Raw genomic sequence first — 56987 nt, 5'->3', positions numbered from 1 at the left:
GCCGCACAGGTCTGGCCTGCGTTGGCGAAGCAGGAGGCGAGCACCGAACGCACCGATTCCTCCAGCGGAGCATCGTCGAGCACGATGGCCGCGGACTTCCCGCCGAGCTCGAGAGCAACCTTCTTGATCATGGCCGCTGCTGCTCTGGCGACGCTCTCGCCGACCCCGCGCGATCCGGTGAAGGTCACCATGTCGACGCCGGGATGGGCGACCAGCGGGGACCCGACGCCGGCGCCGTCCCCGTGCACGATGTTGACCACGCCTGCCGGCAGCTCGATCTCCCGCAGGATGTCGCCCACGATCGCCGCGTTCAGCGGTGCGACCTCACTGGGCTTGAGCACCACGGTGCACCCGGCGAGGACCGCCGCGCCGACCTTGAGCATGATCTGGTGCAGCGGGAAGTTCCACGGGGTGATCGCGGCGACCACGCCGACAGGTTCGGAGACGACCAGCGAGTTCGACACCGATTCCCGCTCGACGTGCGCGCGGGCGGCATCGACAAGGCGAGCGAGGTCGGCGATCGCGACCCCCACCTGAGCGGAACGCGCGAACGCGATCGGCGACCCCATCTCCGCGCTCAATGTCGCAGCGAGTCGTTCCCGGTGGCGCGCCAACCCCTCGGCGAGCGCCTCGACGTGAACGATCCGCTGCGCCATCGGCGTGGTCGACCAGGTGCCGAACGCGTCCGCGGCCGCAGCCACCGCGCGATCCACATCCGCGGGGCTGCCTGCGACGACGGAGGCGATCACGCTGCCGTCGGCCGGGTTGACGACATCGATCGTGGAGCGCCCCACGGCGTCCTCCCTGATGCCCGCGATGTCGTGACCGATGATCATGTCAGACCCCTGCCCGCTGGATCAGGTGCGATCCAGGAGCGAGCGGTGCCGGACGCGGCACGCCCTCGTGGATCAGATGCCACGGAGAGGGGAACTCCCCCACCGGCACGTTGATCAGGATCGGCTCGTTGGCGGGGATCGCGTCGGCGAGGACGCCAGCGAGCTCCTGCGGCGTGAACGCCTGGGCGGAGCGGATGCCGAACGCGTCGGCCAGCACGCCGTAGTCCGGGTTGGTCAGATCGCTGGCGAAGTAGCGGGCCCCGTAGCGGTTCTTCTGGATGCGGCGCACGTTGCCGTAGAAGCCGTCGTGGAACACGATCGTGACCAGTCCGAGCCCGTAGCGCTTGGCCGTGGAGAGCTCCTGCAACGTCCAGGAGAAACCGCCGTCGCCGTTGACCGAGACCACGGCGCGAGAGGGATCAGCTGCCTTCACACCGAGCGCCGTCGCGAATCCGTAGCCGAGCGTGCCCTGATAGCCGGGGCCGATGTAGGTGCGCGGCCGGTAGGCCGGGTAGCAGGCGCTGGCCGCGTAGCCGACCTGCGTGAATTCGCTCACGAACACGCCGTCGTCTGGCAGCGCCGCGCGGATCGTGGAGAGGTACTCCCGCTGCGGGGCGATGTCGTCGAACTGCTCCGCGAGCCAGGAACGCACGCGGGCGAACTCGCTCTCGCGCGACTCCTGCGCCGGCGACCCGACCTCGGCGGCGAGCGCGGACAGCGCCAGTCGGGCGTCCGCGTGCAGCGACAGGGCGGATGCGCGGGGGGCGCCGAGGTCGGCCTCCTCCGCGTTGATCAGGATCACCGGGGCACCGTTGGTGTCGACCTGCGTGCCGAACGTCGACACGAAGCGCGTGCCGACGGCGAGCACCAGGTCGGCGTCCCCACGGAACGCGCGCAGCGCCAGGGAGTCGAAGGACAGGCGGTGGCGGGCGTCGAGCGCTCCGCGTCCGTTCTCGGTCATCAGCACCGGAGCCTCGAGGGCTTCGGCGAGGGCCTGCAGGGCGACCGAGGCGTTCGAGGCGAGTACTCCGCCGCCGACCACGATCATCGGACGCTTGGCCGCGAGGAGCCGTGCGGCCGCATCACGGATCTGCTGCTCATCCGGCACCAGGGGTGCCGCGGCGACCAGCTCGGCGGCGGCGGCACGCGAGGTGGCGGCCAGCACATCCGGCGGCACCTCGATCGCGACGGGGCGCGGACGGCCGCTGCGCAGCTGCACGAATGCCTCGCGGACGAGCCCGGGAATCTCGTCGGCGGATCGGGCGGTGCCCGTCCACTTGGTCAGGCGCTCCAGAATGCCGGTCTGGTCCGGCAGCTCGTGCAGGGCACCGAGTCCGCGACCGATGGCCTTCGAGTCGATCTGGCCGGCGATCAGCAGCATCGGCGAGTTGGCCGAGTAGCCGGTCGCGACGCCGGAGAGCGCGTTGAGCACACCGGGGCCGGGAACGACCATCGCGACGCCGACCTCTCCGGTGCTGCGCGCGTACCCGTCGGCCATGTACGTGGTCGCCTGCTCATTGCGTGCGCAGATGAAGTCGACCTGGTCGGTGCGGGACTGGAGGGCGTCTGCGGCGGCATCGAGCTGAACGCCCGGAATGCCGAAGATCGTCGAAACGCCCTGGTTGATCAGGGAGTCTGCGAGCAGATCGCCACCGGTGGGGTCGGTCATCTGATTCCTCTCGTGAGCAGCATTGCGTGATTGACTGTATTAGATACATTCAATTACTGCAAATAACAGTTTCGCCTCGTGTCACACCCCGGAAGCGTCACGCGGTACCTAGGATGTGAGGGATCCGCTCCACATCCCCGATCTCGACAGAAGGACGACCGTGGCCACCACCCAGGAGGAAGCGCGAACCTTCCAGCGCGTCGCGCCCGCCCAATCCGTGGCCGACAGGGTCGTGACCGAGGTCGAGGCGATGATCAAGTCCGAGGGACTCACCCCCGGCCACCGCATCGGCACGCGGCAGGAGCTGTGCGAGCAGTTCGGCGTCGCACCGGCCACCCTCGGCGAGGCGCTGCGTGTGCTGCGCGCCCGCGGCTCCGTCGACCTGCGCCCCGGCCCGGGCGGCGGCATCTTCGTCGCCGACCAGTCCCCGCTCATCCGCCTCGCGCACAGCGTGCTGCGGCTGCGCCAGACCGGCGCTCCCGTGAACGATGTGATCAAGGTTCTGGACGCGCTCGACGAGGCCGTCATGCACGACGCCGTGCTGCATCGGACCGAGGCGGACATCGCCGAGCTCGACACGGTGATGGCCGAGCTGACCGAGCACTGGCACGACCCGATCGAGGGCCTGCACGGCAACTGGCGGTTGCACCGCCGGATCGCCGAGATCTCGCCGAACGCCGTGCTGCGCACGTTCTACCTCAACCTCGTCGACTACATCGAGGGTGAGACCGCGGGCGCCGCCGGCGACGAAGCACTCGCCGTGCCCGGGTTCCGCCAGGACACCGACGAGCGCCTGCACATCCACACCGCGCTGATCGAGGCCATCCGCTCCGGCGACATCGAGGCCGGGCGCAAGGCCGTGCTCGACCACCGCACGCTCGGGCGCTGATCGGTCTCGTCAGACCCCTGTGGCGGCGTAGACCTCTCGCCCGTCGATGAACACCCGGCGCACGATCGACGCCACCTCCAACGGATCCCCGGACCAGATCACGACATCGCCGTCACGGCCGGCCTCCAGCGCGCCGACGCGGTCGTGGATCCGCACGATCTCGGCCGCAGACGCGGTCATCGCCGCGATCGCCGCATCGCGTGGCAGCCCGGCCCGCACCGCGACGGCAGCCTGCAGGGCGAGATGCCCGATCGGGACGACCGGGTGATCCGTGGTCAACGCGATGCGCACGCCCGCCGCCGCGATCGTCGCCAGGTGGGCCGGATCGGCCTCGCGCACCTCGACCTTCGAGCGACTCGACAGTACCGGTCCGAAGATCACCGGCACATCCCGCGCTGCGAGGCGATCGGCGAGCTTGTGCGCCTCCGTGCCATGGTTGAGCACCAGACGCAGACCGAACTCCTCGGCGAGCCGGAGCGCTGTGGCGATGTCGTCATGTCGGTGCACGTGCTGATCCCAGCTGAGTTCGCCAGACAACGCTTTCGCCAGCGCTTCTTTGCCGAGATCACGGGCGAAAGGAGCGCCGTCGTCTTGGGCCTTGGCGCGACGGGCGACGTAGTCCTGCGCGTCCACCAGCGCCTGACGGATCACGAAGGCGACTCCCAGCCGGGTGGAGGGCAGCTGTGAACGCTTGCCGTACGTCTCCTTGGGGTTCTCGCCGAGCGCGGACTTCACGCTGACTTCGGCGCAGATCACGCGGTCGTCGACGGCGGGTCCTCCCCCCGTCTTGATCGCAACGCTCTGCCCGCCGATCGGGTTGCCCGACCCCGGCTTGACGACCACCGCCGTCACTCCTCCGGCGAGCGCGTCACGGAAGGCGATGTCCTCGATGTTGACGGCGTCGATCGCACGCACACCCGCGGTGTTCGGCATCGACACCTCGCTGCCGTCGAATCCCGCCGGCCCGTTCGCCTCCTCGTGTGCACCGATGTGACTGTGCGCGTCGATCAGACCGGGGAGCACCCAGGCTCCGGACGCGTCGACGACAGGCGTGCTGTCAGGGATGCGCACGCCGGGCCCGACGGCGCTGATGCGCCCGTCCTGCACGAGCACGGTGGCACGGGCGAAGTCATCGCCGAGGCCGGTGAGGACCCGTCCGCCGATGATCGCGACGTCGCCGGCGATCGCGGGGTCCCCCGTCATCCCTGCTCCTCCGCGCCCGGCACGGGACGCCCGAGCTGGTCAACCCGTGCGCGCAGTTCCGTCGGATCGACGCCGAGGATGCCGACCGTGGGATCCACCCGCACGATCACGCCGTCGTCGCACACGGGCGCCTCTCCGTGCAGATCCACGACCGGGTCGTCCACCCACACCCACGGCAACGCACCGGCGTAGTCGCGGATCATCCGCAGTTTGTCGAACTGCACGGGCAGGAACGGCCAAGGCTCCTCAGGCAGGTCGAGCGCCTGGCGGAACGCAGTGTGGGCGTTGTGCCCCCACTCCGAGGCCCAGACGATCTCGAAACGCTCGGCCAGCTCGGCGAGCCGCGTGGCGGCGGCATCCGGGATCGCGACGTCGCGTACCCACCGCCCCCAGGCCGAGAGGTGGTGCACCGAGACCGGTACCGCCGCTTCACCCTCCAGCACGACGACGCCGCTGATGCCGAGCACGAGCAACGGGCGATCTCCCCGGGGCGGACGAGCGGTGTACTTGGCCATGTCAATCGTCCTTCGTCATCTCAGTCGTCGACTGCTTCGGCGAGCAGCGGAGCATCCGCCTCACCCTCGAAGTAGTTGCCACCCTCGATGCGCACCAGACGCTCGGACTCGTCGAAGAAGACGCCCACGGGGTCGCCTCCCCCGGCGACCGCGCGGTGCTGCTTGGCCATCATGCGACGGATCATCGCGATGCCCTGATCTGTCGTCGTCAGGTGATCCTCGGAGTGCAGCGAGATGGACCCCTGGGACTTCTGGGCCTCGTAGTCACCGGGAAGCCGCTGGTGCTCGATCTCGGTGAGCTCCTTCCACGGCTTGCCCTCGTGCGTCGACCGCAACTTCGCGAGGAAGTCGGAGTCCTCGTCACGGGCCACCGTGAAGATACGGAAGTTCGTGTCATCCATCGGCACCACCCAGCCGATCATGTTCGTCTGCCCCGAGCTGAGCTTGGGACTGGCGACCACGCGCAGGTTCGGGAAGATGACCTCGGTCACGCGCCGGAGCTGACGGCCGTCGCCGAGGTCGCGCATCTGGATCGAGCGCACCCCCAGCGGTGTGTACTCGTAGCTCACCTCTGGGATCAGTGCCATCTCCGGCGTGAACTGGTTCCCGCTGAAACGGGCATGCAGGATCGGCACGTGGAACGGGTCCATCACGTTCTCCCAGTGCTGCAGCCAGTTGAAGTCGAGCACCGCAGGGCCGCCGCCGCCGACGCCCTGGTCGTTCACGATCAGCTGCTCACCGGGGGCGAGTTCTTCGAGCGTGTCGTAGCGCGGCAGCACGGGCTTCTTGTCGGGCGGGCCCAGGTATGCCCAGAGCAGTCCGTACTGCTCCTCGACCGGATACCAGGGCTGACGCACGCGATCGCGGTGCAGTCCGAGGTCGGGCTCGCAGGGCTGCTCGAGGCAGTGCCCTTCGGTATCGAACACCCAGCCGTGATAGCAGCAGCGAATGCCCTCGTCCTCGACCCCGCCGTAGAACAGCGACGCGCCACGGTGGATGCATCGCGGGTGCAGCAGTCCAGGCTTGCCCTTCCTGGTGCGGAACAGCACGAGCTCCTCGCCCAGCACCCGCAGCGAGATCGGACGCGTCGTCGCATCCTCTACCTTCGCCACCGGATGCCAGTAGCGACGAAGCACCTCGCCGTAGGGGGTGCCTGGCCCCACCTGAGCGAGCTCGTTGAGGGGCTGCCCCAGGCGGAGGCCATAAGCGGTTCCGGTGTCCATGTTGTCTCCGTTTCGGATGTCAGATGTCGAGGACGAGCGTGGAGTCGAGGGAGCGGGAGACGCAGATCATCATGGTCTCGTTGCTCTCGCGCTCCTCGGGGGTGAGGATCGAGTCGCGATGTTCGGGGGCGCCGTCGATGACGGTCGTCTCGCATGTGCCGCACACGCCCTCGAGGCACGAGCTCGGCACGCCGATGCCGGCCTGCTCGAGCATCTCGAGGATGCTGCAGCCGCGTTCGACCGTGACGATGAGCCCGGAGGCCTTGGCTTCGACCTCGAAGGTGTCGGCACCCTGGGATTCGCCGAACACCTTCGCCTGGAAGCGCTCGAGATGCAACGCGCCCTGGGGCCATCCGCTGCTGAGTTCTTCCAGTTCGTCGAGCATGCGGGCCGGACCGCAGGCGTACACGCCTGTGCCTTCCGGCACAGCGCCGATCCAGCCGGCCAGGTCGAGCCGCTCCTCGCGGTCGCGGCTGACGAGCCTTGCGGTCTTCGCGCTGAGGTGCGGGGCGGAGACGAACGCCATGCCGTCACTGCGGGTACCGAGGTAGGCGAGCCGCCACGGAATATCCCGGCGGTCGGCCTCGGCGATCATCGGCAGGATCGGGGTGATCCCGATGCCGCCGGCGAGGAACACATACGCGTCGGCGTCTTCGAGCGCGAAGTGGTTGATGGGAGCGGATGCCGTGACGGGATCTCCCGTGCGCAGGGTCTGGTGCACGTAGCGGGAGCCTCCGCGGCTCGGAGTCTCGGCCAGGACGGCGATGCGCCAGGTGCGGAGGTCGGCCGGATCGGAGCACAGCGAGTACTGGCGCTCGACGCCGTTGGCGAAGCGCAGATCGATGTGCGCGCCCGGTGTCCATGCCGGCAGAAGAGCGCCGGACGGGTCGTCGAGTTCGAGGGACAGCACATCGTCGGCCTCCCGACGCATCGCACGGATCCGGAGGTCGAGGGGCTGCGAGGAGACCTCGGCCGAGAACTGAGACACCGTCGTGCCGCTCCTTCCGTCATCCGATCACCCCTGATCGAATTGACAACATTGGATATAGTCAATTGCGATACTATGAATCCCGCCCGGGACTGTCAAACGGGCGAAGATCGAAAGGCGGAACGATGTCGGAGCTGAGACTGCGTGAGGATCTGAGCGCGATCCCGGACTACAAGCCCGGGAAGACGACGACGCAGTCGGCTCCCGCCGGAGCGGTGTTCAAGGTCTCGTCGAACGAGAACCCGTATCCGCCCCTGCCGTCGGTGGCCTCGGCGATCGCCGACCGGATCACGAACATCAACCGCTACCCCGAGACCGCTGCCACCGCCGTCGTCGCTCTCCTGTGCGAGCGGTTCGAGGTGTCCCCCGCGAACATCGTGCTGGGCAGCGGATCCGTCGAGGTCGTCTCTCAGCTCATGCGCGCCACCTCCGGCGAGGGCGATGAGGTCATGTTCGCGTGGCGGTCGTTCGAGGCCTACCCGATGCTCGTGCGGGCCGCCGGCGCCACTCCCGTCGCCGTCCCCCTCACCACCGATCACCGGCACGACCTTGATGCGATGCGCGCCGCGATCACCGAGCGCACACGGCTCATCCTGGTCTGCAACCCGAACAACCCGACGGGAACCACGATCGGCGAAGACGAGCTGACCGCATTCCTCGACGCTGTGCCCGCCGACATCACTGTCGTGATCGACGAGGCGTACGTGCACTTCAACGAGCGCGCGGACTCCCCCTCCGGCATCGAGTACTTCCGCCGCTATCCGAACGTCGCGGTCGCGCACACGTTCTCGAAGGCCTACGGGCTCGCGGGTCTGCGCGTCGGCTACGCGATCGCGCCCGAACGTCTCGCCGGGGCGCTGCGCAAGGTCGCGATCCCCTTCGGCGTCACGGATCTCGCGCAGGCCGCAGCCGTCGCCTCCCTGCAGGCGGAGGGTGAGCTGTCGGCCCGCGTGGCCGACCTCATCGCCGAGCGCGAGCGCGTCGTCAGCGCTTTCCACGCTGCGGGCATCGACCTGCCCGAGACGCAGGCGAACTTCATCTGGGTGCCGTTCGGCGATGCCACGACAGCGGCGGCGGAGCTTCTCGAAAGCCACGGGCTGCTGGTGCGCCCGTTCGCCGGCGAAGGGTTCCGCGTCACGATCGCCGAGCGCGAGGCCAACGATCTGCTCGTGCGATTGGCCCCGGAACTGGCCGCCCTGCGCACGCCGGTCTCGGCCGGTTGACCTGACTCACCCGGCGATGAATGCGGCGTATCTGGCCAGCGCCTGATCGATCGACTCGCGGGTTCTCGCCTCACCGGCATCCGATCCCGGTGCCGACCGCGTCTCTGCGGGCCCTGCTCCGAACAGTTCCGGAACAGGGCTCGCAGAGCGTCGACCATCCGCCGTGGAGTGCCCCCAGACGCCGATGACCCCGCCATCGGCGACCACCACCGGGCGCACCATGCCGTTCTTGCCCGGGCCGATGGCGGCGAGATGCTCGGGTGCGCAGACGGTCGTGCGATCGGCGTACGAGATGTAGTACTCGTCGAAGGCTCCCAGCGCATGCACGTGCGGCGCGGACGATGAGCGACGCGGCCGATCCGTCGACACGAAGAGCCCGCTCTCGACCTCGACCACCCGATCCGCCGCCCGCCCGGCCGCCTCGCGGGAGAGGCCGAGCGTGAGCCCCGACCACCAGGCGAAGTCGGCAGCTCCGGCCGGGCCGTGACCTGCGATGTAACGCACGAAGAGTTCGGCGAGCGGGTCGTCGGGGCGCGCATACTCACTGATGTGCTCATCGACCAGCACGAAGCGCTGTTCGCGGGCAACGCCGTCGCGCGGCACCACCGGGCCCTGGCAGATCAGCCCGTCGATCGTGAGGGTGAACAGCAGGTGGAGGCCGCGCTGCCCTGTGGGGTCGATGCCGATGCCCTCGAGCAGCGCGAACACCTCGGCGCGGGTCAGACCCCCGTCGCGCAGCGCCGGTGTCAGCGCACGCACGGCGGCCGAGACCATGGCGTCGTCGATCCCGAGGTCGCGGTGACGCGAGGCTGCCTGTTGGCGCTGCCGCCCGGCGGTGACCTCCAGCATCCACCCCAGATCGCGCGCGGGCACCGTGTGCAGCGTGCCGCGCATGGTCCACGCCCGCACGATCTCGCCGCGATCGAAAGCCGCGTCGACGACACTCAGACCCGGCTCCCCCCGCGTGCGGGTGGCGAGAGCCCACCGACCAGCCGTGAAGTCCTGACTCTGCACCGCGAGCATGTGCTCTGCGGCATCCGCCACGGACCGCGCCGGAGCGGAGAGCCGGTGCGACCGGAGCCGCTCGGACAGCAGTGGCGCGTGCGTCATGCCCCCATCATGCCCGGGGCCTCCCGCATTGCGTCGAAACGGAGACCGATCCGCCCGTCGCCGGTGCGGCGCATGACGACGCGCCGTGCCGATGGCATCCGCTCTCCGTTTCGAGCGCGCAGCCCACCCGTCAGCTCTGCAGCGTCACCTCGCGGCGGACCGGCAGCACGACGGGGTGGGACCCGGCCATGACCTCCAACACGCGGATGACCTGGCAGGAGTAGCCGTACTCGTTGTCGTACCAGACGTAGAGCACGACGTCGCTGTCGTTCGCGATGGTCGCGAGACCGTCGACGATGCCCGCCCGGTGCGAGCCGACGAAGTCGGTGGAGACGACCTCCGGGCTCTCGACGTAGTCGATCTGCTGGCGCAGCTTGGAGTGCAGCGACACCCGGCGCAGGTAGTCGTTGAGCTGTTCCTTCTCGGCTGGTCGCTCCAGACTCAGATGCAGCACGGCGAGTGAGACGTCCGGCGTGGGCACGCGGATAGCGGAGCCCGTGAGCTTGCCTGCGAGTTCGGGGAGCGCCCGGGCGACGGCCTTCGCGGCCCCGGTCTCGGCGATGACCATGTTCAGCACGGCCGAGCGTCCGCGGCGGTCGCCGCTGTGGAAGTTGTCGATCAGGTTCTGATCGTTCGTGAACGAGTGCACGGTCTCGACGTGGCCGCGCACGATGCCGTACGCCTCATCGATCGCCTTGAGCACCGGGGTGATGGCGTTCGTCGTGCACGACGCGGCGGTGATGATCCGATCGTCGGGTGCGATCGTGGCGTCGTTGATGCCGTGCACGATGTTCTTCAGCGCCCCCTTGCCGGGAGCGGTGAGCAGCACGCGGGCGACGCCCTTCGCCTCGAGGTGGCGGCTGAGGCCCTCCTCGTCGCGCCAGCGCCCGGTGTTGTCGACGACGATCGCATCCTGAATGCCGTACGCGGTGTAGTCGACGGATGCCGGATCCCCCGAGTAGATCACCTGGATGCGGGTGCCGTTCGCGATGATCTGCTCGTTCTCCTCGTCGACCGTGACCGAGCCGGCGAAGCGACCGTGCACCGAGTCGCGCAGCAGGAGGGACGCACGCTTGACGAGGTCGTTCTCGGAGCCGCGGCGCACGACGATCGCGCGCAGGCGCAGTCCGCTGCCGCCGCCCGTGTGGGCGATCAGGATGCGGGCGAGCAGCCGGCCGATGCGACCGAAGCCGTAGAGCACGACGTCGGTCGGCGCGGCGGCGACCGCGCCGATCGCGGGGGCGAGCGCATCTGCGAGGTAGGTGTCGAGCGGCTCCCCGCTCTCGGCATGACCGGCCACGAGACGCGCGACGTCGAGCGACGAGGCGCCCGGCGCGAGCGCGGCGATGGCCTCGAGCACGGCGAGGGTGTCCGCGAGCGGCAGCTGCTCGTGACCGAGCTGGGTCACACGCTCGTGCACTTCGACGAGACCGGTGGCCGACAGGCCCAGAAGCCGGTGTCCGTGCAGCGAGGTGACCACATCGTGTTCACGCTTGAGTGCGCCGATGAGCGGGATCATCCGCTCCGCCAGCTCTTCTCGCGCCGTCCAGTCGTCGTGGGGTGCGGCGGAATCGTTCATCTGCGTCCTTGCATGTGTGAGCGCGCACCGAGATCACCGGCGCGCGAGTTGCCGGGTGGGTTCGGGGGATGCCTCCCAGCGTACGCGGCCGGGGCGGGCGCTACGAATCGGCCGGTCTCGCGCTCCCCCTGCGCCCACATTTTACGTCTACACTGGTGGAATAATGAGTGAGACAATCCCCGGCGACGATGCCGACCTGATCATCCGCGGCGGGCGGATCCACACGTTCGACGACCGCGACTCCACCGTGAGCACTCTCGCCGTCCGCGCGGGGCGCATCGTCGCGCGGGACGCCGACGCCGAGAAGCTCACGGCCCGCCGCACGATCGAGCTCGACGGGCGCACCGCGATCCCGGGGATCAACGACGCCCATCTGCACGCGGCCTGGCTCGGTGCCCGATGGCCCCACCTGTTCTTCTCGGACACGCCCCCGGAGGATCAGCCCTCCGGCCGACTGGTCACGACCGAGACCGAACGCCGCGCCGCCCTGACCCGCGCCTGGGGCCTGCTCGCCGAGCTCGGCATCACGAGCTACACCGAACCGGGCATCGGACCGGGGGAAGACGACGGAGAGACCGGATGCTTCGGCTCCGACATGCTCGCCACCTACACCGCCCTGCATCGCGAGCGCGCGCAGACGTCTCGCGTGACGTTGCTCCGCCTGTTCGGCACGATCGACGGCGAGAGCACTCTGGACGATTTCGAGCGGGGCATCCGCACGCCTCCACCCGTCGCCGATGCGCGCTGGCTCGCCGTGAACGGGGTGAAGATCTTCGCCGACGGCATCCCTCCGATGGCGACCGCCTGGGTCGAGGAGCCCTACCCCGACGGGTCGACCGGGGAACTCCTCACCCGTGGCGACGCGGAGCCTCTGACCGCGTTCCGACGCATGATCGAGCTCGCCGCCGCGCGGGGGCTGCAGATCGCCGTGCATGCGACCGGTGACCGCTCGATCACCGAGTTCCTGGCCGCGCTGGAGGGTCTCGTCGATGCTCCACCCACCGCGGGTCCGCACTACGTGGTGCACGGCGACCTTGCGACCCCGGCGCAGATCGCACGGATGCGGCAGCTCGGCACCGGGTTCGCGGTACAGCCGCTCATCGCGGCCCACACGCATGCCTGGGCGGGCGCGCAGCTCGGACCCGAGCGACTGGCCCGCGCCTGGCCGCTGCGCGAGATGCTGGACGCCGGCACCCTGACGACCATCACGAGCGATGCCCCCATCGCGACCCCCGACTGGCGGATCGGCCTCGACTCCTCCCTCGCGCTGCTCTCCGCCGCCGGACGAACGGATGACGTGGAGCTGCGCGGCACACTGCTGCGCACCATGACGGTCGACGCCGCGCGCCAGGACGGCGCCATGGCGTGGAAGGGATCGCTCGAGGTGGGCAAGGTCGCCGACATCACGGTCCTCGACGAGGATCCCCGAGAACCGGGTCGCGCGTTCGCATCCCTCGGGGTGGCGCGCACGATCGTCGACGGTCGCAGCGTCTACCTCCGCGACTGATCGGTTCGCTCGACTGGCCGCGAACGAAACGGCGGGCGGCATGTTCACGCATGCCGCCCGCCTCTGATCCCCCTCGGACCAGCCTTTCCGCCCCGGCGCCGATACGCGCACGCCGGGGCCGTCTTCACACCGCCGTCGCGACCAGCACCCGCGGGCTGCCGGGGAGGGCGATCTTGTCGCGCACCTGCCAGCCGGCATCGGCGAGCCATCCGCGCACCTGCGCCTCGGGGTAGACGATCGTGCCATCGATGACCAGGTACTCCCCCGCGTGCAGAGCGTCGAGTCCTCGCTGCTCCGCATCGTCGTCGAGGAAGAAGTCGAGCACCGTGAGGGTGGCCCCGGCAACCGCCGCGGCACGGAGGTTGCGGAAGATCTGCGCGTTCTCCTCGGCGCTGAAGCGGTGGATCACGTGGTTCGCGAACACCGCGTCGTACTCACCCGCAGGCGTCGCGGTGGCCGTGTCTCCCACCTCGACGACGGCGCGATCGGCGACACCGGCCGCCTCGACCGCATCGGCAATGCCGTCCTCGAACCCGGAGGCGTAGAGGAAGGTCGTCTGCAGCTGCGGGTTCCGAGCCATGACCGACAGCGCGAACTCCGCAGACAACCCTCCGAAGTCCAGCACGCGCGTGGCTCCGGAGAGGTCGATGTGGCGGCCGAACTCCTGCGCGTGCAGGCGGTTGTACGTCATGACGCCGGCCATGAAGGTCGCCCAGCGCGCATCGTCCATCTGCAGGTCGCCCGGTTCCGTGGTGTCCACCGTGTGCGCGAACTGGAGCCAGTGCGGGTAGCTGATCTCGTCGAGGAAGGTCAGGAACGGTGCCAGGTCGATGTCGGAATCCGCTCCGGTCAGGTACGCGGCTGCCTCCGGGCTCGTCTCGTAGCGTGCATCCGCGCGCACGAGCAGTCCCTTGGCCGCCATCGCGTCGGCGAGCAGACGCGCGATCCGTTCGCTCACGCCGCAGCGCTCGGCGATCGCCTCTGCCGTGTCGGCGCCGGCGGCGACAGCGGAGAACAGTCCGATCCGGCTGGCCTGGAAGAGCTGCTTCGACGCCATGTAGCCGGTCGCGATGTCGAGGATGCGCGCCGCGTCGGGAGTGGAGGTGTGGGTCATGGTGACCGCCTTTCGTGTGATCTATCTACAGTTGTGGAAAATAATTGACAGCGAGAAGTCGAGATGCAGGATGCCGTTCAGCCGGCGAGGAAGTTCCGCACGGCGTCCCGGAACTCCGGCGCGTGCAGCGCCGCGAGGTGGTCTCCGGGCACCCGCGTCGTTCGCGCGTCGGGCAGCAGCGCGGTGAGCGCATCGATCCCCGCCGCCATGCCGTCATCCGCACCGCCGAGGAGCATCACCGGCATCCTCGGGCCGTCGTGGTCCGGCGCGAACGGCTCTGCCGCGAGCCCCTCGATCAGATCGATCAGCGCATCCGGCCGATTCCCGGGCAGCGAGATCATGTGCCCGATCATGGCCGTGAGTGGATCGCTCGGTGCCGGCCCGCCCGCGAGCGCCGCACGAGTAGCGGCGAGATCCACGGCAGCGAAGGGCTCCCCCGCGCTGAGTCCGCCGAGCACCAGCCGGCGCACGGTGACGTCGGGCCGCCTCGCCAGATCCCAGGCGAGACGTGCACCGAGCGAGTACGCCACGACATCGACCTCCTCCGCTCCGATACCGGTCGCCAGGGCATCGAGCACGGCAGACGTCCCCGACACTCCGAGTGCGGGGCTGTCACCGTGCGCGGGAAGATCGACCACGAGCCGCGGCCGGTCGTCGAACACGGCGGCCCATTCGGCCTCGGGCCAATCCTGTTCCCCGCGCGAGGCGAGTCCGTGCAGGAACACGACCGGTCGCCCGGAGCCCGGGTGGTGTGCGATGGAGAGTGGGGATGTCACGGTGCGCCGTCCTGTCGGATCCGGCGCGCCGCGGTCAGCCGAGCCGCGCCAGGAACTGGTCGATATAGGTCTGGTAGTCGGCGATGCGCTCGCCGTCGGGGTACATGAGGTTGATGACCGTCGCGCCGACCGCGACCGAGATGAACTCGTTCGCGAACGGGGCGTAGTCCTGCTCCCGGATGGCCCCCACCTCGCGGGCTGCCTCCATCCGCTCGACGAGCATCGCGTGCCAGCGGCCGAGATGCGTGCGGTAGAGCTCCGTGAGGGAGTCGTTCGACATCGCGTACTCCCAGAGTGCCAACAGCACGCGTCCGCTCGCGATCTCGTCGACGGCGCTCGGCAGCGTTCCCTCGAGCACCTGCCTGAGCATCTGCTCGGGCGTCGCGCCCGCCGAGATCGACTCCTGCAGCCATTCGTCGTGCTCGTGCAGCACGGTCTCGAACGTCGCCGCGACGATGCTCTCCTTGCCGGGGAAGTAGTGCTTCAGCGCACCGTTCGCGAAGCCCGCCTCCGCCGCGATGCTGCGCATCGTGGCCGCCTCGAACCCACCCTTGAGGATGATGCTCTTGGCCACCTCGACGATGTCCCGTCGACGCTGGTCGTGGTCGATGATCTTCGGCATGGAGTCCTTCCGGCCGGTTCTGGATCGGCGATCCTCCGCACATTCCGCGTCGGCGCGGGGAGGGATCGGGCCTGGAGCTACCGTACCGCCGCATCCGGCACCTCCCGCAGAGCGAGCCATTGTGCACGGCGGGCGCGTTGCGCCGTGGGGTCGGCGACCGGAGAGGCAAGCCGTAGCCGCTCGGAGTACGCATGCTGTGGCGCCCGGGTGACCTGCTCGCCCTCGCCCACCTCGACCAGCTCGCCGCGATACATCACGGCGACCCGATGGCAGACGCGGCGCACGACGCCCAGGTCGTGCGAGACGAAGAGGTACGACACCCCGGTGTCGCGCTGCAGCTCGATGAACAGATCGAGGATCGTGGCTTGCGTGGTGAGGTCGAGCGCGCTGACCGGCTCGTCACACACGATGAGCCGTGGCCCTCGGACGAGGGCACGGGCGATCGCGATGCGCTGCCGCTGCCCTCCCGAGAATTCACTCGGGTAGCGGTCCATCGCGGCGACGGGCAGGCTCACCCGATCGAGCATCTCCCGCACCTTCGCCTCCGCCGCCTTCGCTCCGATGCCGGTGGTGAGCAGAGGTTCGGCGAGGATGTCACCGATGGTCATGGCCGGATTCAAGGAGCCGTAAGGATCCTGGAACACGACCTGCACGTCATCCGCCAGCGCACGGCGCCCGCGCCCGCTCAGCCGCGTGATGTCCTGACCGTCGAAGCGGATACTGCCGCCCGTGACCGGCGCGAGTCCGAGGATCGCCTTGCCGAGAGTGGACTTGCCCGAACCGGATTCGCCGACCAGCCCAAGGCATTCGCCCGGCGCGATGTCGAGCGAGACACCGTGCAGCGCGCGGAAGGCGCCGCGTCCGCGGCCGTATTCGACGACGAGGTTCTCGACCTCGATCAGCGCGTTCATGCGTTCACCTCCGTGATCAGTGCGGACGGCCTGGCTGCCCGATCGAGCGCGGCACGCCCATCCGCATCGTCGAGCGACGCCGCGATCAGTGCGCGCGTGTACTCCTCGGTGGGAGCCGCGAACAGGTCGTCGACCGGGCCTGACTCCACGATGTCACCGCCGCGCATCACGATCACGCGATCGCAGATGTCGGCCACCACGCCGAAGTTGTGGGTGACGATCAGCAGCGCCATGCCGTACTCGGCCTGCAGCTCGCGCAGCAGTTCGAGCACTTCCGCCTGCACCGTCACGTCGAGGGCCGTGGTTGGCTCGTCGGCGACCAGCAGCGACGGCTTGCCCGCGATCGCGCCCGCGATCAGCACGCGCTGCGCCATGCCGCCGGACACCTGATGCGGGTAGCTGCGCATCACCCGGTCGGGATCGGCGAGCCCGACCCGCAACAGCATCGCGCGTGCGCGCTCCTTCGCTGCCGCCCTGCTCAGCCCGTGGGTGCGACGCAGCGGCTCGATGAGCTGGTGGCCGATCGTGTACGAGGGGTCGAGGTTGCTCATCGGCTCCTGCGGCACGTAGCCGATGGAGCGGCCGAGCAGCGCCTGTCGCTGCGACGGTGTCGCCCGGGTGACGTCGGTGCCGCCGACCCAGATCGCATCGGCGACCGCGCGGCCGGTCGACGGCAGCAGGTCGAGCACCGAGAACACGGTCTGCGACTTGCCTGAACCCGACTCCCCCACGATGCCGACGACCTCGCCGGGCGCGACATCGAGGGTGACGCCGTGCACCACCTCGGTCTCGCCTGCAGGCGTGGCGTGCGCGACGCGCAGGTTCTCGATCCGCAGCGCTGCCGCTGCAGCCTCGTGCCGCGTAGACCCCGTCGCCGCGACGATCGGCGCCGGGGCGGTCGACGGCGCGGCCGATACGGCGGAGCGCGTGCGCCGGCGGGCAGCGCGCGGCGTGCGTACCTGCACGAGTTCGGCGAGGGTCGATCCCATGATCGCGAGCACGGCGATCGTGAGACCGAGCGCCGCCGAGGGCCACAGCAACATGAGCGGATAGGTGAGCATGAGGCGGAAACCCTCGAGCATCATCGCACCCCAACTGGGGACGTTCGAGTCGCCGATGCCGAGGAACTGGAGGCCGGCCTGCATGCCCATCGCGATGCCGGCGGTGAGGGCGGTCTGGATGATGACCGGCGGGTACACCGCCGTGATCACGTGCCGGAAGATGATGCGCGCGTCCGAGAGCCCGGAGACGCGGGCGGCGTCGATATAGGGCTCGCCCCGCACGGCGAGGGTCTGGGACCGGGAGATACGGAAGTAGCCGGGCACCATGAACACGCCGACCGTGGCCATCAGCACCTCGAAGTTGTTGCGACTTCCCGCTGCGACCACGAGCAGGATGATCATGCCGGGGATCGACTGCAGCGCGTCGCTGATCCAGGTGGCGACCCGGTCGAAGACTCCGCCGAAGTACCCGGCCGCGACGCCTGACGGCACGCCGATCACGAGCGCGGTCACGATCGTGATGAGCGCACCCCACAGCGTCGTGCGGGTGCCGTAGATGAGGCGGGAGAGGATGTCGCGGCCGGTGGAGTCTCCGCCGAGGAGGTGCTCGGGACCGGGAGCGGCCTTCGCCGCGGCGAGGTCGACGAAGTTCGGATCCATGGGCGCGAGCAGGGGCGCGAAGACGCCCACGAGCAGGATCAGCAGGAAGATCGCGAGCGGGATGTAGCCCCCGGGGTGGCGGAGGAAGCGGCGGAGCAGGCTGGATCGGCGCTTCTGCGCAGCACGGTCGAAGGCGACGCGGATGTCTGTGGTGGTCATGCGACGCGCACCTTCGGGTTGATCCAGCCGAGTACGAGGTCGAGCAGGAGGTTGATGAGGACGACGAAGACGATCGAGATCACGGTGATGCCGAGCAGCATCGGGATGTCGCCGTTCTGCGAGGACTGGTTGGTGAGCTGTCCGAGACCGGGGAGGCTGAAGATCTGCTCGACCACGATCGCCCCGGAGAGCAGCCCGACGAACATCAGCGCGATCACCGTGAGCGCTGCCGGGGAGGCATTGCGCAGGATGTGCAGGTTCACCCGCGTCGGCGAGAGCCCGCGGCTGCGGAGGGTGCGCACCCAGTCCTGGCGGCTCTGCGCGATGACGGCGTTGCGCAGTTGCTCCGACACCGCGACGATGCCGCCGAGGGCGAGCGAGATGGCCGGAAGGGTGATCGAGCGCAGCCACCCGTCGACCGACTGCGTCGGGGGCACGTAACCGACGGCGGGAAACCACTTCAGCTGCACCGCGAGCCACATGACCAGCACGAGGCTGACCCAGAACCCGGGAAGTGCGAAGAGCACGACCGAGATGCCCTTGATGATCCGGTCGAACCAGGTGCCGGGACGCAGCCCCGTGATCATGCCGAACGCGACGCCGATGACGGCGGTGATGAGGGTGGCGAAGGTGACGACCGAGAGAGTGACGGGCACCTTGATCGCGAGCTGATCGGCGACGGGCTGGAAGTTGCGCCAGGAGACCCCGAAGTCCAGCAGCGCGGCGTGCGAGAGCCAGTCCCAGAACTGCACCAGGAGCGGGCGGTCGAGACCGATCTTCTCGGCGAGTGCAGCCTGCTGGGCGGGGCTCGCCGTGGTGCCCAGCAGCGCGGCGGTCGGATCGCTGATCGCCAGATGGGCGAGGAAGAACGTGCCGATCGACACCGCGACGAGCAGGAGGATGCCGGACAGCACCCGCTTCGCCGTGAACAGAAGCATGAGGACCTCTCGGAGGGTCGGAGGGGGATGGATGCCGGGGCGGCTCCCGGTCCGGATCGCCGCGGTCGCGATGATCCGGCCGGGGGCGCCCCGACGGGCGTCAGCCCTGAGTGATGTAGCGCAGGGTGGGGAACATCATCCCGACCACCGGCTGCAGCTGGATGCCGGCAGCGGTGTAGTAGATGTTGTTCGCCTGGTACCAGACCGACCACCACGCCTGGTCGACGAGCGCCTGGTTCAGCTCCTGGATGGCGGCCGTCTGCTCATCGCCGCGGGCGCTCTGCACCTTCTCGACGAGCGGGGCGATGACCTCGTTCTTCGCGTAGTCGGGCTCGGGGTTGAACCACTGCACACTCGTGAGCTGACGGGAGACCGTCGCGACGTCGTTTCCGTCCATGGCCAGGAACGAGATGAACATCGGGTAGTTCGGCGCGTTCAGCTGGTAGTCCGGCATCTGCATGTTGTCCCAGGTGACGGTGATGCCGAGCTCGTTGAGGGCCTGCTCCGCAGAGGGCTTCCACATCTCGAAGATCGGCGACATGGGCATCGAGATCTCGAAGCCGTCGGGGTAGCCGGCCTCTGCCAGCAGTTCCTTGGCCTTGTCGATGTTGTAGGCGTAGGTCTCGTTCAGCGACGGATCGTTGATGGTACCGCCGTCGGGGAACACCTGATTGGTCGCGACCCCTGCCCCACTGCCGACCGCGGCGAGCACTGCGGCGCCGTCGAAGGCATAGTTCAAGGCCTGGCGCACTTCGAGCTTGCCGAGGGGTTCGCTCTTGGCGCCGGTGTGGTCGGTGATCACGAGACCAGCCCAGCCGGAGACGCGCTGTGCGACGTTCCACCCCTGCTGGTCGGCCTGCTCGAGGTTCGCGACATCCCCGTACTGCACGTTGATCTGTCCGCTGAGCATCGCGTTGTGGCGTGCCGTGGCATCCGTGATCGGGAAGATCGAGAGCTCGGCGAAGGGGTATGTCTTGGCGTCCCAATGGTCGGCGACCTTGGTGAAGTGGTACTCCGCGCCGGCGACGCTGGTCGCGCTGTCGAGCACGTACGGTCCGGAGCCGATCGGCTCCTTGCCGAGCGAGTCGGCGTCGATGGATGCCGGAGACATGACGTAGCTGCGACCGAGGCCCATCAGATACAGGATCGTGTCATCGCGCTGCGTGAGCGTGATGCTGATCGTGTCATCGTCGACCTTCTCGAACGAGGAGACGTTGAGGTAGGCCTCCCCCGACCGAGCTCCGGCCTTGAGGTACTCGAGGCTCTTGACCACGGCGTCGGCGTCGACCGGTGTGCCGTCACTGAACACGGCGTCGGTGCGGATGTCGAGGTCGATGCTGAGGTCGTCGTCAGCGACGGTCCACGCGGTCGCGAGCGACGGGATCGGGTTGCCGTCCTTGTCGAGGGCGATCAGGGCGTCGTAGACGGCGGACAGGTACGGTCCGTCGAAGCCGATGTCGGCGAGCGACGGGTCCCACGACGTGACGTCGAGGAAGTTGCCGATGTTCAGGGCGTCAGGGCTGTCCACGCCGCTGCCGTCGGACGGAGTCGGTGCGGCTCCGCCGCTGCAGCTGGTGAGCGCGAGGGCCGCGGCGAGGGCCGCGGCGATCGCAAGGGGCATTCGTTTCATGGTTCCTTCTCTCGGGTGCAGGGAGTGGTGAAGAAGGTTCGAAGAGCCACTGGCCGGAGAGCCGGATCAGACGCCACTTCGATGTGTCGTGCTGGTTAGTCTACATGCGTGGAAAAAGAGCGCAAGGACATTCTGGGGCGAGGAGTGCGGCATCCATGCCTGGGGACGCACCCGGCTTGTCCGAGCGCGCAGGGCTTGGTCGTTTCAGGAGAGCGGGTGCTGCTGCAAGACTTGCTCCGTGTCGGGATTGCATCACGTGGAGATCTGGGTCGCTGACCTCGCGCAGGCGAGATCAGAGTGGGGCTGGTTGTTGCGCGAGCTCGGTTTCGCACTCACGAGCGAATGGAGCGAAGGCGAGTCCTGGTCAGCGGGCGGCGTGTACCTCACGCTCACGACGTCGCCGACTCTGTCCGGTTCGGTGCATGACCGCCGAGCGCCGGGGGTGAACCACCTCGCTTTCGCGGCGGGTGGCGCCGACCGTGTCGATGCGATGATGGCTGCCGCTCCAGCGCACGGCTGGCGACCGCTGTACTCGGAGCGCTACCCCCACGCGGGAGGCCCGGATCACTACGCCGGCTGGCTGGAGAACACCGCCGGCTTCAAAGCCGAGATCGTCGCCGACGAGTCCTGATGACGCGTGCGCACCTCAGGCGCGATGTCGAAGCGGGCCCTGCCGCCCAGCCGTGGGGTGCGCGCGGGGTCGACACAGCGGGGCGGGGTGAACCAGACCCGGGCGGTGGTGCCGGTGCCGTCGATGCGGATCTCCCAGTCGTTGTCGTGGATGCGGTGGTGACATGTCTCGCACAGCAGCACCCCGTTGGACAGGTCCGTCGGCCCAGTATCGCGGCGCCACCATCGGATGTGGTGCGCTTTCGTCATCTCCGGTGGCAGCCCGCACATCGCGCACCCGCCATCACGTTCCACCAACGCGAGGCGTTGCGCTCGGGTGAAGAGGCGTTTCTCTCTGCCCCAGTCCAGGATCTCGCTGTCTGAGCCCATCACCCAGGGAATCACTCCGGCCCCGGCGGCCATCCGTCGTGCCGCTGCGACGCCGACCGGGGCCTCGATCCCGTCGATCGTCGCCGCCCCGGTACCGGATTCCAGGTCGTCCAGGGTCATCCGCACGATCACCGTCGCTCCCGCCAACGGCACCCGGGTGTCGCAGTCGATCATGTGCGCGCAGAACGCGACCAGCGCGTCGGCCTGGATCATCGGGACCGTACGCCGATCCGCATCCACCGCGTCGGGGTGCGGGGCATCCTTGCGCGCTGCGAACGCCGCCGTGACGAACCCGCGCACCGCCGCAACGACCGGGGCGGCACTCTCCGCATCCAGGACCGCGTTCAGGTGCAGCATCTCGTCACGCTCGAACATCGTCAGCGCCCGCTTCGCCCGCCGCTCCTCGTCTCGCGACGGCACCCCGTCGGGGTCCAACCACGCCTCCGCCCGCACGACCAGCTTGCGCACCGCATCCAGCGCCAGTCCGGCCGCCGCCTCCACCAGTGCCCGCTCCCCCTCGGCGACCCGCACCGCCCCGGCCGCCACCCGGCAGCGTTCCAGCGCTCCGATGATCAATGCCGCCGCCTGCGCACTCAGCGCCCCCGAGGCCAACGCCTCCCGAACCCGCGGGTACTTCGCCGGCAACCGCGCTCCGAGAAGATCCGCCCGCGGCGCCGTCGCCTCCCCCACCGCCACCAACCGGGACGCATCCCCCGCCGACACCCCCGTCGTAGCTGCGATCAACGTCGCCGGATTCCGGAAACCCTGCTGCTTCGCCAGACTCGCCGCGCCCAGCTCCGGCCGCGACTCCCGGGCGATACCCGCCGCGACCGCCACGTGCACGGACGACAACCGCCGCTGCAACACCCCGATCGCGTCATTGACCGCGACCAACTGCTCCCGCGTGAGATCTTGCGCGTCATCCGCCCCCGCCCAGGCTGCATCGAGGCGACCCAACGCCTCGTGCACCCCGACCAGTTTCGACATACCTGATTTTACCTCGAGCGAACCCCGAGTATCGAACATATCTTCGATACAATGCCGGTATACCAGCATCCGAGGAGGGTGATCCGCCCTCCCGTTCACCCACCGGACAGGGAATCCTGAGAGCATCCGACGCGTTCTCTCCACGGACGCATCCGAAAGGCCTCTCGATGACAGACCACCCCCGCCGCTCGGCGTGGCCACCGCTCCTGATCGCCATCGCCCTGGAGGTCACTGCCACGCTCTCGCTACGCGCTGCCGAGGGCTTCACGCACCCGCTGTGGCTGATCCTCGTGGTGATCGGATACAGCGGTTCCCTGTGGTTGCTCTCGATCGTCCTCGACAGGGGCATGGCGGTGGGCGTCGCGTACGGCATCTGGTCGGCGATCGGCGTCGTCCTCACCGCGGTGCTGGGCACCGTGCTGTTCGGCGAGCTGCTCGGGCCCGTGCAGATCATCGGCGTCGGAGTGATCGTGATCGGGGTACTCCTGGTCGAGCTCGGCTCTCACACCCGCGAAACGACCGCCGTGACGACGACGGAGGCCACATCGTGACCTGGCTGCTGCTCGCCCTCGCGATCGCCAGCGAGGTCACCGCGACGCTGAGCCTGCGCGCCTCGGAAGGCTTCCGCCGCAAGCGCTGGATTCCGGTGATCGTGGTCGGCTACCTCGCCGCGTTCACTCTGCTCGGCACGATCCTCGCGATGGGGATGCCGGTGGGCGTCGCCTACGGCATCTGGGCGGCTGCTGGAGTCGCCGTGACTGCGATCCTCGGGCGGGTGATCTTCAAGGATCACTTCTCGGCGCTGATGGCAGTCGGCGTGGCCCTCATCGCGGTCGGCGTCGCGATGATCGAGTTCGGGGGCGCGCACTGAGGCGCACCCCGTGCGGCGAAACACCGCGCGGTGAGCGCCCACCCTCGGGTCGACCTGCTTGGCTGAAGTCGATCCGACGGCAGAGGCCGACACGGCATTCCGATGAGGAAGAGGACGCATGGGCACGTGGGGACCGGGCAACTTCGACGACGACACCGTCGCGGACGGACTGAGCGAGATCACGGACGGTCTCATCGCGAAGATCGCGGAGGTGTTCGCCGATGAGGACGACGACACCGAGCTGCAGCCCGACGAGTGGGGAGGGTCGATGGCGCCCGCCTGGCTGGAGCTCCTCACCGATATCGGATCCGCCGGACGGGTGGGGGCGACGTTCCCGTCGCGCAGCACGCTCGAGTCCTGGCGAGACCGGTATGTGCGCGTGTGGGACGAGTACATCGACGAACTCGACCCCGATGAGGACTACCGCATCGACCGGCGTCAGGTCATCGTCTCGACCTTCGAACGCGCGGTGGCGCTCGCCGTCGAACGCGAGGCGTAGGCCGCCCTTTCACCACACCCCGTCGGCGCGCACCTCGCGGTCGACCCAGCACTCGGCGAGCGCAGCCCTGACCTCGTCACCGTGATCGCGCGCCAACGCGAGTGCCGCGTGGTTCTGCTCCAGCTGCTCGAGGCGTGACGCACCGAACAGCACGTTCGCGGTCGCCGGATTCGACAGGCAGAATGCGATCCCGAGCGCGGCAGCCGTGACGCCGAACTCCCCCGCGACCCGCTCGACCTCGGGGTAGATCGCGGCGATCCGCTCACGGATCCCGCCGACGTCGGCGCCGATCTTGCGCTGCGGCGAGCGCCCCGTGGCGAGGATTCCCCCTTCGAACACATCAGAGGCCTGCAGGGTCAGCGTCCCGTCGGCGAACAGGGGGCCGTACGCGTCGCCCTCCGCCATCGAGCGACGGGCGATGCCGTACTTCAGTTGCGCGAAGACGGGCCCGGTGACACCCTGCGCCTCGGCCTCCGCCAGAGCCTCCCGCGTCTGCGCGATCCGCCAGTTGTTGATCCCCCAGGATCCGACCAGCCCCTCGTCGATCAGCGCGTTCACGTCGGCCACGAGGCGTGGCATGTCCGGCGCGTCGAGGTAGTCCCCCACCACCAGCGTGTCGAACCCGTCGAGGCCCGCACGCTGCAGCGACTCGACCAGCTGCGCGCGGAAACCCTGGTTCGGCCAGTCCCACAGCCACAGCTTTCCGCACAGCACGATCTCGGAGCGGGCGACTCCGCTCACGCGAAGGGCTTCGCCGAACAGGATGTCGGTCCGCGAGTTCTCGGCGTGCGGACCCATGTTGTAGTAGGCGACATCGAAGAACCCGGCGTCGCGCTCCACGGCACGGCGGATCACGGCGACCGCCTCGTCGGGCGCAATCCGGTCCCACGTGTTCCAGGATCCGAGCGCCAGTGGAGGCACCGTCGCTCCCCCGGAGACCAGGGCGCTGGCGGGGTATGTCGATTCGGGCATGAAGACTCCTTCGGCTCCGCATGACACGGGGTTGTGTTTTTCTATGTTTGTAGAATATAACGGACACATCCCGTCAGAACACCCGTCAGTGAGGACGAACATGACCGAATCCCCCCGCCGCATCCTGGTCACCGGAGGCGCCTCCGGGCTCGGTCGCGGCATCGCGTCCGCCTTCCGCGCGGAGAGAGCCGAGGTCTTCATCGGCGATGTGGACGCGGATGCCGCCGCCGCCGTCGCCGCCGAGATCGGGGCCACCGCGCTCGCACTCGACATCGGCGACGAAGCATCCGTCCTCGCCGCGGCCGAGCACCTCACAGCCACCGGGGGACTCGACGTGCTGGTCAACAACGCCGGCATCGTCGCGGGCGGCGGCACGCTGCAGGAGGTCCCGGTCGACGTCGTCGATGCGGCCCTCCGGGTCAACGTCCGCGGCACGTTCCTGATGCTCCGTGTGTTCGGCGCGATGCTCGCGACGGCCGGCCGCGGCGCGATCGTGAACATCTCCTCGATCGGCGCCCGACAGCCGACCCCGGGCCTCGGCCACTACGAGGCCACCAAGGCCGCGGTCGACGCGCTCACGCGCACCGCCGCGATCGAGCTCGCCCCGTCCGGAGTGCGCGTGAACGCGGTGGCCCCCGGCCCCGTGCTCACGCCGCTGACCGCTGCGTTCGCCTCGGATCCGCAGGCGCGCGCCGCCTGGGAGTCGCGCATTCCGCTGGGCACGATCGCCGAGGTCGACCAGATCACCCCGCTCGTACTCTTCCTCGCGAGCGACGCCGCCAGCCACATCACCGGAGTCTCCGTCGCCGTCGACGGCGGACAGCTCCTGGTCTGAGAGGACCCCCATGACGCTCCCCACCAGTACCCGCGCCGCCGTGCTCACGGCACACGGCGAACCGCTCACCCTGCAGGATCTGCCGCTGCCCGCCGACATCGAACCCGGCGCTGCACTCGTGCGCATCGCCTGCACGACCCTCTGCGGCACCGACATCGAGATCTGGGAAGGGCGCATGACGTTCCCCGGCATGCTCCCGATGGTGCTCGGGCACGAGATGGTGGGCGAGATCGTCGCCACCGGCCCCGACACGCGCGACGCCCTGGGCCGCCCCCTCTCCCCCGGCGATCGCATCGGCTGGTCAGAGTCGACATGCGGTGAATGCCACGGCTGCGTCGTGCTGCGCGAGCCGGTCGCCTGCTCCCGCCGAGGGTACGGCTTCCTGCAACGCTCTGATGTGCCGCCGTTCGCCACCGCCGGGCTGGCGGAGTACGCCTATGTCACCCCTGCTGCCGCGAAGCTCCTGCTCCCGGCATCCGTCAAGGACACCTGGGCGTCGATGGCGGGATGTGCGGCGAAGACCGTGCTGCGATCGTTCGAGCGCGCGGGGCGCATCCGCCCCGGATCGAGGGTCGTCGTGCAGGGGGCAGGTGCGCTCGGCATCTTCGCCACCGCCGTCGCCAAGATCGCCGGCGCCGGACAGGTGATCACCGTCGGCGCCCCCGCGCCACGGCTGGAGCTCGCCGCGCGATTCGGGGCGGATGCCGTCGTCGACTTCCGCGACGGTCCCGTCGTCGATCAGGTTCTCGCACTCACGAACGGCAACGGTGCCGACCACGTGTTCGACTTCGCCGGCGCTCCGAGCGTCGGACCGGATGCGATCGGCATGGCAGCCCAGCGCGGCACCGTCGTGATCGTCGGATCGACCGGGCCGGCCGGAGACGGCTTCCCGCTCAGCGCGATCATGGGCAAGGAGCTCACGCTGGTCGGCTCACTCAACGGCGACATCTCGGACTACGCCAGGGCGATCGAGTTCTTCAGCGCCTTCGGGGACCGCTACCCCTGGGACGACCTGTTCAGCGCCCCTGTCGGCCTCGCCGAGGCCTCGGCCAAGATCGCCCGGATGCACCACCTCGATGAGGTCAAGGCCGTCATCGATCCCCGACTGTGAGGACGACCATGACCCTTCTTCCCGCACTTCCCCTGCCCCGACGCGAGATCGGTCGCAGCGGCATCCAGGCATCGCTGTTCTCGCTCGGCTCCTGGCACACCTATGACCGAATGGACTTCGCCGATGCGGTCATGATGCTGCGGCAGGCGGTGGACCGCGGCGTGAACCTCTTCGACGTCGGCGTGTATTCCACACCGGGCATGCCCCCCCGTGTTCACCGACATCATCTTCTCGGCGATGGTGCGCGCGGCGGGCCTGCGACGCGACGAGTGGCTCCTCTCGTCGAAGCTGTGGCTCGAGCCGTTCGGTTCCGACGGGTTCCGACCGCAACTGGAGAACGCGCTGCTGCGCGTGGGTGTCGAGCATGCCGACCTCGTGGTCCTCGGCGATCTGCGGCGCGACGACCTCGACCTGCGCGACCTCGTGCTCGACCTCGCTCAGCTGGCGGACGCCGGATTGATCCGCGCATGGGGCGTCAACAACTGGTCGGCGTCGAGCATCCAGCAGCTGATCGACATCGCCGCCGACGAAGGGGTCGCCGGTCCCCAGATCGCGCAGCTCAAATACAGCGTCGCGCGTCGCGCGATCCCGGACGGTGCGCCCTTCGCCAGGCTGTGGGAACAGGGACTGACACTGCAGGCATCCGATTGTCTGGAGGGTGGCGTGCTCGCGGGCACCGTCGCCGGTGACCGGCAGATCGGTCGCGATCCCGGCGACATCCGGGAGCGCATCATCGCCGACGTCCCGGCCTTCACCGAGCTCGCCACATCACTCGATGCCTCGCCGGCGCAGCTCGGCATCGCCTTCACGCTGACGCACCCGGCGCTCACGACGACGCTCTTCGGCGCATCCCGCATCGAGCAGCTGCACGCGAACCTCGATGCCGCCAACCTGGTCGACCGGATCGGCGCCACTGAACTGCGCCGCCTGGTCGAACCGTTCTGGGCCGACCGCGGGATCGTCGATCCCGAGGGCCCCTGACCCCATTCCGACCTCTCTCCCGCCCGCCTCCTGAAGGAACGCTCATGACCGCCACCGCCGCCGGACACCCCACTCTCACGCCTGTGCCCTTCGACCCCGAGGTGCAGGCCGTGCTCGACGAGATCGCGAAGAACCCGCAGCCCGCCCTCACCCGCGAGACGCTCCCCCGCGAAGGCGTGGATAGGATGTTCCCCGACGCCGGAACGGTGATCGCGGGCCGCGACATCGACGCGGAAGACCGCCTGATCCCCGGCCCTGCGGGCGCCCCCGACATCGAGATCACGGTGTTCCGCCCGCGCGGCACCGCGGACCGCGCACTCCCCGCGTTCGTCAACATCCACGGCGGCGGGATGATCGTCGGCCACCGGTCCTGGGAGACCGCGCGTGTGGTCGACATCGTCGACGAGCACCGGGTGATCGCCGTGAACGTCGAGTACCGCCTCGCCCCGGAGGACCCGTTCCCCGCCGGTGTCGAGGACTGCTACGCCGCATTCGTGTGGGTGCACGCGCACGCCGCGGAGCTCGGCATCGACCCCGAACGCATCATCGTCGGTGGCGGCAGCGCAGGGGGCGGACTCACCGCCGCGGTCGCGCTCATGGCCCGTGATCGGCAGGGCCCGCGCATGGCAGGGCAGCTGCTGCTGTGCCCCATGATCGACAACACCAACACCACGGTCGCGAGCCGCCAGTACGACGGCATCGGCACCTGGCAGCGCGACATGAATCTGCTGGCCTGGTCGTGCGTGCTCGGCGACGATCTCGCCTTCAGCGCGGATGCGCCCGCCTATGCGGCCCCGACCAGGGCCGCCGATGTGTCCGGACTTCCGCCCGCGTACATCGAGGTCGGCGAGGCCGAGGCGTTCCGTGATGAGGACACGGAGTACGCGCTGAGCCTCTGGGCCACGGGAGGGCAGGCCGAACTGCACGTCTGGGGAGGTGGGGCGCACGGCTTCGACATGTACATGCCGGAGGCGGAGATCACCCGCGCCGCGCTTGCCGCCCGGTCGTCGTGGCTTCGACGGATCTGGAAGAGCGCGCGATGACCGCTCCCACTCCGGTCCCCTACGATCCGGAGCTCGTCGCCGGACTCGAGGCTTTCGTGGGGATGGTCGAGATCATCCCGCTGCGCGCCGACACGATCCACGCGAACCGCGATCACTTCGCCACGATCATCCCGTCGATGACGGTGCAGGCGCGGGGCAGGGCGGTCGTCTGGGAGGACCGACTGATCCCCGGGCCCGCCGGGGCCGACGACATCGCGATCACGATCGTGCGTCCTGCACAGGCGTCGGCCGATCCGGCACCGGCGGTGCTGTCGATCCACGGCGGTGGGATGGTGATCGGCACCCGGTTCTTCGGCACCGGGGAACTCATCGACCTGGCGGAGCGCCACGGGGTGATCGGTGTCGCCGTCGAGTATCGCCTCGCGCCCGAGCATCCGGGCCCCGCCCAGGCCGAGGATTGCTACGCGGCGCTGGAGTGGATGGCCGCGCACGCGGCGGAGCTGGGCATCGATCCCGATCGCATCATCGCCTCGGGTATGAGCGCGGGCGGCGGGCTCTCCGCCGCGGTGGCCCTGCTCACACGTGATCGCGGCGGACCGCAGCTGGCCGGCCAGCTGCTCGGATGCCCGATGCTCGACGACCGGAACGAGACCGTCTCCGCCCGCCAGTACGACGGATTCGGTGCCTGGGACCGGAACAACAACGACACCGCCTGGGACGCCATCGTGGGTGCAGACCGCTTCACCGATCGGGTGTCTCCCTACGCCGCTCCGGCTCGTGCGCAGGATCTCTCAGGGCTGGCGCCCGCGTTCATCGAGGTCGGCGCGGCGGAGACCTTCCGCGATGAGGCAGTCGACTACGCCCTGCGCATCTGGGCGACGGGTGGACAGGCCGAGCTGCACGTCTGGGCGGGTGGCTACCATGGCTTTCCCGGCTTCTCCCCCGAGGCCGAGGTCTCCCGCGCTGCGGTCGCCGCGCGCGACAGCTGGCTGTACCGCACGCTGCGCCTCGACGGATGAGCATCCCTGCGCACGATGACCCACCGAGGCCACGGATGAGCACTCTGCGCGCGATGCTCGTGCTCGGGATGCTGGAGGCGTTCGGCCCGCTGTCGATGGACCTGTATCTGCCGCAGTTGCCGCAGCTGGCCGCCTCACTCGGCACGACCGAGGCGCTCGGGCAGGCCACCATGTCGGCGTGCATGATCGGCCTCGGGCTCGGGCAACTGGTCGCGGGGCCGCTCAGCGACCGGTTCGGCCGTCGCCGCCCACTCATGGTCGGGGTGACGGCCTTCGCCGTGCTGTCGGTGCTGTGCGCGGTGGCCCCGAACATCGAGCTGCTGCTGCTGGCGCGGTTCCTGCAGGGGCTCGCGGGCTCGGCGGGCATCGTGATCTGTCTCGCCATCGCGCGCGATCAGTTCGAAGGAGCGGAGCTGTCGCGGATGCTGTCGCTGCTGTTCCTCGTCTCGGGGACCGCGCCGATCATCGCGCCGGTGCTCGGCGGCCAGCTCGCGCGCATCATGGACTGGCGCGGGATCTTCTGGATGCTCGGGGCGATCGGCGTCGTGCTGCTGCTCGTGGTGGTGTACGCACTTCCCGAGACCCTGCGCCCCACTGACCGCCACGGCGGCGGGCTGCGGGCGCTGGGTGACCACGCGGGAGCCGTGGTGCGCGACAGGCTGTTCGTCGCCGTGCTGTGCGCGGCCGCGGGAGGCGGCGTCGCGTTCTTCACGTACCTGTCGATGTCGTCATTCGTGCTGCAGGACGAGTTCGGTCTCACTCCGCAGACCTTCAGCCTCGCGTTCGCGGCCGGCGCCCTGGCCAGCATCGTCGGCAGCCAGGCCAGCCGGCTCGTGGTGCGCCGCTGGGGTCCACTGCGCGTGTACCTGGGCGGCATCACTGCCACACTGATCGCCACCACGGCGTTCCTCGTGCTCGCGCTCACCGGTACCGGAGTGCTCGGTGTCGTCATCGCACTCATCGGCTTCATGCTGTGCTCGGGCATCGGCGGCCCCAACGGGCAGACCCTCGCGTTAGCCCATCACGGGGCGAGGGCCGGCACGGCATCCGCCCTGCTCGGCATGGCCACGTTCCTGTTCGGCCCCGTCCTGGCCCCGATCGCTGCGGGAATCGGCGGCACGAACGCGGTCACCATGGCGGTGACGATGGCGATCGCCGCCGCCGTCGCTGCCGTTGCGGCCTGGGTGTTCGTGCGGCCGGCGGCGACGGGGTGATCCTGCGCGCCGGCCCTCAGAACTCCGCCGAGAACGCGCCGTCGCTCTTGAGCAGCTGCCCGGAGATCCACCGGCCTTCGTCGGAGACGAGGAACTCCACGACAGCGGCCACATCGGCGGGGCGACCGAGTCGCCCGAGCGGGGTCATGTCTCCGAGGCCGGTGCGCGTCTCGTCGTCCATCCAGCCGGTGTCGATCGGACCGGGGTTGAGCACGTTCGCCGAGATCCCGCGCGGCCCGAGCTCGCGCGCGGCCGAGATCACGAGCCGGTCGAGCGCGCCCTTGGACGCACCGTACGGCAGGTTGCCCGTGACGTGATCGCTGGTGAGCGCCACGATCACTCCGCCGTCGTCGCCGGTCTGACGCGCGAAGGCCGCGATCAGCAGCAGGCTCGCGCGCGCATTCACCGCGACGTGCAGGTCGAAGCTCTCGGCCGTGGTGTCGAGGATGCCGGATTCGACGTCGTGCGCATGGCTCAGGATGAGCGCCGAGATCATGCCGTGTTCCCGCACCACCGCGGAGATCAGCTCCTCCGGCCCCTCGGGAGTGGAGAGGTCGGCCGGGTGATCGGCGTCACGCAGGTCGCTGGTGACGACGGTCCATCCGGCCGCACGCAGACGAGGGACGATGCCGGCGGCGATGCTGTTCGCACGCGCTGCGCCGGTGATCAGAGCGAGGGGCATGCGGCTACCGTACCGGAGCACCGTCGCCCTGCGGGGTCGTCAGTGCATTGCCCACATCATGACGGTTCCCGCCGTCATCGCCCACGCCTCGGCGCTCAGCAGGCGCGACGACGGCACCGGAGAGTGTGGGCGGAATCGGTCGACGATCCCCCAGACGACCAGCAGCACGACGCCGAGCGTCGCTCCGACCCCGACCACATCCATCCCGAGATGCACGCCGTGCGCGGACATCGACACAGAGGTCGACACTGACGCCGATCCCGACGCCGACCCCGCCGAACGTGCAGTATCCGCCGCGTCCAGCCCATGCACGACGCTCGCGAACGCGCACAGTGCCATCACGAGCGATCCGAACGCGCGGTGGCAGCATGCCCGCACCGCCGTCGCTCCCCGAAGTCCCAGCGTGCCGAGCATCGCAGAGAGCAGGAGGGTGGCTCCGGCGAGCAGCGAGACACCGGGATCCCCCGCGGCGACGGCGAGACCGACCATCGCGATCGCCATCACGATCATCGACTGACGCCCCTGCCAGGGAACCCTGCGACCCGCCGCCAGGCAGCACACGACCGCGATGATCGCGCTCACGATCATCAGCACCATCGCTGCGGGACCTCCCATGGATCGGATTATATTGATCAATCGCTCAAAATAGCTAGACATCCATCGAAAGCAATGGGGACGCCGAGCGGATGCGACAAGATGGGCAGATGCCCCGCATCGTCGACCATGATGAGCGCCGCCGGCAGATCGCCGAGGCGCTGTTGACCGTCGCCGCCCGCGACGGGCACGAGAGTGTGACGTCACGCGCGGTCGCGAAGGAGCTCGGCGTCGCGACCGGCTCGCTGTGGCACTACTTCGACGGATTCGACGACGTCGTGCGCGCCGCCGCCGCCGAGGTCACCCGCCGCACCGACGCCCGCATCGCCGACGCCACCGCCGGGCTGCGCGGCCTCCCCCGCCTGCACGCGCTCATGCGCGAAGTCCTCCCCGTCGATGAGCGCACACGGTCCGAAGCCCGCGTCGTGGTCGGGTTCTGGGGACGCGTCGCGACCCTCGCTGCTGCGCCGGATGCCGGTGCCCCGACGCTCGCGACGTGGCAAGGCAGCATCCGCGAGGCACTCGAAGAGGCCGTGGTCGACGGCGGGCTCCACCCCGACACCCCACAGGACGCCGTGATGGCGCTGCTGCGATCGATCACCTACGGACAGCAGGTGGTCGAGGTCACGGAGCCGCAGACCGAGGCCGCGCATCTCGCCGTACTCGACGGCATCCTCGGCCCCTGGCGCGCCTGACGCCTCGACTGCAATGCGCGATCCGGCTCTTGTGACGCCGGTCGTTCCGTCGTACCATCGTGCCAACCCGTTTATTGAGCGTTCGCTCGAAAATAGTGAGGTCGACGATGTCCCACCACTCCCCGCAACCGGTCTCGATCGAGAAGATCGCCGTCCCGCATCCGCTCGATCCGCTCACCGGCGCCGAGATCGCCGCCGCTCGCGCCGTGCTCGAGGCCGCAGGACTCCTGACCGAGACCGTGCGCGTGCCGATGCTGCTCCCCGACGAGCCCACCAAGGCCGAGCGGGCCGCATGGAAGCCCGGCGCCCCGATCGACCGCCGCGTCGACGCGACCCTGCTCGACACGGCGACAGGCGTCGCGACCGAGGTCGTCGTCTCGATCACCCGAGGCGAGGTCGTGCGCACGGAACGGGTACCCAATGACGCCCCTCCCTACGGACAGCCGCAGTACCTGTTCGAGGAGTACGAGCGCGCCGAGACCATCGCCAAGGCCTCCCCCGAGTGGCAGGCCGCGATGCGCCGTCGCGGACTCGACGAGCACATGGCGCTGGCGTTCTGCGGACCCCTGGCCCCGGGCTACACCGGTCGCGCGGACGAGGTGGGGCGCCGCGTCATCCGCTCGCTCACGTTCCTGAAGTACGACGAGGCCGACTCCCCCTGGGCACACCCGGTCGAGGGCCTGATCGTGCACATCGACCTCACCGCGAACGCCGTGATCCGCGTCGAGGACCACGGAGACGTGCCGGTCCCCTCCGGCCACGGCAACTACTACCCCGAAGTGCAGGGCGCGGCCCGCACCACGCTCAAGCCGATCGAGATCACCCAGCCGGAGGGGCCGAGCTTCGCCGTCACCGGCTCGCTCGTGGAGTGGGAGGGGTGGTCGATGCGCGTCGACTTCAACGCGCGCGAGGGACTCGTGCTGCACGACGTCTCGTTCGGCGGACGCTCGGTGCTGAGCCGGGCGAGCGTGCCCGAGATGGTCGTGCCGTACGGCGACACCGCCCCCGGCCGCTTCTGGATCAGCTACTTCGACGCCGGCGAGTACCTGCTCGGCAAGAACGCGAACCACCTGGAGCTCGGCTGCGACTGCCTCGGCGTGATCCAGTACCTCGACGGCTACGTCGCCGACGACCACGGCCACCCGGTGCGCATCCCCAACGTGGTCTGCATGCACGAGGAGGACTACGGCATCCTCTGGAAGCACACCGATCTGGCCGGTCGCGCCGATGTGCGCCGTTCGCGCCGCTTCGTCGTGTCGTACTTCTCCACGATCGGCAACTACGACTACGGCTTCTACTGGTACTTCTACCTCGACGGATCGATCGAGGTCGTCGCGAAGGCCACCGGCATCGTGTTCGCGGCGGCCGGCGAGCCGGGCGTCCGCCGAACCGCACGCGACCGAGACTCGCTCCCGGCGTCTTCGCCCCCGTGCACCAGCACCTCTTCTGCGCGCGCCTCGACGTCGCGATCGACGGTGAGGACAACCGTCTGGTCGAGGTCGACGCACAGCGCGTCCCGATGGGCCCGGACAACCCATTCGGCAACGCGTTCACGTGGTCGGAGACCACGCCCTCGCGCACGGAGTCAGAGGCGCAGCGCGAGGCCGACACGCTCGGTCGCGCGCGTCTGGGAGGTGCAGAGCGCGTCGCGCACGAACCGCGTCGGCACGCCCGACCGCGTACCACCTGGTGCCGGAGCCGACCGCGCTGCTCATGGCCGACCCCGCATCGCCGGTGGCCGCGCGCGCGACGTTCGCCACCAAGCACCTCTGGGCAACGGCAGTACGAACCGGCGAGCGTCTGGCCGGCCGGACGCTACCCCAACGCGCACCAGGGCGGCGCGGGACTGCCGGAGTACACCGCCGGAGACCGCTCGATCGACGGCGAGGACATCGTGCTGTGGCACACGTTCGGCCTCACGCACTTCCCACGCCCGGAGGACTGGCCGATCATGCCCGTCGACTACGCGGGCTTCTGGTTCAAGCCCTACGGCTTCCTCGATCAGAACCCCGCGATGGACGTGCCGGAGTCGTCACAGGCGCACGCCCCCTCGACGGCAGACGGATGCTGCGGCGGAGGCGCCAGCTGCGCCTGCGGCCACTGAGCCCACTGAGCACGCCAGCGAGCGAAGTTGACACCTGTTGCCGGAATTCAGGGCCAATTCCGACGACAGGTGTCAACTTCATCGGCGAGCTGGTGTCGACTTCATCGGCGAGCTGGTGTCGACTTCATCAGCAAGCAGGGCCCCCGGAGCCCAGAGCCTCAGGACAGGGCAGTGATCGCGTCGCGCAGGATGCCGTCGGCTGCGGCGAGAGCGGATGCCGACGCGTCAGCCGATGCTCCGGTCGCGAGCATCAGCACGGCGAGCTTGACCGACCCCTGAGCGGATACCACCGCCGCCGACGCCTCGTCGACCCCGACACCCGCGAGCTGCGAGACCGTACGGATCGAACGGGCATGGAGCTTCTCATTGGTGGCCTGGAGGTCAACCATGACGCCGCGGTAGGTCTTGCCGAGCTTGATCATCGAGAGCGTCGTGAGCATGTTGACCACGAGCTTCTGCGCCGTGCCGGACTTCAGGCGCGTCGACCCGGAGATGAACTCGGGACCGGTGACGACCTCGATCGCTATCTCGGCCGCCGCCCCGATCGCGGAGTCGGCGTTCGAGGCAATCGCGACCGTCAGCGCGCCGACGCCGCGGGCGTAGTCGAGACCGCCCACGACGTAGGGCGTGCGCCCGGACGCCGAGATCCCCACGACCGTGTCATTCTCGGAGAGTCCGAGCTCGCGCAGGGAGTCGGCCGCAGCATCCTCATCGTCCTCGGCGTTCTCGACGGCCGAACGGATGGCGGTCTCACCGCCGGCGATGAGTCCGACGACCATCGAGGGGTCGGTGCCGAACGTCGGCGGGCATTCGCTCGCATCGAGCACGCCGACGCGTCCCGCGGTGCCGGCACCGATGTAGATCAGACGGCCACCCCGGCGGAAGCGCTCGGTGATGCCGTCCACCGCCGCCGCGATCTCCGCGGTGCGCAGGGCGACCGCTGCCGGCACCCGTGCATCTTCCGCGTTCATCCGCTGTACGAGCTCGGCGGTGTCGAGCAGGTCGAGGTCACCGCGCTCGGTGGTCGACGCCTCGGTCCCCAGGCCTTCGAGCACGGCGAGGAGAGCGGTCAGTCGGGTGTCATCATTCGGCGCATCATTCAGCACGGTGCACGAACCTTTCATGGGGGAGATCGACGCGGCGCGCGAGCAGTGACGCGCCCTCCAGCGCATCACCCGCTGCGGGCACGTCACGGCGCCCCGCCGCCTGCAGCGCAGCGACGAGAGCGGAACGGAACCAGGCGTGATCGGTGAGCCCGCCGTGGAGTGTCACGTCGGGGGTGCCCGATGAGGCGGCGACCGCGGAAGCGGTGAGCAGACGCAGGGCGTCGGCCGCGATCTCGCCGGCGACGATGTCACCCGCATCCGCGGCATCGAGCACGGCGGGCGCGAGGGTCGCGAGGCGGCGCGGCAGCGGCTCCGGCAGGGCGAGCCAGGTCGCGATGGCGGATGCCGAGCCGATCTGCTCGTCGATGACCCGGGTGAGCGCGGTGTCGGGAGCCAGGCCGGCCGACTGCCGCAGTACGGCTCGCAGCGCCTCACGGCCCAGCCAGGAGCCGCTGCCGAAGTCGCCCAGTTCCGGTCCCCACCCGTCGACGAGCCGGATCCCGTCGGCATCGATGCCGAGGGCCGCAGCCCCGGTTCCCGCGATCAACAGAACTCCTGGCTCTCCTCCCAGTGCCCCAGCGTGGGCGGTGACGACGTCGGATGCCACGGCGACCGGCACCCCGGTGTCTGCGGCGAGCGCCGAGGCCAACTCCTGCGCGGCCCCGGGTGCGGTCCACGCTCCGGCGGCACCGACCCCGACCAGATCGAACGATCCACGGACCCCGGCGAGCAGGGGGCGGATCGCGGCGAGAGCGGCCTCGACACCGCCGCTCGCTGCCAGCCCGGGAGCGCCGATCCCGTCGAGCAGGGAACCGTCGATCGCGACGCGGCACCGGGACTTGCCGAGGTCGACGGCGACGGTGCGACGCGGAGAGATCATGAAAATAGTCTACGCAGACTCTGACTCTCATGAAACAATTGTTCAGACCGGCATCCGTCCGGCGGATCCGCACGACCGCGAACACGAGGAGTGTCATGAGCGTCCAGACGACGATCGCCACAGCGGCCGAGACACTGCCTCCCTCCCTCGCCCGCATCGCCCGCGTGATCAGCGACAATCCCACGACGGCCGTGGAGAGCACGATCTCCGAGCTCGCCGAGCTCTGCAACACGTCGGTCGCCTCGGTCGTGCGCTTCTGTCGCGCAATCGGACTGCGCGGGTACGCCGCGCTGCGCATGGCCCTCGCCGCCGAACTCGGACGCGAGTCGGTGCAGTTCAGCGCTCCGGCCGGCTTCGGCTCCGAGATCGCGGTCGGCGATTCGCTGCGTGAAGCGGCGGGCAAGATCGCCGCCCTCGAGCTGCTCGCGATCGAGGAGACCGTGGCGGGCCTCGACTACGACGTGCTGGCCGCCGCGGTCGACGCGATCGATCAGTCCAAGCGCATCCTGCTCTTCGGTGTCGGCGCGAGCAGGCTCGTCGCCGACGATCTCGGTCACAAGCTGCTGCGGATCGGACGCTCGGCGATCGTGCTGTCCGACGCGCACGAGGCCAGCGCCGCCGCCGCGCTCACCGCGAAGAAGAGCGTCGCCATCGGATTCTCGAACTCCGGTACGACGAACGAGACGCTGCGCTTCCTGCGCACCGCCCGCGCGGCGGGCACGACCACGATCGGTGTCACGAGTGCCGCGGACTCCCCTCTCGCCGAGGCCGCCGACCACGCGCTGTTCACGCACGCCCGAGAGTCGCGGTTCCGCGCCGGCGCGATGGTGAGCCGCATCGCGCAGCTCGCGCTGGTCGACTGCATCTTCGTGGGGGTCGCCCAACGCCGTCATGCGCACACCGTGCACGCGCTGCAGCGCACGGCGGATGCGGCCCAGGCGCTCCGCGGAGAGTGACGCCGCTCCGCGGAGCGTGACGCTTCGGCGTCGTTCAGGCCGCCGTCCCGGCCCCGAGCTCGTCGCGGACCGTCTGCCCGGTCACCGATCCGGCCGTGCGCAGGAACACGATGATCCAGCTGAAGATCAGGATCGCCGCGATGAGCTCGACCGCGGTCAGGTTGTAGTAACCGACCGCGAAGAAGGCGGCGAGCAGGATGATCACCAGCACGTAGAACCACCCGAACGCCACGAACACCCGCGGAATGGTGCGCACGAACCAGGGCAGGCCGATCACGACGACCGCGAACACCACGGTCATCCCGGTGGCCACCGTGTTGTGCACGAGGAAGAACTCGTCGACCGGGAAGATCCCGACGCAGGCGAGGAAGATGCCCATCAGGATCAGCCCGCCGCGCACGATGAACCGCCCGCGCCGGTCGACGGGGTCGGTGGCGGGAAGGCCCGCCGTCGCATACCGCGAGATCGTGGTCACCATCACGCCGGCGATGATGAGCGTCACGTTGAACGCGATCGACGCGCTGTTGGAACTCATGCCCAAGGCCGAGAGATTGTCGCGCCACCAGTGCGGGTCGCTCGATGCCAACATGCTCGCGAAGGCGCCGACCACGAGGAACACGGCGAGGACGAGCGAGAGCACCATCGGTGTCAGAGCGACGCTGCTCAGGAAGGCCACGTAGGCGGTGAGGGCGAAGGCGACGGCCACGAGGACCGCGCCGGGGAACGCGTACACCGGCGCATCGGTGAAGCTGCTCTCCAGGAGCTTGGCGATGCCGAGCCAGCCGAGGTAGGCGATCGCCGCATGGGCGAAGGCGATCGCCGCGAGGTCGTACCAGCGCAACCGGTCGCCCGGCACACTGAAACCGTCGCGCACGGCATCCGGGGCGATCTGTTCGGGACGCACGGCCAGCCTTCCGAGCACGAACGCGACCGCCGCGACGACAGCTCCTCCGATCGCCGCGAGGGCCCCCACGGATCCGCTGCCGCTGATCGCGAGCTCGCGACCCCAGAAGACGGGCCAGCCGATCGCGAAGCCGATGATGAGGAACGCCCCGCCCACGATCAACGCGGTCGCCTCGAACACGGCATCCGATGCATCCGGCCCTCTCAGTTGCCGCAGCACCTGCAGAACCCTGTCCGTGAAAGCTCTCATGGTCTCCCCCTCCGCTCCACATCCTAGAAGTCGACCCGATCGGCGGCCGCCGGTGATAGCATCACGGAACGGATCGTATACAACGTCGTCGTTCCACCATCCCGAGGTGATCAGTCATGAACGGTGCACTCGCTGCCCCCGCCGAATCGGTGTCCACGCTTGTCGCGCGCAACATCAGCGAATTCCGCGCTGCCGTGTCGGAGTCCTTCGTGCCCCTGCAGGTGTCGAGCGGCGGCCCCGACCACTTCCGCGGCGTGATCCGCGGTGCCTCGGTCGATGAGGTGCACGTGACCGAGGTGCGCGCGACCTCGCACGTCGTCGAGCGCACGCCCGAGCTCATCGCCCGAGGGGATCGCTCGTACTTCAAGCTCAGCCTGATGCTCGCCGGCACCGGGCTGTTGATCCAGGACGACCGCGAGGCCGTGCTGCAGCCGGGCGATCTCGCCGTGTACGACACCGACCGGCCGTACTCGCTCGTCTTCGATCAGGACTTCCGCACCATGGTCGTCATGTTCCCCAAGCACCTGATCAGCCTGCCCTCCGACATGATCGGTCAGCTCACCGCCGTGCGCATCTCCGGCCATGAGGGGCTGGGCGGCATGGTCGCCCCCTACCTCACACAGCTCGCCGGCAACCTCGACCAGCTCGCCGGCACCACCGGGGCACGCCTCGCCCACAGCGCCCTCGACCTGGTCACGACCGTCTTCACCCGCGAACTCGGTCTCGATGAGGTCTCCGCCGACCCGCACCGCGCCCTCGTGCAGCGCATCCGCTCGTACATCGATCGCAATCTCGCATCCACCGACCTGGGCCCTGCCTCGATCGCCTCGGCGCATTTCATCTCGACGCGGCACCTGCACGGGCTCTTCCAGGAGCAGGGTGTGACGGTGTCGACGTGGATCCGCACGCGTCGCCTGGAGCAGTGCCGACGCGACCTGCTCGACCCGATGCTCGCCGACCGTCCTGTGGCGGCCGTGGCGGCGCGCTGGGGATTCGTGGATGCCGCGCACTTCAGCCGGGCGTTCAAGTCGGCCTTCGGGGTCTCCCCCAGCGAGTACCGCGCCACGCACTGACCGATCGGGTCACGGCACGTACACGGGCGGCTCGAACATCGACCCGCCCGAGAGGAGTTGCGTGGCCACGAACCCCGGCAGAGACGTGGCGGCCAGCGCGCCGACCGCGAGCAGGACGCTGAGGCCGACTCCCCGCCAGCCGTCGCGGATCGCCAGGAAGAGGCCGATCAGCACCAGCACGTGCAGCACCAGCACGGGGATCAGCCCCCAGGCCAGGCCGAAGCCCGCCATGGTCGTATCGGCCGCCTGCGCCTTGGACTCCTCGGAGAACTGCTCGTCGAACGCCATGGCACACCACACCCAGGCGACCGCGAACAGCGCGAGCAGGAAGAGCGCCGCCCCGATCCACCCGGCGATGCGCAGGCCGAGGGGACGAGGGGGACGAAGGTCGGTGCGCACGCCTCATCCTCGCATCGAAGCCACGACGGGGCGCGGCAATCAGGTGCCCTCCCCCGGCACATCCTTGCCCCGGAGGGCACGCCGGTTGACTCTCGGCGCGCGATGGTGCGCACAACCTTGAGGGCGGCACCTGCCCGGACCGAGCATGAGGCAAGCGCACCGCGATGACGCGGTGCCCGGAGCGATGAGGCTCCGCCGCGTGCGACGTCTGGACCTCCATGACCGACATCACCACCGACCCGGCACTCGACGAATGGCGCACCTACGACGAGTTCGCCGCCGGCATCGACACCTTCCGCCTGCCGAACGCGTCACTGGCCGGAACCGCTCTGACTCTCACGCTCGACGACGACAGCACCGTGTCGCTGCGCTTCGACACCGACACAGTCACCTGGGCCGGACTGGGCGCGACCGGCACCGACCCGTACGACGCCGTCCGCGTGCGCGACGACGTCATCTTCGTCAACGTCCCGTTCGACAGCCGGGAGCGCGAAGCACTCACCGTGGTCTTCTCCGACACGACGCACCGAGCGACCGTCATCCGCTCTCGCATCGCCGCGGAGGCCGTCGAGGGCACACCGCAGGTCGGCCAGGACTTCTGGGCGGCGACGACCGACCGCGGCGCCGCCACCGGAGAGACGCCCGGCCCGAGCCGCGACCTGATCGGCAAGCGCAACATCTACCGCTACAGCCCCGAGCACCTGTACGAGCACGTCTACATCTCCAGCCAGCGCTACGCGTGGCAGTGCCTGGAGGGCGTGCAGCGTGGTCACGGCGACATGGACCTGTCGACCGTGTGGAAGTTCGCCGACGGGCTCTACCTGTTCTGCTTCCGCGAGTTCCGCATCGCGGTCGCGAGCGTCTGGCTGCACGACCTCGGTTACCAACTGATGACCACGGGCATCTTCCTCGGGCTCAACGGCGAGGGCCGAGCCGAGCACTCGCGTGGGGGCGGACACATCTATCCCCTGGGCTCCGTCGAGTATCCCGACGCGCAGCCCGTCTGAGCCCGGAACCGGTCAGGAGAACACGACATGAGCAACGCAGACATCATCCGCGACCACTACGCGGCCAGTGACCGTGGAGACATCGACGGGATGCTGGCGCCGTTCGCCCCCGACGTGCGTTGGACCGAGGCCGCAGGCTTCCCGTACGCGGGCACGTACGTCGGGCCGGAGGCCGTCGCCGCGAACGTGTTCGCTCGCATCCAGGACGAATGGGACGACTACACGGTCGCGATCGACGAGGTGGTCGACGGCGGCGACGTCGTGATCGGCATCGGCACGTACTCCGGCACGTACACGCGCACCGGCCGGTTCTTCGCGGCCCGCGTGGCGCATGTCTGGCGCCTCGCCGAGGGGCAGGTCGTCGCCTTCGAGCAGTTCACCGACACCGAGATGGTCAACCGCGCACTGCGCGACTGACCCCGCTGACAGCACCATCCCGAACACCGCATCACCGTAAACACAGCACCACCTGAACACAGCACCATCCCGAAGACAGCACCATCCCGAACACGAGAGGCAGGAAGCACATGAACAAGCGAGCATCCGGCACCGCGGCGCTCATCGCCGTGGCAGCCCTCACCCTCGCCGGCTGCACCGGTGCAGGCGACGGATCCGGCGGCGACGGCGCCCCGATCGTCGTCGGCTCGGTGAACACCATCAGCGGGCCGGCCACCTTCCCCGAAGCGTCGCAGGCGGCAGCCGCCGTGTTCGACGCCTTCAACGAGGCCGGTGGCCTGGACGGACGCACGATCGACTACAAGACGCTCGACGACAAGGGCGACCCGGCAACGGCGACCGCATCGGCCCGTGAACTGGTCGGCAGCGACGGCGCCGTGGCGCTGGTCGGATCGGCCAGCCTCATCGAGTGCGAGATCAACGCCAAGTACTACGAGCAGGAGGGCATCCTCTCGCTGCCGGGCATCGGCGTCGACACGGGCTGCTTCGCGAGCGACAACATCTCGCCCGCGAACGTCGGCCCGTTCAACGACATGACCCTCACGCTGCAGTACGGCTCGGAGGTGCTCGGCCTCGACGACATCTGCATCCTGCTCGAGATCGCCGGCTCCACGCGTCCGACCTACCAGGCCGCGATCGACAAGTGGACCGAGATCACCGGCAAGGAGCCGAAGTACGTCGACGACACCGTGCCGTACGGAGCATCCGACTACACGCCCTACATCGTCAAGGCGCGCGACCAGGGCTGCAAGGCACTGGCGATCAACCCGGTGGAGCCCGACGCGATCGGACAGGTCAAGGCCGCGAACGCCCAGGGCTGGGACGACGTCACCTGGCTCTACCTGACCAGCGTCTACAGCGAGAACTTCGCCGACGCGATCGACAACGCCGGCGCCGGGATCTACGTACCCGCGGAGTTCTACCCGTTCACCGACGACAACGAGATCAACGCCGACTGGCGCGCGCTGATGGAGAAGAACGACATCGCTCTCACCTCGTTCAGCCAGGGCGGATACCTCGCCGCGACCTACTTCATCGAGGTGCTGAAGAGCATCGACGGCGACATCACACGCGAGAGCGTCTCGGAGGCGCTCAAGAGCATGGACCCGATCGAGAACCCCATGGTCGGAACGCCCTTCGCATTCGGCACGCAGAACACCGCCGGGTGGCCGATCATCCTGAAGTCCGGCACGAACGCATGGGAGAAGGTCGCCGACGACTGGCTGCGCATCGGCGAATAAGCACCTCCCGCGCCCCGGTCGTCGAGTGGACGTCATCGCCCGACGACCGGGGCACCCGATCAGAAAGGACGCCTGATGCTGCAAGGCGCCATCGCCGGCCTCGCCGCCGGCGGCCTCTACGCCGTCCTCGGCGTATGTCTCACCCTGATGTCACGGCTCGTGCGTGTCGTCAACTTCGCCCAGGCCGCGACCGGGATGTTCGGGGCGTTCTCCGCGGTGTGGTTCGTCCGTGAGCTCGACCTCCCCATCTGGCTCGGCTCCGTGCTGGGCGTGCTGGTCGCCGGCCTGCTGTCGGCGGCGATCGGCTTCATCGCCGCCACCTGGCTCTCGGAGGCATCGACGACCACGCGCTCGGCGATGACCGTCGGCCCCCTGCTGCTGCTGATCTCGATGTCGTTCATCCTGTTCGGCAACAAGCCGCAGCCGTTCACCCCGATCATCGCCGGCCCGGCCTTCTCGTTCGGCGGTGTCGTGATCAGTCAGGTCACGGTCGCGACCGTCGCGATGGCGATCGTGACCGCGATCGTGGTGCGCATCGTGCTGCGGCGCACGCGCGTCGGCACGCAACTGCGCGCCCTGTCGGAACGTCCGACGACCGCCGAGCTGCTCGGCATCCGCTCCCGACCGCTGTCGATCGCCGTCTGGTTCGTGACCGGCGTGATCAGTGCGATGGCGATCATGATCGTCGCCCCGTCGCAGTCCAACGACGCCACCAGCCTGTCGATGCTCATCGTGCCCGCCGCGGCGGCGGCACTCCTGGGCGGATTCCGCCGGCTCGACCTCGCCGTGATCGGCGGCATCGTGCTCGGTGTGCTCGGCGGACTGGTCGCCCAGATCGACGAGGTCGCGCTGGTGCGCAACTTCCTCCCGTTCCTGTTCATCGTCGTCCTGCTCCTGTGGACGCAACGCAAGGAGGTGTGGGATGCCGCTCGCTGACCGCCCCCGTTTCGTCGAAGGACGCGCGTTCCGCGTGTCGTGGCCCGTCGCCGTCGCCGCGGCCGGGATCGGCGTCGGCGCCATCCTGAGCGCCGCGCTGCCCGGCTACTTCGTCTTCCTCGCGATCAGCGCCGTCATCGCCGCGATCGCGATCCTCGGTCTCGGCATCGTCACCGGGTCAGCGGGCATGATCGCGCTGTGCCAGCTGACCTTCGCCGCGGTGGGCGCGTGGATCGTCTCACTGCTCAATGTGATGCAGGCACCGGGTGGCTTCGTGCTCTGGCTGGTGCTGGGCGGAATCGCCGCAGGTCTCGTCGGGGTGCTCGTGGGTCTGCCCGCCCTGCGTCTGCGCGGCGTGAACCTCGCCGTGGTCACGCTCGGCTTCGCGGCTGCGGCCGACGTCACGCTCGTGCAGATCCAGTTCCCCGGCTCGGCCGACGGCACCGCGATCGAGCGCCCGTCGATGTTCTCGAACGACCGGCAGTTCTTCTTCCTCTCCATCGTCGTGCTCGCCCTGTGCGGACTCGGCGTCTTCTTCCTGCAGCGCAGCCGCTGGGGCTCGAGCTGGAAGGCCGTCGCGTTCTCCGAGCGCGGCACCGCCGCCGCCGGGCAGAGCGTGCAGGTCGCCAAGCTCACCGCGTTCGCGGTCTCCGCTGCACTCGGCGGCGTCGCAGGTGGGCTGCTGGCCGGCCAGGTGCAACTCCCCTTCGCTTCGAGCTTCACGCCTCTCCAATCGCTCGCGCTGTACGTGCTCGCGATCATGTCGGGCGCGCATCTGATCGACATGGCGATATTCGGCGGCATCCTGTGGGTGCTGGTGCCCGAGCTGCTCAAGCGCTGGGGCATCCCGCAGGACTGGGGTTTCGTCGTGTTCGGCGTGCTCGGCGTGCAGGCGCTCACGAGCGGGACGAACCTCGGCCAGGGCATCCGCAACCTGTTCTATCGGCGGGCGGATCGCCGCGCCGCGCAGGCGCAACTCACGGCGCTGCCGCCCGACGCGCATGCGGAAGCGACCGCCATCACGACGACCACCACGGCGACCGTCGATGACGCAGCCTTCGACGGTTCGCCCGTGCTGACCGTCGACGGACTCACCGTGCAGTTCGGCGCGCTGAAGGCTCTCGATGACGTGTCGTTCCAGGTGCCGGCCGCGTCCATCATGGGCCTGATCGGACCCAACGGCGCCGGGAAATCGACGTTCGTCGACGCGATCAGCGGCTTCCTCCCCCAGCACACCGGTCGGGTGCTGCTGGGTGACCGCGACCTCGCCCGCCTCTCGCCGACCCGGCGCGCGCGGCTCGGACTGCGGCGCACGTTCCAGCAGGACCGTGTGCCCCCGGCGTTGACGATCGGCGCCTATGTGCGGTTCGTCGCCCGACGGCGACTCGCGACGGCCGACATCAACGAGGTGCTGGCGTTCTTCGGGTGCCCACCCTCACGCGCCCGCCTGTCGAGTGTCGACGTGGGAACACGACGGCTCGTGGAGGTCGCCGCGAACGTCGTGGCCCGCCCCCGGCTGCTGATCCTCGACGAACCGGCCGCCGGCCTGTCGCACGAGGAGCACCTCGCCCTCGCCGCGCGCCTGCGCGATCTGCCCGGTCGCTACGGCGTCGCGCTGATCATCATCGAGCACGACCTCGACCTCGTGCGCTCGGTCTGCCCGACGCTCACCGTGCTCGACTTCGGTCGTGTGCTCGCCAGCGGCCCGCAGGCCGAGGTCCTCGCGAATCCTGACGTCGTCAAGGCGTACATGGGAGAGACGGAGCTGTTGACATGAGCGAACTCATCCTGGATGCCGTGACGGTCAGCCGTGGCGCCGGCGCGGTGATCTCCGACGTCTCGTTGCGCGTGACCGGCGGCGAGGTGCTGGCGCTCGTCGGACCGAACGGCGCGGGAAAGACGAGCCTGATCGAGTCGGTGTCGGGCGTCACGCCGCATTCCGCCGGTTCGATCACCCTCGACGGCGAACCGATCGACAAGCTCTCCCGGGTCGCCAGGGCGCGCCGCGGAATCGTGCACATCGAACAGGGCCGCGCGGTGTTCCCCTCGCTCACGGTGCGGGAGAACATCTCGCTCACCGCGCGCACCCCGGGCGAGGTGGATGCCGCCCTCGCGCAGTTCCCCGAGCTCGAGAAGCGCATCGACTCCCCCACGGCGTTGCTCTCCGGCGGCGAGCAGCAGATGGTCGTGCTCGCGCGCGCGTTCGCCGCGAAGCCGAGGATCCTCCTGATCGACGAGATGTCACTGGGGCTCGCTCCGGTCGTGTTCCTGCGCCTGATGCCGATCGTGCAGTCGATCGCCGCGTCGGGGGTCGGGGTGCTGCTGGTCGAGCAGTTCACACAGCTCGCGCTCGGTCTCGCCCGGGAAGCCGTGGTCGTCGCGGGCGGACAGGTGTCGTTCCAGGGCACCTCGGAGACGCTGAAGGCCGACCCCGACCTGCTGCATCGGGCGTATCTCGGCGGATGACGGCATCCGCTCGGGCTAGCCTGAAGGGGTGACCCAGACCATCCACGCCCGCGCCGTCCTGCTCGACATGGACGGCACCCTCGTCGACTCCACCGCCGTGGTCGAACGGCTCTGGCTCGCCTGGGCAGAACCCCACGGCATCGACCCGGCGACGGTGCTGCGCGTCGTGCACGGACGCCAGGGACATCAGAGCATGGCCATCATGCTCCCCGAGCGCGATCACGCGATCAACCTGCGCGAGAACGATGCGATGCTCGCCTCCGAGGTGGGCGACGTCGACGGCGTGGTGTCGATCCCCGGCGCCGGCGCAGTGCTCGATGCGCTGGCCCCGTTCCCCCATGCGATCGTGACCTCGGCGAATGTGGCGCTCATGACGGCGCGCATGCAGGCGGCCGGGCTCGCTGTACCCGCCCTCGCGGTCACGGCCGAGAACGTCTCGGCGTCGAAGCCCGATCCCGAGGGATTCCTGCTCGGCGCCGAACTGCTCGGCGTCGACCCCGCGGACTGCATCGTGTTCGAGGACTCCGGCGCGGGCATCCAGGCGGGGCTCGCCGCGGGCATGCGCGTGCTCGGGGTCGGCCGCCATGCCGAGGCGCACTCCCCCACCTACCGCGTCGACGACCTGACGCAGGTCGCGCTCGTCCGCACCTCCGAAGGATTCGACCTCGTCCTCGACTGAGGCAGGGTCCCAACACCCCGACACCGAACCTGAAGTTGACACCTGTTGCCGCCATCCGACGCGAATTCCGACGACAGGTGTCAACTTCAGGCGCTCACAGCGAGCACCCGCACGGGGCGAAGCTCTCCTACATCCCGGCGTGATCGAACGCGATCGTCGGCACGTCCACGACGTGTGAGCCGCCGTCGGCGACGATCACCGCGCCCGTGATGTACGACGACTCCCCCGAGCCGAGGAACCGCACGACCGACGCGATCTCCGCCGGGCGTGCCGGCCGGCGCAGCGGCACATCGGCCGTGACCGTGGCATAGGCCTCCTCGCGTGACGCGAGATTCGCGTGTGAGGCGAACTCGTCCATCTCCTCATCGGCCATGGGCGTCTGCACCCAGCCGGGGCAGACGGCATTCACGCGCACACCGTGGCGTCCGTAGTCGCGGGCGAGGGTGCGGGTCAGGCCGATCAGGGCATGCTTTCCCACCGTGTAGCCGGCGACCGATGGTCCGGCGAAGAGACCCGCGAGCGACGACACGATCACGATCTGGCCCTTCGACTCGAGCAGCGCCGGCAACGACTCGCGCGCCATGACGAAGGCGGTCGTGAGGTTCGCGCGGATCGCCGCGTCCCATCCCGCATCATCGGTGTCGGCGACGGGCGAGAACCCGTGCCCGCCCGCGTTCGCCACCAGCACGTCGATGCGTCCGTACTTCGCCAGCACCTCGGCGACGGCCGCCTTCGCGGACGCGGTGTCCGCGGCATCCGCGACCACTGCCTGCGCACCCACCGCACGCTCGACCTCCTGCAACGGCTCCGGGCGGCGCCCGACGACGACGACATGCGCGCCTTCCGCCGCATACCGCTCGGCGATGGCGGCACCGATGCCCGTGCCACCTCCGGTGATGACGACGACGCGTCCCGAGACGGTCGATCCGACGGCAAGTCCCATGGTGTGCTCCTTGTGATGATCGGGCGCGAGTGCGCGTGGTGAGGTGACGCCGATGCTCACGCGGGAAAACCCGAGCGGGCGCTGACGCCGAAGTCGCTGATGAGGGTGGTGCCGTTGACCGAGCGGCTTCGAGGAGAGACGAGGTAGACCACATGCGCGGCCACCTCGGCGGCAGACTGCACCGGGAACCCCGGGTCGACGAACGCCTCCGCCCCGAGATCGCCGCGGCTCATCGGGGTGTCGACGATGGAGGGGGCGACGGTGTTCACCCGGATGCCGGAGTCGGCGAGGTCGACCGACAATGCCCGCGCGAACTGCACCAGCGCGGCCTTCGAGGCGCAGTACGGCGCCATGCCGGCCGAGGCGACGAATGCGGAGTCGCTCGCGAGCAGCACGACGGATGCCGCGGGGGCGGTGCGCAGCGCGGGAAGCGCGTGCTTGAGGGTGAGGAACGCCCCGCCCACGTTCACCGCGAACACGGCGTTCCACTCGGCGAGCGCGGTCTCCTCGATGCCCCGTCCGACCGGGCCGGAGATCCCGGCGCAGCACACGACCGCATCGAGGCGCCCCAGCTCTGCCACCCCACCGCCGATCGCCGCGCGCACCTGCTCCTCGTCGGTCAGATCCGCCACCAGGATCACCGCGTCGCGGCATCCCGCTGCGGTCTCGCGCAGCGCCGCGGGGTCGCGATCGAGCAGGGCGACGCGCACACCCTCCGCGGCGAGCGCCAGCGCTGTCGCGCGGCCGATGCCGCTCGCGGCGCCCGTGATGAGGGCAGTCGTGCCGGTCAGGTGCAGGTCCATCGTGCCCTTCGACCGCCGATCCTGCGCCGGGTGGCGCGAGGGAGGACGACGGTGTTCTCCCGGTCATCCTGCTCCTCGGCCTGCACTCGACGAACGGCTCGGAGCGTGGTGTGCACGCTGACACCATCGTCTTTCGCTCAGGGTCAAGCGGGGCCGGGGCCACACGAGCAGACTCGCTCTATCGATGATCCCCCTCATTCGTCGATGCCGCGCGAGCGGCAGTCACCGAGCAAAGGAGCCGACGTGGCCGACCCGACATCTGTGTCCACGACGCAGAGCAACACCACCCTCCGTCCCGGCGCCCTCGGCGTCGCGGGCATCGTCTTCCTCGTGCTCGCGGCCGTCGCGCCGCTGACCGGCATCGTCGTCGTCGCATCACTCGCGATCGCGCTCGGCAACGGCGGCGGCACCCCGATGTCGTTCTTCCTGGTGGCCGCGATCCTGCTGCTGTTCGCGGTCGGGTACGCGCAGATGTCGAAGCAGCTGGTCAACGCCGGCGGGTTCTACGCCTTCGTCGTGAAGGGCCTCGGTCGCACGGGAGGGCTCATCGCCGGGCTCATCGCCACGCTCGGGTACAACTTCTTCGTGGTCGGCACGATCGGCACGAGCGGGTTCTTCATGCAGACGATCATCCGCGACCTGACCGGTCTCGACGTGCACTGGCTCATCTGGGGTCTGCTCTCCATCGTGGTGTGCTTCGTGCTGGCCCGGGTCGGTGTCGACTTCAGCTCGAAGGTGCTCGGCGTGTGCCTCGTGCTCGAGGTGCTGATGCTCGTCGTGTTCGACGTCTCGGTGCTCGTGCAGACCGGCTACGACCTGGGTGCGTTCAGCCCCGAGGCGGTGTTCTCCGGGTCGCTCCCGATCGGACTGCTGCTGGCGGCGACCGGATTCCTCGGTTTCGAGGCCACCGCCCTGTTCAGCGAAGAGGCCAAGCAGCCGCTGCGCACGATACCCCGCGCGACCTACACGTCGATCATCGCGATCGGCATCATCCTCGGTGTCACCACCTGGGCCGTGGTGAGCGCGACCGGCGTCGCGCAGGCACAGGCCACGGCGCTGGAGCACCTGCCGACCGGCGACCTGATCTTCACGATCTCGCAGCAGTACCTGGGCGGACCGCTCACGACCGTCATGATGGTGCTGCTCCTGGTGAGCCTGTTCGCGGCGATGCTCGCGTTCCACAACTCCGCCACCCGCTACCTCTACTCGCTCGGTCGTGCGCGCATCCTGCCGCAGGCACTCGCCCGCACCCGCACCAACGGGTCGCCGCAGCTCGCCGGCATCGTGCAGGCATCGTTCGCCGGCATCGTCGCGATCATCTTCGCCATCGCCGGGGCCGATCCGATCGTGACGCTCGTTCCCGCGATGCTCGGCTTCGGCACTCTCAGTGTGCTCATCCTGCAGGGCCTCGCCGCCATCTCGATCGTGGTGCATTTCCGCCGCGCTCGCGATCCGCGCTGGTGGAGCACGTTCATCGCCCCCGGAATCGGGTTCTTGGGCATCGCAGCGATCTCGGTGCTGGCGATCGTGAACTTCAACATCGTCGCCGGGTCCGAAGAACTCGCCATCCGCCTGATGCCGCTGCTGCTCGTGCTCGCCGTGATCGGCGGCATCGTCTACGGCGTCTACCTCCAGCGCGCGAAGCCCGCCGTCTACGCGGGCCTCTCCTCCGACCTGGAGCAGTTCAGCACGCGCTGACGCTCCCGCATCCGCCCCTCCGAAAGAAGGAACCCATGACCACACTGAACCCCGCCGACACGTCCACGTGGCTGCCGCTGGAGGGTCTCGCCCCCGGCTTCGACGCGAACAAGGCACCGCACACCACCGCACTGAGCGGGCGTGAGATCGCGGTCGTCGACGCGCGAGGCACCCGCATCGTGCACCGCTTCGCCGACACCACCGTGGCCTGGGACTACCAGCCCGGCGCGGAAGACCCCACCGCCGCGGCCGCCGACACCGACGACTACGAGGCGTTCGAGGTCGACGACGACCTGTACTTCGTGCAGTTCCACCACCGCTACCTGCCGAACGAAGCCGTGTCGCTCGTGGTCGACCTGCGCCAGGGTCGTGCCCTCGCGATCATCTCGCTCATCCTGCCCGCGCCGGAGAAGGGGCGCACCCGTGTGCAGCACATCTTCGCGCCCGGAGTGATCGAGGGGGTCGAGGTGTCGGGGGCGGAAGCCGCGCCCACGACCACGCTCATCGGACGCCGCGTCGAGTGGGTGTACAGCGCTGAGCACGCCTACGAGCACGTGTACCTGTCGCCGCGCTGGTACTCGTGGCAGTGCCTGGCCGGCCCCGAGCGGGGCCTCGCCGACACCGACGAGAACAGCGTGTGGGAGGTACGCCCCGGCATCTACATCTTCGCGTGGCGCGAGAAGGTCATCCCGTGCGCGTCCGTGACGATCGCCGATCACCGCGACGTCAACGCCATCCGCTCGCACGGCGTGCTGTTCGGTCTCGACGAGAGCGGCGAAGTGCCGACGCACTTCACGTTCGGCGCCCACGGTCGCCTGCTCTCGACCACGCTGCACACGCCCGAGCTCGAGCCGGCGATCTTCGGGGACGCCTGAGATGACGGCGCCCGCCGACCTCATCGTCACGGCATCCGTCATCCGCACGGCCGATCGGGCGAACCCGATCGTCGACGCGTTCGCGGTGCGTGACGGCCGCATCGTCGCGATCGGCTCGGCGGCAGACGTCGCGCCGTTCCGCGGGAGACGGACGCGGATGCTCGAGGGCGGCGACGCCGCCGTCTACCCCGGGTTCGTCGACGTGCACAACCATCACGCACTCGCCGGGCGCACCGACCTGTTCGAGCTCTCCCTGCCGCAGGCGCTGTCGCTCGACGGCATCCTGGAGCGAGTGCGCGCGCACGCCGCGACCCTGCCCGCCGACGCCTGGATCGTGGGTGGGGCCGTGCCGACCACGCTGCTGCCGGAGCTCGCGAACACCGCTTCGCGTCTGCTGCTCGACGAGGCGTCCGGTGGGCGTCCCGTCGTGCTCGTGGAGGACTCGCGGCACAACCGTTGGGCGAACACCCGGGCCCTCGAGCTCGCGGGCATCACCGGCGGCAGCATCCCCTCGTCGGGCGTCACGCTGCTCGATCCGGATGACGGCACACCCACGGGCGTGCTGCTGGAAGCCGCCGGCATCCCCGTGCAGGAGGCGTACGACCGCAGCGGCGGACTCACCCCCGCGCAGCACGCGGCGGCGTCTCGCCGCGGCGTCGAGCTGCTGAACTCCTACGGGATCACCGCCTTCCAGGACGCCGGGGTCTCGATCGAGATCCTCGACGCGCTGGCCGGGCTCGACCGAGCCGATGACCTGCACGCCTGGGTCGTCTCATCGCTGCTGATCAACGACGAGATCTTCGGGTTCGACCCGATCGGGCAGCCGCTCATCGAGCGCGGCGAGGAGTTTCGCACCCCGCACCATCGACCCGATTTCGTGAAGATCTTCCTCGACGGTGTACCGCCGGCGCGCACGGCGTCGTTCCTCGACCCGTATCCCGCGGATGCCGCCCATGGCGCGCACTTCCATGGCGAGACGACCATGACCTTCGACGAGCTCGCCGAGTGGCTGCGCGGCGTCGCCGCGCGCGGACTGGGCGCCAAGGTGCACTGCACGGGCGATGGTTCGGCGCGGCTCGTACTCGACGTCGCGGAACGTCTGCGCGCGGAAGGGGTCACGACCCCGATCCAGATCGCCCATGGGCAGTTCCTCGCCGAATCCGATATCCCGCGGCTGCAGGCACTCGACGTCTCGGCCGACATCTCGCCGTTCATCTGGTACCCCGGGGTCATCCCCCAGGCTCTGGCCGATGTGCTCGGCGAGCGCGCGGAACACTCGCAGCCGAACCGCGCCCTGATCGATTCCGGCGCGCTGGTGGCCGGCGGCTCCGACTGGCCGGTGAGCGAATCTCCCAACACGCTCGAGGGACTGCAGGGACTCGTCACCCGCGCGGATCCCTACGGACGCGCCCCCGGTGCGCTCTGGCCGGAGCAGGCCATCACCGCGGAGGAGGCGCTCGAGGTCTTCACGATCAACGCCGCGACCGCCATGGGCCTCGCGTCCGAGACGGGATCGCTGAGCGTCGGCAAGTCTGCGGACTTCGTCGTGCTCGCGCGCGACGCGATCGCCGGGCCCGCGGAGCAGATCGTGCACACCGAGGTCGTGGCCACCTGGTTCGCCGGCCGCGAGGTCTACACGCGCTGAGCTGTCCGGTCGCGAGGTCGCGTGGCCGCCCTTCGCCTGGTCACCTGGTCGCCGAGACCCCTCCCGAGCGTCGAAACCCCTCCTGATCGTCGAAACCCCCGTCTGCAGACGTTCGCAGACGGGGGTTTCGACGGTGTACGGGGGTTTCGACGATCCGCGGGACGCGCGGGGCGGCCGCGTCAGCCCTCCAGCACGAAGCGGGCGCCCCGCTCGCCGATCATCGCCGCGGGAGCGTTCGTGTTGCCGGTGGGAACGGTGGGGATCACCGAGGCATCGATCACGCGCAGCCCCTCGATGCCGCGCACACGCAGCTGCGGGTCGACGACGGCGTCGGCGTCGGTTCCCATGCGGCACGTTCCGACCTGGTGGTGATAGGTGATGGCGGTGCGGCGCACCCAGTCCTCGACGTCGGCGTCGGCGACCTCCGGCCCCGGGTACGCTTCGACGGCGCCCCACTCCTCGGCGAGGGCTGGCCGGGCGCCGATCCGACGGCATTGGCGCACGGATGCCGCGAGAGAGGCGACGTCGCGCTCGTCGGTCAGTGCCGCGAGGTCGATGAGCGGGAGGTCGGCGAGTCCCGGGCCCGAGAGTGTCAATGATCCTCTGCTGTGCGGGGTCACGAGTCCGGCCATCAGCGAGAATCCATCGTCTCCTCGGGGTTCGAGCTCGCCCCACATCGGCACCGAGAACAGGATCGGCTGGGTGTCCGGCTCGGCGAGGTCGTCACGACTGCGCCAGAACAGGTGCGTCTGGGTGACCGAGACGCCCGGCTGCGGCGGACCGACCGGCCGCTGCGTCGTGAAGATCACGGGCGAGAGCAGATGATCGTGCAGGTTCTTGCCGACGCCGGGAGCATCGTGCACGACAGGGATGCCGAGCGCCTCGAGCTCTGCGGCGGGGCCGATGCCCGAGCGCAGCAGGATCACCGGGGTGCCGATCGCACCGGCCGACAGGATCACCTCGTCGGCGCGTAGCTCTTCGGCATCCGCGCCCTCCCCCAGTCGCACGCCGACGGCGCGGCCGCCTTCGATGATGACCGAGTGCACCTCGCGGCCCGTGACGATCGTGAGTTCGTCGGCGACGGGTTGTGCGTAAGTCGTCCAGGTGTTCGCGCGCCGCCCGTCGCGCGCGGTGATCTGCTCCTGCGAGATGCCGTCGAGCGTGCCACCGTTGTAGTTCGGATTGTGCGGCAGGCCCTCCTGCACCGCGGCGTCGATGATCGACGCCTGGATCGGCGACAGCGGATAGTCGTCGGTGACGGGCAGCAGACCGTTCTCGATCGCGTCGTACACGGGCTCGACGTCCGCCCACCCCCACCCGGTGGCGCCGTCACGCTGCCAGCCGTCGTAGTCGGATGCCGCGCCCCGCACCCAGATCATGGCGTTGAGCGCATGCGATCCGCCGGTGACCTTGCCCCGCGGCAGGTGCAGACGGCGCCCGGCCGCGTGCTGCTGCGGCACCGTGAAGTAGTCCCAGTCGTCGGCGGAGTGCCACAGTTCGCCCGCCCGGGAGGGGTCGTGGATCGCGGGGTTCGTGTCATACCCGCCCGCTTCGACGAGCGTCACCGCGACGCCGGCGTCGACCAGTCGCCGCGCCACGATCGCGCCCGAGGTGCCGGCGCCGACGATGATCACCGATCTCACCGGTCAGCCCTTCCGGCCGGGTCCGGAGACGACCTGGGTGGTGGCGACCGACTTGAGTCCTTCGACGCCGAACTCCAGACCGTAGCCGGAGCTCTTGACCCCGCCGAACGGCACCATCGGGTGCAAGCCGCCGTGGGAGTTGATCCACACCGTGCCGGACTGCATGCGAGAGGCCGCGTCGCGCGCGGCGGCCGGGTCGCTCGACCACACCGAGGCGCCGAGGCCGACATCGAGGGCGTTGGCGAGGGCGAACGCCTCGTCGACGTCGCTGTAGCGGATCACCGGGAGTGCGGGTCCGAACTGCTCCTCCTGCACCAGTGCGGCATCGTTGTCGACGTCGGCGACGATCGTCGGACGGTAGAACAGCTCGCCGAGTTCGGGAGCCGGCTCTCCCCCGGTGACGATGCGGGCGCCGCGGCTCCTGGCCTCGTCGACCAGTCTGCTCACGATGTCGAACTGGGCGCGGTTCTGCAGCGGTCCGAGCACGTTGTCCTCGTCGAGGCCGTTGCCCATCGGCACGGATGCCGCGATCTCGGCGAGAGCGCTCACCACGTCGTCGTAGACGGACTCGTGCACGTACAGGCGCTTGAGCGCAGCACAGGTCTGACCGGTGTTGATGAACGCACCCCAGAACAGGTCCTGCGCGATGGCGGAGACGTCGGTGCCGGGGAGGACGATGCCGGCGTCGTTGCCACCGAGCTCGAGAGTGAGGCGCGCGAGGTTGCCGGCAGAACTCTCGATGATGCGGCGGCCGGTCGCGGTGGATCCGGTGAACATGATCTTCGCGATGTCGGGGTGCGAGGCCAGACGGGCACCGACCTCGCGATCACCGGAGACGCCGATCAGCACGTCGGGCGGGAGCACTTCGTTCATGATGTCGAGAAGGGCGAGGACGCTCAGGGGCGTGTATTCGCTGGGCTTTGCGACGACCGTGTTCCCCATGCGCAGAGAGGGCCCGATCTGCCACATCGTGATCATGAGCGGCCAGTTCCACGGCCCGATCGCGCCGACGACGCCCGCCGCTTTGTAGATCAGTTCGGCGTGGAGGGACTCGTCATCGACGAGCACCTGCGGCTCGAGGACGGTCGCGGCGTTGGTGCGCAACCAGGCGGAACAGGCTCCCAGCTCGAAGCGCGCGTTCGGTCCGTTGAGAGGCTTGCCCTGCTCGCGCGAGAGCAGGTGTGCGAGGGCCTCGGCGTTCGCGTCGATCGCATCGGCGGTCGCGAGCAGCAGCTCGATCCGCTTCTCGTGACCGAGTGTCTCCCAGGCGGGCTGCGCGGCCTTCGCCCGGGCGATGGCGTCGTCGAGGTCGGCGACGGAGTGCACCGGTGCTCGGCCGATGATCTCGCGGGTGGCCGCGTCGGGGATCTCGCGACCCGCTCCCTCCGGCGCCTGGATGCGGTCGAGCAGCGCAGCTGCGGATGCGACGGTTTCGGACATCGGACTCTCCTTCGAGCGAGACACGGACCAGCGTGAGACTGGACGTCTTCCCATCTTCGAGGCCGTCTCACCTTCGCACTTGTCCGGGAGCGCGCCGCAGATGTCCGAGTGCGAAGGGATGCCGGGGAGCACGCGGATCATCACGTCGATACCGTCGTTCGCCAGGCGTCTCGACCCGTGCGCGATCCGGGCCGTGATGCCACCACCGCCGTGGGCCGGGGCGCTCGCCACCGCCGTGCGGGATCCCACCAGCCCGGGCCGCGCACACGCGGAACACCGTTGTCCATGCGGAACTCCCAGCCCGATGTCTCGAGCGTCCGATGATGATGCCAGCACAGCGCGACGCCGTTGTCGGTGTGCGTGGGGCCACCCTGCGCGTGCTCCTGCACATGATGGATCTCACACCACGACGCGGGCACATGGCATCCCGGAATCAGACACTCCTGATCGCGGAGCGTGATGGCGCGG

54 protein-coding genes and 4 pseudogenes (2 of these 58 only partly in view) are annotated in these 56987 nt (G+C 69.4%); 30 read left to right on the top strand and 28 right to left on the bottom strand.

The window, feature by feature from the left end:
* Nucleotides 1-836, bottom strand: partial view of an aldehyde dehydrogenase family protein gene (locus P0Y60_07165; protein ID WEK62514.1) — the 5' portion only. Its footprint begins 604 nt before the window's first position; 836 of the gene's 1440 nt are visible here — the first part of the coding sequence; its start codon is at nt 834-836; the stop codon falls past the left edge of the window.
* 1 nt (nt 837) lies between these two features.
* Entirely contained in the window at nt 838-2505 is a 1668-nt protein-coding gene (locus tag P0Y60_07160) for a thiamine pyrophosphate-binding protein (GenBank protein WEK62513.1), read from the bottom strand.
* Between the two features lie 160 nt (nt 2506-2665).
* Between P0Y60_07160 and P0Y60_07155 the strand changes: the two genes are divergently transcribed.
* Complete coding sequence (locus tag P0Y60_07155; GenBank protein WEK62512.1) at nt 2666-3394, top strand: FCD domain-containing protein; 729 nt, start codon at nt 2666-2668, stop codon at nt 3392-3394.
* Nucleotides 3395-3403: 9 nt separating this feature from the next.
* On the opposite strand, the gene P0Y60_07150 is transcribed toward P0Y60_07155, so the two are convergent.
* From P0Y60_07150 to P0Y60_07135, 4 genes are read right to left on the bottom strand one after another with little or no spacing between them, the layout of a single operon-like run.
* Nucleotides 3404-4597 (bottom strand): amidohydrolase, encoded by a 1194-nt coding sequence (locus P0Y60_07150; GenBank protein WEK62511.1) that lies wholly within the window; start codon nt 4595-4597, stop codon nt 3404-3406.
* On the bottom strand, nt 4594-5112 hold the full coding sequence (locus tag P0Y60_07145; GenBank protein ID WEK62510.1) for a hypothetical protein: 519 nt from the start codon (nt 5110-5112) through the stop codon (nt 4594-4596). Before P0Y60_07145 ends, P0Y60_07150 begins: the two co-directional genes overlap by 4 nt.
* Nucleotides 5113-5132: 20 nt before the next feature.
* Nucleotides 5133-6335, bottom strand: a complete 1203-nt coding sequence (locus P0Y60_07140; protein ID WEK62509.1) for an aromatic ring-hydroxylating dioxygenase subunit alpha — start codon at nt 6333-6335, stop codon at nt 5133-5135.
* 19 nt (nt 6336-6354) lie between these two features.
* Nucleotides 6355-7323, bottom strand: coding sequence for a PDR/VanB family oxidoreductase (locus tag P0Y60_07135; GenBank protein WEK62508.1), 969 nt, complete (start codon nt 7321-7323; stop codon nt 6355-6357).
* Between the two features lie 125 nt (nt 7324-7448).
* Between P0Y60_07135 and hisC the strand changes: the two genes are divergently transcribed.
* Nucleotides 7449-8546, top strand: coding sequence for a histidinol-phosphate transaminase (hisC, locus tag P0Y60_07130; protein WEK62507.1), 1098 nt, complete (start codon nt 7449-7451; stop codon nt 8544-8546).
* Between the two features lie 6 nt (nt 8547-8552).
* Here hisC and P0Y60_07125 read toward each other — a convergent pair whose 3' ends face one another.
* Nucleotides 8553-9656 (bottom strand): winged helix DNA-binding domain-containing protein, encoded by a 1104-nt coding sequence (locus P0Y60_07125; GenBank protein ID WEK62506.1) that lies wholly within the window; start codon nt 9654-9656, stop codon nt 8553-8555.
* 130 nt (nt 9657-9786) lie between these two features.
* Complete coding sequence (locus P0Y60_07120) at nt 9787-11235, bottom strand: glyceraldehyde-3-phosphate dehydrogenase (GenBank protein WEK62505.1); 1449 nt, start codon at nt 11233-11235, stop codon at nt 9787-9789.
* A gap of 163 nt (nt 11236-11398) precedes the next feature.
* Between P0Y60_07120 and P0Y60_07115 the strand changes: the two genes are divergently transcribed.
* Nucleotides 11399-12742, top strand: coding sequence for an amidohydrolase family protein (locus P0Y60_07115; GenBank protein WEK62504.1), 1344 nt, complete (start codon nt 11399-11401; stop codon nt 12740-12742).
* Between the two features lie 124 nt (nt 12743-12866).
* Here P0Y60_07115 and P0Y60_07110 read toward each other — a convergent pair whose 3' ends face one another.
* The 7 genes from P0Y60_07110 to P0Y60_07080 form a co-directional block, all read right to left on the bottom strand.
* Entirely contained in the window at nt 12867-13856 is a 990-nt protein-coding gene (locus P0Y60_07110; GenBank protein ID WEK62503.1) for a methyltransferase dimerization domain-containing protein, read from the bottom strand.
* Nucleotides 13857-13933: 77 nt separating this feature from the next.
* A complete protein-coding gene (locus P0Y60_07105; GenBank protein ID WEK62502.1) occupies nt 13934-14632 on the bottom strand; it encodes an alpha/beta hydrolase in 699 nt (232 codons plus the stop codon).
* A 34-nt stretch (nt 14633-14666) separates the two neighbouring features.
* Nucleotides 14667-15254, bottom strand: coding sequence for a TetR/AcrR family transcriptional regulator (locus P0Y60_07100; GenBank protein ID WEK62501.1), 588 nt, complete (start codon nt 15252-15254; stop codon nt 14667-14669).
* 77 nt (nt 15255-15331) lie between these two features.
* Complete coding sequence (locus P0Y60_07095) at nt 15332-16165, bottom strand: ATP-binding cassette domain-containing protein (GenBank protein ID WEK62500.1); 834 nt, start codon at nt 16163-16165, stop codon at nt 15332-15334.
* Entirely contained in the window at nt 16162-17985 is a 1824-nt protein-coding gene (locus P0Y60_07090; protein ID WEK62499.1) for a dipeptide/oligopeptide/nickel ABC transporter permease/ATP-binding protein, read from the bottom strand. Before P0Y60_07090 ends, P0Y60_07095 begins: the two co-directional genes overlap by 4 nt.
* Nucleotides 17982-18923, bottom strand: coding sequence for an ABC transporter permease (locus P0Y60_07085; protein ID WEK62498.1), 942 nt, complete (start codon nt 18921-18923; stop codon nt 17982-17984). The genes P0Y60_07090 and P0Y60_07085 overlap by 4 nt, the downstream gene beginning before the upstream one ends.
* A 100-nt stretch (nt 18924-19023) precedes the next feature.
* Nucleotides 19024-20553 carry an ABC transporter substrate-binding protein gene (locus tag P0Y60_07080; GenBank protein ID WEK62497.1) on the bottom strand — a complete coding sequence of 510 codons (1530 nt, stop codon included), beginning with the start codon at nt 20551-20553 and terminating at the stop codon, nt 19024-19026.
* A 238-nt stretch (nt 20554-20791) separates the two neighbouring features.
* Here P0Y60_07080 and P0Y60_07075 point away from each other — a divergent pair, with 238 nt between their 5' ends.
* Nucleotides 20792-21184, top strand: a complete 393-nt coding sequence (locus P0Y60_07075; protein WEK62496.1) for a VOC family protein — start codon at nt 20792-20794, stop codon at nt 21182-21184.
* On the opposite strand, the gene P0Y60_07070 is transcribed toward P0Y60_07075, so the two are convergent.
* Nucleotides 21121-22539 carry a DUF222 domain-containing protein gene (locus P0Y60_07070; GenBank protein ID WEK62495.1) on the bottom strand — a complete coding sequence of 473 codons (1419 nt, stop codon included), beginning with the start codon at nt 22537-22539 and terminating at the stop codon, nt 21121-21123. The genes P0Y60_07075 and P0Y60_07070 overlap by 64 nt on opposite strands.
* A gap of 167 nt (nt 22540-22706) precedes the next feature.
* Here P0Y60_07070 and P0Y60_07065 point away from each other — a divergent pair, with 167 nt between their 5' ends.
* The 3 genes from P0Y60_07065 to P0Y60_07055 all read left to right on the top strand — a co-directional run bounded on the left by P0Y60_07065 (nt 22707) and on the right by P0Y60_07055 (nt 23909).
* The gene (locus P0Y60_07065; protein WEK62494.1) at nt 22707-23090 is read left to right on the top strand and encodes a multidrug efflux SMR transporter; all 384 of its coding nucleotides are present in this window, start codon (nt 22707-22709) and stop codon (nt 23088-23090) included.
* Nucleotides 23087-23410, top strand: a complete 324-nt coding sequence (locus P0Y60_07060; GenBank protein ID WEK62493.1) for a multidrug efflux SMR transporter — start codon at nt 23087-23089, stop codon at nt 23408-23410. Before P0Y60_07065 ends, P0Y60_07060 begins: the two co-directional genes overlap by 4 nt.
* Nucleotides 23411-23528: 118 nt before the next feature.
* On the top strand, nt 23529-23909 hold the full coding sequence (locus tag P0Y60_07055; GenBank protein ID WEK62492.1) for a DUF4259 domain-containing protein: 381 nt from the start codon (nt 23529-23531) through the stop codon (nt 23907-23909).
* Nucleotides 23910-23918: 9 nt separating this feature from the next.
* Here the strand turns inward: P0Y60_07055 and P0Y60_07050 are convergent, their stop codons facing one another.
* Complete coding sequence (locus tag P0Y60_07050) at nt 23919-24881, bottom strand: aldo/keto reductase (GenBank protein WEK62491.1); 963 nt, start codon at nt 24879-24881, stop codon at nt 23919-23921.
* 100 nt (nt 24882-24981) lie between these two features.
* Between P0Y60_07050 and P0Y60_07045 the strand changes: the two genes are divergently transcribed.
* The 6 genes from P0Y60_07045 (at nt 24982) to P0Y60_07020 (ending at nt 31045) form a co-directional block, all read left to right on the top strand.
* Nucleotides 24982-25716, top strand: a complete 735-nt coding sequence (locus P0Y60_07045; protein WEK62490.1) for an SDR family oxidoreductase — start codon at nt 24982-24984, stop codon at nt 25714-25716.
* Between the two features lie 10 nt (nt 25717-25726).
* A complete protein-coding gene (locus P0Y60_07040) occupies nt 25727-26827 on the top strand; it encodes a zinc-binding dehydrogenase (protein ID WEK62489.1) in 1101 nt (366 codons plus the stop codon).
* Between the two features lie 210 nt (nt 26828-27037).
* Complete coding sequence (locus P0Y60_07035; protein ID WEK62488.1) at nt 27038-27808, top strand: aldo/keto reductase; 771 nt, start codon at nt 27038-27040, stop codon at nt 27806-27808.
* A 44-nt stretch (nt 27809-27852) separates the two neighbouring features.
* Entirely contained in the window at nt 27853-28851 is a 999-nt protein-coding gene (locus P0Y60_07030) for an alpha/beta hydrolase (GenBank protein WEK62487.1), read from the top strand.
* Nucleotides 28848-29831: an alpha/beta hydrolase gene (locus tag P0Y60_07025; GenBank protein WEK62486.1), complete on the top strand. Its 984-nt coding sequence runs from the start codon at nt 28848-28850 to the stop codon at nt 29829-29831. Before P0Y60_07030 ends, P0Y60_07025 begins: the two co-directional genes overlap by 4 nt.
* A gap of 35 nt (nt 29832-29866) precedes the next feature.
* Entirely contained in the window at nt 29867-31045 is a 1179-nt protein-coding gene (locus P0Y60_07020; protein WEK62485.1) for a multidrug effflux MFS transporter, read from the top strand.
* A 16-nt stretch (nt 31046-31061) separates the two neighbouring features.
* Here P0Y60_07020 and P0Y60_07015 read toward each other — a convergent pair whose 3' ends face one another.
* Entirely contained in the window at nt 31062-31727 is a 666-nt protein-coding gene (locus P0Y60_07015; GenBank protein ID WEK62484.1) for an SDR family oxidoreductase, read from the bottom strand.
* Nucleotides 31728-31766: 39 nt separating this feature from the next.
* Nucleotides 31767-32342, bottom strand: a complete 576-nt coding sequence (locus P0Y60_07010) for a hypothetical protein (GenBank protein WEK62483.1) — start codon at nt 32340-32342, stop codon at nt 31767-31769.
* A gap of 89 nt (nt 32343-32431) precedes the next feature.
* On the opposite strand from P0Y60_07010, the gene P0Y60_07005 reads away from it, so the two are divergent.
* The 5 genes and pseudogenes from P0Y60_07005 to P0Y60_06985 all read left to right on the top strand — a co-directional run bounded on the left by P0Y60_07005 (nt 32432) and on the right by P0Y60_06985 (nt 35120).
* Complete coding sequence (locus tag P0Y60_07005; protein WEK62482.1) at nt 32432-33016, top strand: TetR/AcrR family transcriptional regulator; 585 nt, start codon at nt 32432-32434, stop codon at nt 33014-33016.
* A 251-nt stretch (nt 33017-33267) separates the two neighbouring features.
* Nucleotides 33268-34332 (top strand): annotated as a pseudogene (locus P0Y60_07000) (tyramine oxidase).
* A 113-nt stretch (nt 34333-34445) separates the two neighbouring features.
* A pseudogene (locus tag P0Y60_06995) lies at nt 34446-34565 on the top strand (hypothetical protein).
* A gap of 140 nt (nt 34566-34705) precedes the next feature.
* A pseudogene (locus P0Y60_06990) lies at nt 34706-34792 on the top strand (hypothetical protein).
* A 64-nt stretch (nt 34793-34856) separates the two neighbouring features.
* Nucleotides 34857-35120 (top strand): annotated as a pseudogene (locus P0Y60_06985) (tyramine oxidase).
* A 158-nt stretch (nt 35121-35278) separates the two neighbouring features.
* Here the strand turns inward: P0Y60_06985 and murQ are convergent.
* The gene (gene murQ / locus P0Y60_06980) at nt 35279-36226 is read right to left on the bottom strand and encodes an N-acetylmuramic acid 6-phosphate etherase (GenBank protein ID WEK62481.1); all 948 of its coding nucleotides are present in this window, start codon (nt 36224-36226) and stop codon (nt 35279-35281) included.
* The gene (locus P0Y60_06975; GenBank protein WEK62480.1) at nt 36216-37106 is read right to left on the bottom strand and encodes a BadF/BadG/BcrA/BcrD ATPase family protein; all 891 of its coding nucleotides are present in this window, start codon (nt 37104-37106) and stop codon (nt 36216-36218) included. The genes murQ and P0Y60_06975 overlap by 11 nt, the downstream gene beginning before the upstream one ends.
* A 95-nt stretch (nt 37107-37201) precedes the next feature.
* Between P0Y60_06975 and P0Y60_06970 the strand changes: the two genes are divergently transcribed.
* A complete protein-coding gene (locus tag P0Y60_06970; protein WEK62479.1) occupies nt 37202-38062 on the top strand; it encodes a MurR/RpiR family transcriptional regulator in 861 nt (286 codons plus the stop codon).
* 34 nt (nt 38063-38096) lie between these two features.
* On the opposite strand, the gene P0Y60_06965 is transcribed toward P0Y60_06970, so the two are convergent.
* The gene (locus tag P0Y60_06965) at nt 38097-39215 is read right to left on the bottom strand and encodes a DUF998 domain-containing protein (GenBank protein ID WEK62478.1); all 1119 of its coding nucleotides are present in this window, start codon (nt 39213-39215) and stop codon (nt 38097-38099) included.
* A gap of 116 nt (nt 39216-39331) precedes the next feature.
* Between P0Y60_06965 and P0Y60_06960 the strand changes: the two genes are divergently transcribed.
* Nucleotides 39332-40288 carry a helix-turn-helix domain-containing protein gene (locus P0Y60_06960; GenBank protein WEK62477.1) on the top strand — a complete coding sequence of 319 codons (957 nt, stop codon included), beginning with the start codon at nt 39332-39334 and terminating at the stop codon, nt 40286-40288.
* A 9-nt stretch (nt 40289-40297) separates the two neighbouring features.
* Here P0Y60_06960 and P0Y60_06955 read toward each other — a convergent pair whose 3' ends face one another.
* Complete coding sequence (locus P0Y60_06955; GenBank protein ID WEK62476.1) at nt 40298-40687, bottom strand: hypothetical protein; 390 nt, start codon at nt 40685-40687, stop codon at nt 40298-40300.
* A 218-nt stretch (nt 40688-40905) separates the two neighbouring features.
* Here P0Y60_06955 and P0Y60_06950 point away from each other — a divergent pair, with 218 nt between their 5' ends.
* From P0Y60_06950 to P0Y60_06920, 7 genes are all read left to right on the top strand, one after another.
* Nucleotides 40906-41694, top strand: a complete 789-nt coding sequence (locus P0Y60_06950) for a MoaF C-terminal domain-containing protein (GenBank protein ID WEK62475.1) — start codon at nt 40906-40908, stop codon at nt 41692-41694.
* A gap of 27 nt (nt 41695-41721) precedes the next feature.
* Nucleotides 41722-42111, top strand: coding sequence for a nuclear transport factor 2 family protein (locus P0Y60_06945; protein WEK62474.1), 390 nt, complete (start codon nt 41722-41724; stop codon nt 42109-42111).
* A gap of 110 nt (nt 42112-42221) precedes the next feature.
* A complete protein-coding gene (locus P0Y60_06940) occupies nt 42222-43391 on the top strand; it encodes an ABC transporter substrate-binding protein (GenBank protein ID WEK62473.1) in 1170 nt (389 codons plus the stop codon).
* Between the two features lie 75 nt (nt 43392-43466).
* Nucleotides 43467-44327 (top strand): branched-chain amino acid ABC transporter permease, encoded by an 861-nt coding sequence (locus tag P0Y60_06935; GenBank protein WEK62472.1) that lies wholly within the window; start codon nt 43467-43469, stop codon nt 44325-44327.
* Nucleotides 44314-46104, top strand: coding sequence for an ATP-binding cassette domain-containing protein (locus tag P0Y60_06930; protein ID WEK62471.1), 1791 nt, complete (start codon nt 44314-44316; stop codon nt 46102-46104). The genes P0Y60_06935 and P0Y60_06930 overlap by 14 nt, the downstream gene beginning before the upstream one ends.
* The gene (locus P0Y60_06925; GenBank protein ID WEK62470.1) at nt 46101-46793 is read left to right on the top strand and encodes an ATP-binding cassette domain-containing protein; all 693 of its coding nucleotides are present in this window, start codon (nt 46101-46103) and stop codon (nt 46791-46793) included. Before P0Y60_06930 ends, P0Y60_06925 begins: the two co-directional genes overlap by 4 nt.
* 28 nt (nt 46794-46821) lie before the next feature.
* Nucleotides 46822-47472, top strand: coding sequence for an HAD-IA family hydrolase (locus tag P0Y60_06920; protein WEK62469.1), 651 nt, complete (start codon nt 46822-46824; stop codon nt 47470-47472).
* Nucleotides 47473-47599: 127 nt separating this feature from the next.
* Here the strand turns inward: P0Y60_06920 and P0Y60_06915 are convergent, their stop codons facing one another.
* Together P0Y60_06915 and P0Y60_06910 are read right to left on the bottom strand one after the other, a co-directional pair.
* Entirely contained in the window at nt 47600-48415 is an 816-nt protein-coding gene (locus P0Y60_06915) for an SDR family NAD(P)-dependent oxidoreductase (GenBank protein WEK62468.1), read from the bottom strand.
* 56 nt (nt 48416-48471) lie between these two features.
* On the bottom strand, nt 48472-49218 hold the full coding sequence (locus P0Y60_06910; protein ID WEK62467.1) for an SDR family NAD(P)-dependent oxidoreductase: 747 nt from the start codon (nt 49216-49218) through the stop codon (nt 48472-48474).
* Nucleotides 49219-49461: 243 nt separating this feature from the next.
* Between P0Y60_06910 and P0Y60_06905 the strand changes: the two genes are divergently transcribed.
* Genes P0Y60_06905 through P0Y60_06895 form a run of 3 tightly spaced genes read left to right on the top strand, consistent with a single transcriptional unit; the run spans nt 49462 to nt 53436 of the window.
* Nucleotides 49462-50916, top strand: coding sequence for an APC family permease (locus tag P0Y60_06905; GenBank protein WEK62466.1), 1455 nt, complete (start codon nt 49462-49464; stop codon nt 50914-50916).
* 35 nt (nt 50917-50951) lie between these two features.
* Complete coding sequence (locus P0Y60_06900) at nt 50952-51791, top strand: molybdenum cofactor biosynthesis F family protein (GenBank protein WEK62465.1); 840 nt, start codon at nt 50952-50954, stop codon at nt 51789-51791.
* Between the two features lies 1 nt (nt 51792).
* Nucleotides 51793-53436, top strand: coding sequence for an amidohydrolase (locus tag P0Y60_06895; protein WEK62464.1), 1644 nt, complete (start codon nt 51793-51795; stop codon nt 53434-53436).
* Between the two features lie 179 nt (nt 53437-53615).
* Here the strand turns inward: P0Y60_06895 and P0Y60_06890 are convergent, their stop codons facing one another.
* From P0Y60_06890 to P0Y60_06880, 3 genes are all read right to left on the bottom strand, one after another.
* The gene (locus P0Y60_06890) at nt 53616-55079 is read right to left on the bottom strand and encodes an FAD-dependent oxidoreductase (protein WEK62463.1); all 1464 of its coding nucleotides are present in this window, start codon (nt 55077-55079) and stop codon (nt 53616-53618) included.
* Between the two features lie 3 nt (nt 55080-55082).
* Nucleotides 55083-56519: an aldehyde dehydrogenase family protein gene (locus P0Y60_06885; protein ID WEK62462.1), complete on the bottom strand. Its 1437-nt coding sequence runs from the start codon at nt 56517-56519 to the stop codon at nt 55083-55085.
* A 140-nt stretch (nt 56520-56659) separates the two neighbouring features.
* On the bottom strand, nt 56660-56987 hold the final stretch of the coding sequence (locus P0Y60_06880) for a DUF222 domain-containing protein (GenBank protein WEK62461.1). Its footprint extends 1205 nt past the window's final position; the window shows 328 of its 1533 coding nt (coding positions 1206-1533); its start codon lies beyond the right edge, outside the window; its stop codon occupies nt 56660-56662.

Origin of the sequence: Candidatus Microbacterium colombiense, from assembly GCA_029203165.1 — a bacterium.
In the GTDB taxonomy this organism is placed as follows: Bacteria; Actinomycetota; Actinomycetes; order Actinomycetales; family Microbacteriaceae; genus Microbacterium; species Microbacterium colombiense.
The sequence above is the reverse complement of the archived record's forward strand: the minus strand, read 5'-3'. Positions and strand labels throughout refer to the sequence as shown.

Coding starts and splice junctions, on each gene's coding strand:
- P0Y60_07160 (WEK62513.1), bottom strand. CDS start 2,505: ATGACCGACCCCACCGGTGGCGATCTGCTCGCAGACTCCCTGATCAAC.
- P0Y60_07150 (WEK62511.1), bottom strand. CDS start 4,597: ATGACGGGGGACCCCGCGATCGCCGGCGACGTCGCGATCATCGGCGGA.
- P0Y60_07145 (WEK62510.1), bottom strand. CDS start 5,112: ATGGCCAAGTACACCGCTCGTCCGCCCCGGGGAGATCGCCCGTTGCTC.
- P0Y60_07140 (WEK62509.1), bottom strand. CDS start 6,335: ATGGACACCGGAACCGCTTATGGCCTCCGCCTGGGGCAGCCCCTCAAC.
- hisC (WEK62507.1), top strand. CDS start 7,449: ATGTCGGAGCTGAGACTGCGTGAGGATCTGAGCGCGATCCCGGACTAC.
- P0Y60_07125 (WEK62506.1), bottom strand. CDS start 9,656: ATGACGCACGCGCCACTGCTGTCCGAGCGGCTCCGGTCGCACCGGCTC.
- P0Y60_07120 (WEK62505.1), bottom strand. CDS start 11,235: ATGAACGATTCCGCCGCACCCCACGACGACTGGACGGCGCGAGAAGAG.
- P0Y60_07115 (WEK62504.1), top strand. CDS start 11,399: ATGAGTGAGACAATCCCCGGCGACGATGCCGACCTGATCATCCGCGGC.
- P0Y60_07110 (WEK62503.1), bottom strand. CDS start 13,856: ATGACCCACACCTCCACTCCCGACGCGGCGCGCATCCTCGACATCGCG.
- P0Y60_07100 (WEK62501.1), bottom strand. CDS start 15,254: ATGCCGAAGATCATCGACCACGACCAGCGTCGACGGGACATCGTCGAG.
- P0Y60_07095 (WEK62500.1), bottom strand. CDS start 16,165: ATGAACGCGCTGATCGAGGTCGAGAACCTCGTCGTCGAATACGGCCGC.
- P0Y60_07090 (WEK62499.1), bottom strand. CDS start 17,985: ATGACCACCACAGACATCCGCGTCGCCTTCGACCGTGCTGCGCAGAAG.
- P0Y60_07085 (WEK62498.1), bottom strand. CDS start 18,923: ATGCTTCTGTTCACGGCGAAGCGGGTGCTGTCCGGCATCCTCCTGCTC.
- P0Y60_07080 (WEK62497.1), bottom strand. CDS start 20,553: ATGAAACGAATGCCCCTTGCGATCGCCGCGGCCCTCGCCGCGGCCCTC.
- P0Y60_07070 (WEK62495.1), bottom strand. CDS start 22,539: ATGTCGAAACTGGTCGGGGTGCACGAGGCGTTGGGTCGCCTCGATGCA.
- P0Y60_07065 (WEK62494.1), top strand. CDS start 22,707: ATGACAGACCACCCCCGCCGCTCGGCGTGGCCACCGCTCCTGATCGCC.
- P0Y60_07055 (WEK62492.1), top strand. CDS start 23,529: ATGGGCACGTGGGGACCGGGCAACTTCGACGACGACACCGTCGCGGAC.
- P0Y60_07050 (WEK62491.1), bottom strand. CDS start 24,881: ATGCCCGAATCGACATACCCCGCCAGCGCCCTGGTCTCCGGGGGAGCG.
- P0Y60_07045 (WEK62490.1), top strand. CDS start 24,982: ATGACCGAATCCCCCCGCCGCATCCTGGTCACCGGAGGCGCCTCCGGG.
- P0Y60_07040 (WEK62489.1), top strand. CDS start 25,727: ATGACGCTCCCCACCAGTACCCGCGCCGCCGTGCTCACGGCACACGGC.
- P0Y60_07030 (WEK62487.1), top strand. CDS start 27,853: ATGACCGCCACCGCCGCCGGACACCCCACTCTCACGCCTGTGCCCTTC.
- P0Y60_07025 (WEK62486.1), top strand. CDS start 28,848: ATGACCGCTCCCACTCCGGTCCCCTACGATCCGGAGCTCGTCGCCGGA.
- P0Y60_07020 (WEK62485.1), top strand. CDS start 29,867: ATGAGCACTCTGCGCGCGATGCTCGTGCTCGGGATGCTGGAGGCGTTC.
- P0Y60_07015 (WEK62484.1), bottom strand. CDS start 31,727: ATGCCCCTCGCTCTGATCACCGGCGCAGCGCGTGCGAACAGCATCGCC.
- P0Y60_07010 (WEK62483.1), bottom strand. CDS start 32,342: ATGGGAGGTCCCGCAGCGATGGTGCTGATGATCGTGAGCGCGATCATC.
- P0Y60_07005 (WEK62482.1), top strand. CDS start 32,432: ATGCCCCGCATCGTCGACCATGATGAGCGCCGCCGGCAGATCGCCGAG.
- P0Y60_06975 (WEK62480.1), bottom strand. CDS start 37,106: ATGATCTCTCCGCGTCGCACCGTCGCCGTCGACCTCGGCAAGTCCCGG.
- P0Y60_06970 (WEK62479.1), top strand. CDS start 37,202: ATGAGCGTCCAGACGACGATCGCCACAGCGGCCGAGACACTGCCTCCC.
- P0Y60_06965 (WEK62478.1), bottom strand. CDS start 39,215: ATGAGAGCTTTCACGGACAGGGTTCTGCAGGTGCTGCGGCAACTGAGA.
- P0Y60_06960 (WEK62477.1), top strand. CDS start 39,332: ATGAACGGTGCACTCGCTGCCCCCGCCGAATCGGTGTCCACGCTTGTC.
- P0Y60_06950 (WEK62475.1), top strand. CDS start 40,906: ATGACCGACATCACCACCGACCCGGCACTCGACGAATGGCGCACCTAC.
- P0Y60_06945 (WEK62474.1), top strand. CDS start 41,722: ATGAGCAACGCAGACATCATCCGCGACCACTACGCGGCCAGTGACCGT.
- P0Y60_06940 (WEK62473.1), top strand. CDS start 42,222: ATGAACAAGCGAGCATCCGGCACCGCGGCGCTCATCGCCGTGGCAGCC.
- P0Y60_06935 (WEK62472.1), top strand. CDS start 43,467: ATGCTGCAAGGCGCCATCGCCGGCCTCGCCGCCGGCGGCCTCTACGCC.
- P0Y60_06930 (WEK62471.1), top strand. CDS start 44,314: ATGCCGCTCGCTGACCGCCCCCGTTTCGTCGAAGGACGCGCGTTCCGC.
- P0Y60_06925 (WEK62470.1), top strand. CDS start 46,101: ATGAGCGAACTCATCCTGGATGCCGTGACGGTCAGCCGTGGCGCCGGC.
- P0Y60_06915 (WEK62468.1), bottom strand. CDS start 48,415: ATGGGACTTGCCGTCGGATCGACCGTCTCGGGACGCGTCGTCGTCATC.
- P0Y60_06910 (WEK62467.1), bottom strand. CDS start 49,218: ATGGACCTGCACCTGACCGGCACGACTGCCCTCATCACGGGCGCCGCG.
- P0Y60_06900 (WEK62465.1), top strand. CDS start 50,952: ATGACCACACTGAACCCCGCCGACACGTCCACGTGGCTGCCGCTGGAG.
- P0Y60_06895 (WEK62464.1), top strand. CDS start 51,793: ATGACGGCGCCCGCCGACCTCATCGTCACGGCATCCGTCATCCGCACG.
- P0Y60_06885 (WEK62462.1), bottom strand. CDS start 56,519: ATGTCCGAAACCGTCGCATCCGCAGCTGCGCTGCTCGACCGCATCCAG.